The sequence below is a fragment of the Citrobacter sp. Cpo040 genome (assembly GCF_030332915.1).
GTDB classification, from domain to species: Bacteria; Pseudomonadota; Gammaproteobacteria; order Enterobacterales; family Enterobacteriaceae; genus Citrobacter; species Citrobacter portucalensis.
In genome coordinates, this window is record NZ_JAOWGX010000036.1 from 687,501 (window position 1) to 745,171 (window position 57,671).

Annotated in this window: 46 protein-coding genes (2 of these 46 cut by a window edge); 30 read left to right on the plus strand and 16 right to left on the minus strand. The window is 51.9% G+C overall.

The features are described from left to right. From pflB to ycaO, 3 genes are all read right to left on the minus strand, one after another. Positions 1-428: the beginning of a formate C-acetyltransferase gene (gene pflB / locus OGX86_RS18195; protein WP_003035753.1), read on the minus strand. It extends 1,855 nt beyond the left edge of the window; only the first 428 of its 2,283 coding nucleotides appear in the window; its start codon is at positions 426-428; its stop codon lies beyond the left edge, outside the window. A 59-nt stretch (positions 429-487) separates the two neighbouring features. Next, entirely contained in the window at positions 488-1,345 is an 858-nt protein-coding gene (focA, locus tag OGX86_RS18200) for a formate transporter FocA (RefSeq protein ID WP_003831909.1), read from the minus strand. 404 nt (positions 1,346-1,749) lie between these two features. Beyond that, positions 1,750-3,510: a 30S ribosomal protein S12 methylthiotransferase accessory factor YcaO gene (gene ycaO, locus OGX86_RS18205; RefSeq protein WP_286640350.1), complete on the minus strand. Its 1,761-nt coding sequence runs from the start codon at positions 3,508-3,510 to the stop codon at positions 1,750-1,752. Between the two features lie 135 nt (positions 3,511-3,645). Here ycaO and OGX86_RS18210 point away from each other — a divergent pair, with 135 nt between their 5' ends. From OGX86_RS18210 to OGX86_RS18275, 14 genes are all read left to right on the plus strand, one after another. After that, positions 3,646-4,338 (plus strand): DUF421 domain-containing protein, encoded by a 693-nt coding sequence (locus tag OGX86_RS18210; RefSeq protein WP_038639302.1) that lies wholly within the window; start codon positions 3,646-3,648, stop codon positions 4,336-4,338. 212 nt (positions 4,339-4,550) lie between these two features. Then, positions 4,551-5,639 carry a 3-phosphoserine/phosphohydroxythreonine transaminase gene (serC, locus tag OGX86_RS18215; protein WP_032942886.1) on the plus strand — a complete coding sequence of 363 codons (1,089 nt, stop codon included), beginning with the start codon at positions 4,551-4,553 and terminating at the stop codon, positions 5,637-5,639. 69 nt (positions 5,640-5,708) lie between these two features. Then, positions 5,709-6,992, plus strand: a complete 1,284-nt coding sequence (gene aroA, locus OGX86_RS18220) for a 3-phosphoshikimate 1-carboxyvinyltransferase (RefSeq protein ID WP_286640351.1) — start codon at positions 5,709-5,711, stop codon at positions 6,990-6,992. A 140-nt stretch (positions 6,993-7,132) separates the two neighbouring features. Continuing rightward, entirely contained in the window at positions 7,133-7,894 is a 762-nt protein-coding gene (loiP, locus tag OGX86_RS18225; RefSeq protein ID WP_048225883.1) for a metalloprotease LoiP, read from the plus strand. Positions 7,895-8,065: 171 nt separating this feature from the next. Further along, positions 8,066-8,749 carry a (d)CMP kinase gene (cmk, locus tag OGX86_RS18230; RefSeq protein WP_003035772.1) on the plus strand — a complete coding sequence of 228 codons (684 nt, stop codon included), beginning with the start codon at positions 8,066-8,068 and terminating at the stop codon, positions 8,747-8,749. A gap of 113 nt (positions 8,750-8,862) precedes the next feature. Then, complete coding sequence (gene rpsA / locus OGX86_RS18235; RefSeq protein ID WP_003035776.1) at positions 8,863-10,536, plus strand: 30S ribosomal protein S1; 1,674 nt, start codon at positions 8,863-8,865, stop codon at positions 10,534-10,536. A gap of 159 nt (positions 10,537-10,695) precedes the next feature. Further along, positions 10,696-10,980, plus strand: a complete 285-nt coding sequence (ihfB, locus tag OGX86_RS18240; RefSeq protein WP_003035780.1) for an integration host factor subunit beta — start codon at positions 10,696-10,698, stop codon at positions 10,978-10,980. Between the two features lie 206 nt (positions 10,981-11,186). After that, a complete protein-coding gene (locus OGX86_RS18245) occupies positions 11,187-13,451 on the plus strand; it encodes a ComEC family protein (protein ID WP_168978465.1) in 2,265 nt (754 codons plus the stop codon). A 36-nt stretch (positions 13,452-13,487) separates the two neighbouring features. Beyond that, complete coding sequence (gene msbA / locus OGX86_RS18250; RefSeq protein WP_048214571.1) at positions 13,488-15,236, plus strand: lipid A ABC transporter ATP-binding protein/permease MsbA; 1,749 nt, start codon at positions 13,488-13,490, stop codon at positions 15,234-15,236. Further along, a complete protein-coding gene (gene lpxK / locus OGX86_RS18255) occupies positions 15,233-16,210 on the plus strand; it encodes a tetraacyldisaccharide 4'-kinase (RefSeq protein ID WP_048225879.1) in 978 nt (325 codons plus the stop codon). Before msbA ends, lpxK begins: the two co-directional genes overlap by 4 nt. A 41-nt stretch (positions 16,211-16,251) precedes the next feature. After that, the gene (locus tag OGX86_RS18260) at positions 16,252-17,484 is read left to right on the plus strand and encodes a winged helix-turn-helix domain-containing protein (protein WP_048225877.1); all 1,233 of its coding nucleotides are present in this window, start codon (positions 16,252-16,254) and stop codon (positions 17,482-17,484) included. Between the two features lie 51 nt (positions 17,485-17,535). Further along, positions 17,536-17,718, plus strand: coding sequence for a protein YcaR (ycaR, locus tag OGX86_RS18265; protein ID WP_003035793.1), 183 nt, complete (start codon positions 17,536-17,538; stop codon positions 17,716-17,718). Next, a complete protein-coding gene (gene kdsB / locus OGX86_RS18270; protein ID WP_003831932.1) occupies positions 17,715-18,461 on the plus strand; it encodes a 3-deoxy-manno-octulosonate cytidylyltransferase in 747 nt (248 codons plus the stop codon). Before ycaR ends, kdsB begins: the two co-directional genes overlap by 4 nt. Positions 18,462-18,625: 164 nt before the next feature. After that, entirely contained in the window at positions 18,626-19,519 is an 894-nt protein-coding gene (locus OGX86_RS18275) for a YcbJ family phosphotransferase (protein ID WP_003831934.1), read from the plus strand. Positions 19,520-19,612: 93 nt separating this feature from the next. On the opposite strand, the gene elyC is transcribed toward OGX86_RS18275, so the two are convergent. Continuing rightward, positions 19,613-20,377 (minus strand): envelope biogenesis factor ElyC, encoded by a 765-nt coding sequence (gene elyC, locus OGX86_RS18280; protein ID WP_003836882.1) that lies wholly within the window; start codon positions 20,375-20,377, stop codon positions 19,613-19,615. Between the two features lie 135 nt (positions 20,378-20,512). Here elyC and cmoM point away from each other — a divergent pair, with 135 nt between their 5' ends. The 7 genes from cmoM to OGX86_RS18315 all read left to right on the plus strand — a co-directional run bounded on the left by cmoM (position 20,513) and on the right by OGX86_RS18315 (position 31,909). Beyond that, positions 20,513-21,316 carry a tRNA uridine 5-oxyacetic acid(34) methyltransferase CmoM gene (gene cmoM / locus OGX86_RS18285; protein ID WP_286640352.1) on the plus strand — a complete coding sequence of 268 codons (804 nt, stop codon included), beginning with the start codon at positions 20,513-20,515 and terminating at the stop codon, positions 21,314-21,316. Then, a complete protein-coding gene (gene mukF, locus OGX86_RS18290; protein ID WP_003831939.1) occupies positions 21,309-22,631 on the plus strand; it encodes a chromosome partition protein MukF in 1,323 nt (440 codons plus the stop codon). The genes cmoM and mukF overlap by 8 nt, the downstream gene beginning before the upstream one ends. Further along, the gene (gene mukE, locus OGX86_RS18295; RefSeq protein ID WP_003035809.1) at positions 22,612-23,316 is read left to right on the plus strand and encodes a chromosome partition protein MukE; all 705 of its coding nucleotides are present in this window, start codon (positions 22,612-22,614) and stop codon (positions 23,314-23,316) included. The genes mukF and mukE overlap by 20 nt, the downstream gene beginning before the upstream one ends. Then, on the plus strand, positions 23,316-27,776 hold the full coding sequence (gene mukB / locus OGX86_RS18300) for a chromosome partition protein MukB (protein WP_103284966.1): 4,461 nt from the start codon (positions 23,316-23,318) through the stop codon (positions 27,774-27,776). The genes mukE and mukB overlap by 1 nt, the downstream gene beginning before the upstream one ends. A 979-nt stretch (positions 27,777-28,755) precedes the next feature. Then, positions 28,756-30,507, plus strand: a complete 1,752-nt coding sequence (gene ldtD / locus OGX86_RS18305) for a L,D-transpeptidase (protein WP_103015109.1) — start codon at positions 28,756-28,758, stop codon at positions 30,505-30,507. 177 nt (positions 30,508-30,684) lie between these two features. Further along, positions 30,685-31,233, plus strand: a complete 549-nt coding sequence (mepK, locus tag OGX86_RS18310) for a peptidoglycan L,D-endopeptidase MepK (protein ID WP_003831948.1) — start codon at positions 30,685-30,687, stop codon at positions 31,231-31,233. Positions 31,234-31,261: 28 nt separating this feature from the next. Continuing rightward, positions 31,262-31,909, plus strand: a complete 648-nt coding sequence (locus tag OGX86_RS18315) for an MBL fold metallo-hydrolase (protein WP_003831949.1) — start codon at positions 31,262-31,264, stop codon at positions 31,907-31,909. A gap of 53 nt (positions 31,910-31,962) precedes the next feature. Here OGX86_RS18315 and aspC read toward each other — a convergent pair whose 3' ends face one another. The 4 genes from aspC to pncB all read right to left on the minus strand — a co-directional run bounded on the left by aspC (position 31,963) and on the right by pncB (position 37,783). Further along, positions 31,963-33,153, minus strand: coding sequence for an aspartate transaminase (aspC, locus tag OGX86_RS18320; protein ID WP_048225872.1), 1,191 nt, complete (start codon positions 33,151-33,153; stop codon positions 31,963-31,965). A gap of 183 nt (positions 33,154-33,336) precedes the next feature. Continuing rightward, the gene (gene ompF / locus OGX86_RS18325; RefSeq protein WP_048225870.1) at positions 33,337-34,413 is read right to left on the minus strand and encodes a porin OmpF; all 1,077 of its coding nucleotides are present in this window, start codon (positions 34,411-34,413) and stop codon (positions 33,337-33,339) included. Between the two features lie 600 nt (positions 34,414-35,013). Continuing rightward, positions 35,014-36,414 carry an asparagine--tRNA ligase gene (gene asnS, locus OGX86_RS18330; RefSeq protein WP_020996514.1) on the minus strand — a complete coding sequence of 467 codons (1,401 nt, stop codon included), beginning with the start codon at positions 36,412-36,414 and terminating at the stop codon, positions 35,014-35,016. Positions 36,415-36,580: 166 nt separating this feature from the next. Then, entirely contained in the window at positions 36,581-37,783 is a 1,203-nt protein-coding gene (gene pncB, locus OGX86_RS18335; protein ID WP_103768957.1) for a nicotinate phosphoribosyltransferase, read from the minus strand. Between the two features lie 265 nt (positions 37,784-38,048). Here pncB and pepN point away from each other — a divergent pair, with 265 nt between their 5' ends. Beyond that, positions 38,049-40,661 (plus strand): aminopeptidase N, encoded by a 2,613-nt coding sequence (gene pepN / locus OGX86_RS18340; RefSeq protein ID WP_286640353.1) that lies wholly within the window; start codon positions 38,049-38,051, stop codon positions 40,659-40,661. 96 nt (positions 40,662-40,757) lie between these two features. Here the strand turns inward: pepN and ssuB are convergent, their stop codons facing one another. The 5 genes from ssuB to ssuE are packed head-to-tail and all read right to left on the minus strand — an operon-like array spanning position 40,758 to position 45,008. Beyond that, positions 40,758-41,525: an aliphatic sulfonates ABC transporter ATP-binding protein gene (gene ssuB, locus OGX86_RS18345; RefSeq protein WP_286640354.1), complete on the minus strand. Its 768-nt coding sequence runs from the start codon at positions 41,523-41,525 to the stop codon at positions 40,758-40,760. Further along, positions 41,522-42,313: an aliphatic sulfonate ABC transporter permease SsuC gene (gene ssuC / locus OGX86_RS18350; RefSeq protein ID WP_286640355.1), complete on the minus strand. Its 792-nt coding sequence runs from the start codon at positions 42,311-42,313 to the stop codon at positions 41,522-41,524. Before ssuC ends, ssuB begins: the two co-directional genes overlap by 4 nt. A 10-nt stretch (positions 42,314-42,323) precedes the next feature. Further along, positions 42,324-43,469 (minus strand): FMNH2-dependent alkanesulfonate monooxygenase, encoded by a 1,146-nt coding sequence (gene ssuD / locus OGX86_RS18355; protein WP_286640356.1) that lies wholly within the window; start codon positions 43,467-43,469, stop codon positions 42,324-42,326. Further along, positions 43,466-44,440, minus strand: a complete 975-nt coding sequence (locus OGX86_RS18360; protein ID WP_032942899.1) for a sulfonate ABC transporter substrate-binding protein — start codon at positions 44,438-44,440, stop codon at positions 43,466-43,468. Before OGX86_RS18360 ends, ssuD begins: the two co-directional genes overlap by 4 nt. After that, positions 44,433-45,008, minus strand: coding sequence for an NADPH-dependent FMN reductase (gene ssuE, locus OGX86_RS18365; RefSeq protein WP_032942900.1), 576 nt, complete (start codon positions 45,006-45,008; stop codon positions 44,433-44,435). Before ssuE ends, OGX86_RS18360 begins: the two co-directional genes overlap by 8 nt. A 243-nt stretch (positions 45,009-45,251) precedes the next feature. On the opposite strand from ssuE, the gene pyrD reads away from it, so the two are divergent. Together pyrD and zapC are read left to right on the plus strand one after the other, a co-directional pair. Beyond that, positions 45,252-46,262, plus strand: a complete 1,011-nt coding sequence (pyrD, locus tag OGX86_RS18370) for a quinone-dependent dihydroorotate dehydrogenase (RefSeq protein WP_003831973.1) — start codon at positions 45,252-45,254, stop codon at positions 46,260-46,262. A gap of 165 nt (positions 46,263-46,427) precedes the next feature. Beyond that, on the plus strand, positions 46,428-46,970 hold the full coding sequence (zapC, locus tag OGX86_RS18375; RefSeq protein WP_003035852.1) for a cell division protein ZapC: 543 nt from the start codon (positions 46,428-46,430) through the stop codon (positions 46,968-46,970). Here zapC and OGX86_RS18380 read toward each other — a convergent pair. Next, complete coding sequence (locus OGX86_RS18380) at positions 46,967-48,073, minus strand: YcbX family protein (protein ID WP_128316946.1); 1,107 nt, start codon at positions 48,071-48,073, stop codon at positions 46,967-46,969. The genes zapC and OGX86_RS18380 overlap by 4 nt on opposite strands. Before the next feature lie 98 nt (positions 48,074-48,171). Between OGX86_RS18380 and rlmKL the strand changes: the two genes are divergently transcribed. The 6 genes from rlmKL (at position 48,172) to rmf (ending at position 56,098) form a co-directional block, all read left to right on the plus strand. After that, positions 48,172-50,280 (plus strand): bifunctional 23S rRNA (guanine(2069)-N(7))-methyltransferase RlmK/23S rRNA (guanine(2445)-N(2))-methyltransferase RlmL, encoded by a 2,109-nt coding sequence (rlmKL, locus tag OGX86_RS18385; protein WP_286640357.1) that lies wholly within the window; start codon positions 48,172-48,174, stop codon positions 50,278-50,280. A gap of 12 nt (positions 50,281-50,292) precedes the next feature. Beyond that, on the plus strand, positions 50,293-52,200 hold the full coding sequence (locus tag OGX86_RS18390) for an ABC transporter ATP-binding protein (protein WP_008784281.1): 1,908 nt from the start codon (positions 50,293-50,295) through the stop codon (positions 52,198-52,200). A gap of 15 nt (positions 52,201-52,215) precedes the next feature. Next, complete coding sequence (gene pqiA / locus OGX86_RS18395) at positions 52,216-53,469, plus strand: membrane integrity-associated transporter subunit PqiA (protein WP_032942902.1); 1,254 nt, start codon at positions 52,216-52,218, stop codon at positions 53,467-53,469. Between the two features lie 4 nt (positions 53,470-53,473). Next, the gene (gene pqiB, locus OGX86_RS18400; RefSeq protein WP_020996511.1) at positions 53,474-55,114 is read left to right on the plus strand and encodes an intermembrane transport protein PqiB; all 1,641 of its coding nucleotides are present in this window, start codon (positions 53,474-53,476) and stop codon (positions 55,112-55,114) included. Then, on the plus strand, positions 55,111-55,674 hold the full coding sequence (pqiC, locus tag OGX86_RS18405) for a membrane integrity-associated transporter subunit PqiC (RefSeq protein ID WP_071444985.1): 564 nt from the start codon (positions 55,111-55,113) through the stop codon (positions 55,672-55,674). The genes pqiB and pqiC overlap by 4 nt, the downstream gene beginning before the upstream one ends. A gap of 256 nt (positions 55,675-55,930) precedes the next feature. Next, positions 55,931-56,098, plus strand: a complete 168-nt coding sequence (gene rmf, locus OGX86_RS18410) for a ribosome modulation factor (RefSeq protein WP_003035871.1) — start codon at positions 55,931-55,933, stop codon at positions 56,096-56,098. Between the two features lie 107 nt (positions 56,099-56,205). Here rmf and fabA read toward each other — a convergent pair whose 3' ends face one another. Then, on the minus strand, positions 56,206-56,724 hold the full coding sequence (fabA, locus tag OGX86_RS18415) for a bifunctional 3-hydroxydecanoyl-ACP dehydratase/trans-2-decenoyl-ACP isomerase (RefSeq protein ID WP_003035875.1): 519 nt from the start codon (positions 56,722-56,724) through the stop codon (positions 56,206-56,208). 68 nt (positions 56,725-56,792) lie between these two features. After that, positions 56,793-57,671, minus strand: partial view of an AAA family ATPase gene (locus tag OGX86_RS18420; RefSeq protein WP_286640358.1) — the final stretch only. Its footprint extends 882 nt past the window's final position; the window shows 879 of its 1,761 coding nt (coding positions 883-1,761); the start codon falls outside the window, past its right edge; the stop codon is at positions 56,793-56,795.

Below are 57,671 nucleotides of genomic sequence, written 5' to 3' on the forward strand. Positions count from 1 at the left end.
TTGCGGTATTCGGTGAAGATTTTTTTCAGCATCGGGTCCAGTTCGCGATTGTACGCTTTGCAGGAACCTTCAACCATTTTGATGCCGCCAAACGGAATGATCGCACGTTTCAGCGGAGCTTCAGTCTGCAGACCAACAATCTTCTCGAGCGCTTTGTTGATGTAGCCAGCGTCGTGAGAAGTGATGGTAGAAGCAACGGAGGTGTCAAAGTCAACAGGCGCGTGAGTGCGGTTTTCCTGTTTAACGCCTTCCATCACGCTGTCCCACAGTGCAGTGGTCGCATCAGTTGCGCCAGCCAGGAAGGACTCGTCACCCTCATACGGAGTGTAGTTTTTCTGAATGAAGTCACGTACGTTTACTTCATTCTGCCAATCACCTTTGGTAAAACCTTCCCAGGCTGTGGCTAACTTTTCATTAAGCTCGGACATGTAACACCTACCTTCTTAAGTGGATTTTTTATTTACTGCGTGTAATGGGCATCAACAGATTAATGATGATCGTTACCACGCAGATAAATGACCCAGTATGTCAACCCGACCAACAAACCGCCGCCGATAATGTTACCGATCGTAACCGGAATCAGGTTATCGGTGATGAAATTCATCACGGTCAGGTGAGAAAAATTCTCCGGAGAAGACCCAACTGCGGTCCAGAATTCCGGGGTGGCGAAATCGCGTATTACAATACCCATAGGGATCATAAACATGTTTGCGATACTGTGCTCAAAACCGCTGGCAACAAACATTGCGACCGGTAATACCATAATAAACGCTTTGTCCATCAGGCTGCGGCCCGAGTAGCTCATCCATACGGCCAGACACACCATCAGGTTAGCCAGGATACCAAGGCTCACTGCCTCAACAAAAGTATGGTGCACTTTGTGGTCGGCTGTTTGCAGAACGTTGAGCCCCCATGCGCCGTTGGCGGTCATATACTCGCCAGAAAGCCACATGAGTAACACAAAGATCAGGGCGCCAATCAGGTTGCCGACATAAACGTTAAGCCAGTTTTTCGCTAACTGACCCCAGGTAATACGACCACTGGCTTTAGCAACGACGATCAGTACGGTTGAAGTGAAGAGGTCTGCACCGCAGACAACACAAAGGATCAGCCCCAGGGAAAAGCAGATACCACCTACTAATTTCGCCATGCCGAAAGGCATAGTACCAGTGCCGGTTGTGGCGGTGATATAGAAAACAAAGGCAATTGAAATGAATACACCGGCAGTAATTGCCAGATAGAACGTCTTAAGCGGATGTTTCGTTGCTTTATAGACGCCTGCTTCTTCGGCAACTTTGGCCATTGCAGCAGGTAGAATAAGATCAAAAGGGTTGTCAGCTTTCACACTAACTCTCTCTTTATTAAGTCGGCGACGAGATACTAACAAAGCATTATAGATGAGAATTTGATATAGATCATATCTCGCCTGGCTTATAGGCCCGCAAGACGCATGGTTTTTATGCGATTACGGTGTAACATGTTGATTATCCATATAAAAATAAATTTTAAAAATTATAAAGTGAGTTGAATTTTTTCTTTCAGCCTCCTATGGTGCGGTTAATTAAAATGGAGTAATTGAGATAAAAAACCACATTAATAAGCTAATTTTTTTAATATCAACTACTAATATTTAACCTTGTTTTTACATTTATTTTTTGGTTTGACCAAAATAAAAAACGGGGCGCTTTAAGCGCCCCGTAATATAGCTCAGACAATACATTTAGCCTACTCGAGGCAAGTTGTTTGTCACTATTTTGACCAGTGTGCCGCTTTCGCGCGTTGCAATTTCTCATAGGCTTTCAGCAGAGACTGATGTGCCGGGAATGCGTGCAGATCGCTGTCTACTGGCTGAAGTCCATAAAACGGCGCTTCACCACTCAGTGCCGCACTTGCCGCTTCAACCGCCTCAGCGCCGTACATGCGGACGAATGCGTTCAGATACTGCAGCGGCTGACGGTCTTCTTCCTGAGACAGCAGCAACAATGTTTGCAGGCAGCGATAGTAGTTTGCACGTTCCGTGCTAAAGACGGAGGCGTTAAATTCCATCGTCCATTCGGTCCACGCCAAGGCCTGCTCCAGATCGCCACCGGCCAGCGCCAGCATCACTTTAAGCTCGCCAATACGCAGGGTGTACCAACCGTTATCCGCACCGGTCGCCAGACCGAGCAGCTCGCGCACGCGGGTGAAGTCGTCAAAACCTTCTTCATCCAACTGTTCAATCAGATTGAGGTAGTCTTCTTTATCCCACTCACTGCCTGGCAGAGAAAGAATGGTGTCACGCAGATGGGTGCCCATAGCGTTGTTGGCTAACCACAGATCTTCTGCCGGATAGATGTCAGACATTCCCGGAACAATAATGCGGCACGCGTAAACGCCCAGGTGCTCATAGTCAGCGATATACACTTCTTTATCTTCAGCATTGAAGATGGCCATCAGGGTGGCGAACTCTTCTTCCGTGGTGCCGGAGAAATTCCAGTCAACGAACGGATAGTCGGCATCCTGCTTGAACAGATCCCAGGAGATCAGACCGCTGGAATCGATGAAGTGAGTTTCAAGGTTGGTATGTTCTGCCACTTCCTCATCGTCGAAGGTCGGTGGGGTGAAGACATCAAGATCCTTCAGACCACGGCCCTGCAGCAGTTCAGTCACGGTACGCTCCAGCGCAACGCCGAAATCCGGGTGTGCGCCGAAGGAGGCAAAGCAGGTACCGTTGGCCGGGTTGAACAGGACAACGCAAATCACCGGATACTTGCCGCCCAGCGAGCCATCGTAGGCAAAAATTGGGAAACCTTCCGCTTCCAGTGTGGCGATGGACTCCACCACTGCCGGATAGCGCGCCATCACCTCGGCCGGGATTTCCGGCAGGCTGATGCTTTCGGCGATAATACGGTTCTTCACATGGCGCTCAAAGACTTCAGACAGGCCCTGAACGCGAGCTTCGTTAGGTGTGTTACCCGCAGACATGCCGTTAGAAACATACAGGTTGCCGATAATATTCATCGGAATGTAGACGGTCTGGTTATCAGACTGGCGGGTAAACGGCAGGCCACAGACGCCACGCTCTTCATTACCAGACTGTAGATCGATAAGCATGCTGCCGGCCAGTTCGTTATCTGGATCGTAAAACGCACGCAGACGTGCATCCAGTAAACCTTCTGGAACATCGTCGTCTTCAGTCAGCGGGAACCATTTTTCGTTCGGATAATGCACGAACGGGCCATTGGCGATAGTTTCGCCCAGCCAGAAATCTGCAAAGAAGTAGTTAGTCGACAGACGCTCAAAGTATTCACCCAGCGCAGAAGCCAGCGCCGCTTTTTTTGTCGCACCTTTACCGTTGGTGAAGCACAGCGCGCATTCTTTGTCGCGAATATGTACAGACCAGACGTTAGGGACGGGATTCAACCACGAAGCTTCTTCAATTTGAAAACCAAGGTCGAGTAATTTTTGCTGGAAGCGAGCGATGGAGTCTTCCAGAGCGGCATCTTTGCCGGGGATAAATGTTTGCGTCATGAAAATCACTTTTGTCGTACGGAAAGCGCGCAATGATACGGGTTTTCAATGAACGGCGCTATCGCCGCCGGAGCCCAGGCGTAAATAAAACTATTGGCTATGCTTTCACACAGTCAACAATGTTAAGAGCACAAAATGAAAGCATTCGATTTACAGCGTATGGCACTGGATAAGGTGCCAATGGAGTTTCTTGGTGAGGTTGCGCTGCGCAGTCTCTATACCTTTATATTGGTTTTTCTGTTTTTAAAGCTTACAGGGCGGCGTGGCGTAAGGCAGATGTCGCTTTTTGAAGTGCTGATTATTCTTACGCTGGGCTCTGCGGCGGGCGATGTTGCGTTTTATGACGATGTGCCGATGATTCCGGTGCTGGTGGTTTTTATTACCCTGGCGCTGCTTTATCGTCTTGTCATGTGGCTGATGTCACACAGCGAAAAGCTGGAAGATCTACTGGAAGGCAAGCCAGTGGTCATCATTGAAGACGGTGAATTGTCATGGTCAAAGCTTAATCGCGCCAATATGACGGAATTCGAATTCTTTATGGAGCTGCGTTTGAACGGCGTAGAGCAACTGGGGCAGGTAAAACTCGCTATTCTGGAGACGAATGGGCAGATCAGCGTTTACTTCTTTGCCGATGAAGACGTAAAACCGGGTCTTAGCATTCTGCCTAAACATTGTACGCAGCGATTTAAGGTGGTACCTGAAACAGGCGACTATGCATGCGTACGGTGTAGTGAAGTGGTGCAAATGAGCGCGGGGGATCATCAATTATGTCCGCGCTGCGCAAATCCAGAATGGTCGAAGGCCAGTCGGGCAAAACGGGTTACCTGACAGCAAAAATCTCGGTTTTTACCCGTCAATCCGATAGATTCTGTTGTGTGACGGATGACGCATTTTTACCCTTGCCAGTTTTACCCATTGCGGCGCGTGTCACTGAATGATAAAACCGATATCCACAGGAATAACTTATACCAATGTCTGTCACCGGATTATCGTCAATGACAGGATGTTGATTGGACAACAACACAACGTGGTGAGGGGAAATGGCTCAGGTCTTCAATTTTAGTTCAGGTCCGGCAATGTTACCGGCAGAAGTACTTAAACTGGCTCAACAGGATCTTTGTGACTGGAACGGTCTTGGCACGTCAGTGATGGAAATTAGCCACCGTGGCAAAGAATTCATCCAGGTCGCAGAGGAAGCGGAGCAGGATTTTCGCGATCTTCTCAGCATCCCCTCCAACTATAAAGTGTTGTTCTGCCATGGCGGTGGTCGCGGGCAGTTCGCGGGTATCCCGTTAAATATTCTGGGCGATAAAACCACCGCGGATTACGTCGATGCCGGTTATTGGGCCGCCAGCGCAATTAAAGAAGCGAAAAAATACTGCACGCCAAACGTTATTGATGCCAAAGTCACCGTGGACGGCCTGCGTGCTGTTAAGCCGATGAGTGAATGGCAGCTTTCTGATAACGCGGCATACCTGCACTATTGCCCGAACGAAACCATCGATGGCATTGCGATCGATGAAACGCCGAATTTTGCCAGCAACGTTGTGGTCACGGCGGATCTGTCCTCCACCATTCTTTCCGCACCGCTTGACGTTAGCCGTTATGGCGTAATTTATGCCGGGGCACAGAAAAATATCGGCCCGGCCGGTCTGACGATTGTCATTGTCCGTGAAGATTTGCTGGGTAAAGCTCATGTGTCCTGCCCGTCAATCCTCGACTATACCGTGCTGAATGACAACGATTCCATGTTCAATACGCCGCCAACCTTTGCCTGGTATCTGTCTGGCCTGGTCTTTAAATGGCTGAAAAAGCAAGGCGGTGTTAATGCGATGGATAAAATTAACCAGCAAAAAGCGGAATTGCTCTACGGCGTAATCGATAACAGCGATTTCTACCGTAACGATGTGGCGAAATCCAACCGTTCACGCATGAACGTCCCGTTCCAACTGGCTGACAGCGCACTGGATAAACTGTTCCTGGAAGAGTCTTTTGCTGCGGGCCTGCACGCGCTGAAAGGGCATCGTGTGGTCGGCGGTATGCGTGCGTCCATCTACAATGCAATGCCGCTTGAAGGTGTAAAAGCACTGACCGATTTCATGGTCGATTTCGAGCGCCGCCGCGGCTAATCTGCTGTACTTTTCATCCCCACAGCCCGTCTGTGGGGTTTTTATATCTGTTTTTGAGAGTCGAGTTTCATGGAATCCCTGACGTTACAACCCATTGCGCGGGTGGATGGCACCATCAATCTGCCTGGATCCAAAAGTGTTTCTAACCGCGCTTTGCTACTGGCTGCATTAGCCAATGGCACCACTGTCCTGACCAATCTGCTGGACAGCGATGATGTTCGCCATATGCTCAATGCTCTGAATGCGTTAGGGATTAGCTATACCCTTTCTGCCGATCGTACCCGCTGCGAGATAATCGGCAATGGTGGTGCATTGCACGCAGAAGGTGCAGTTGAGCTGTTCCTTGGCAATGCCGGAACCGCAATGCGCCCGCTGGCCGCAGCGCTATGTCTGGGTAGCAATGACATCGTGCTGACGGGTGAACCGCGCATGAGAGAGCGCCCGATCGGCCATCTGGTTGATGCGCTGCGCCAGGGCGGAGCCAAAATTGACTATCTGGAGCAGGAAAACTATCCACCTTTACGTCTGCGCGGTGGCTTTACCGGAGGCCAGGTTGAGGTAGACGGTAGCGTTTCCAGCCAGTTCCTTACTGCGCTGCTGATGACTGCGCCGCTGGCGCCACAGGATACGACGATCGCAATTAAAGGTGAACTGGTATCCAAACCCTACATTGATATCACACTGAACCTGATGAAAACGTTTGGTGTTGAAATTGAAAATCAAAACTACCAGCGCTTTGTCGTGAAGGGGCAGCAGCAGTATCAGTCACCGGGAGCATACCTGGTTGAAGGCGATGCTTCTTCCGCTTCCTATTTCCTCGCGGCGGGTGCTATTAAAGGCGGTACGGTAAAAGTTACCGGGATTGGCCGCAACAGCATGCAGGGTGATATTCGTTTTGCCGATGTACTGGAAAAAATGGGTGCGACCATTACATGGGGCGACGATTTTATTGCCTGTACTCACGGCGAGTTGAACGCAGTGGATATGGATATGAACCATATTCCTGACGCGGCGATGACCATTGCAACGGCGGCGCTGTTTGCGAAAGGCACCACGACTTTACGTAACATCTACAACTGGCGTGTCAAAGAGACCGATCGTCTGTTCGCGATGGCGACGGAGTTACGCAAAGTGGGCGCGGAAGTGGAAGAGGGGCATGACTTTATCCGCATCACCCCGCCTGCGACATTGCAATTTGCGGACATCGCGACCTACAACGATCACCGCATGGCAATGTGTTTCTCGCTGGTGGCGTTGTCTGACACGCCGGTGACCATTCTTGACCCAAAATGTACCGCCAAAACCTTCCCGGATTATTTCGAACAGTTGGCTCGTATTAGTACATCTGCCTGATTCTCCCGGAACGCCGATCCTCCCGGACTGGCGTTCCGAGGTCCGTAACCGCACTGTTTTTATGCTTTCAACTAATGCTAATTTGTTGATGATTTAACTTATTTATTTGTTTTTACTATAAATATCAACGGAAGATTAGCATGAAGCATAAATCACTCTTTTTGGCGTTAGCAGTTTCCGCCACGTTGCTGGCTGGTTGTAAAAATGGTGTGAATGGCGACCTTGTTGCCAGTTCCGGTATGGCTGCTTATAAAGCAGCGACACTTTCTGATGCTGATGTCAAAGCCCTCTCTAACAGTTCATGTAAGCAGATGGATAGCGAAAATCAGCTGGCGGGCGCGAAAAGCAAGTACACTAAGCGCCTGAATAAAATTGCGAAAGCGTTGGGTAATAACATTGATGGAACGCCAGTTAACTATAAAGTTTATATGACCAGTGATATCAATGCCTGGGCAATGGCGAATGGATGCGTACGTGTTTATTCGGGCTTGATGGACCTGATGACTGACAATGAAATAGAAGGCGTGCTGGGTCATGAGCTGGGCCATGTTTCTTTAGGGCACTCGCGTAAAGCAATGCAGACCGCGTATGCCACTCTGGCTGCGCGTGATGCTATTTCTGCGACCAGCGGCGTCGCTTCTCAGCTTTCCCAGTCTCAGTTGGGCGATTTGGCAGAAGGCGTGATTAATTCAGCGTTCTCCCGTAGTCAGGAATCAGATGCGGATGACTTTTCCTATGACTTGCTGAAAAAACGCGGTATTGACCGCCAGGGCTTAGTGACTGCGTTTGATAAGTTTGCCACGATGGACGCAGGCCATGCCAAATCACTGATGGATTCTCACCCAGCATCTGACGATCGCGCTCAGCATATGCGTGAACGTATCGCTGCAGATAAAAAGTAAATCAGTGTCATCTTCCGGGCTGGTTTCTCACCAGCCCGCTATAATTGCGCAATTCTTCCTCATATCGTTACAGACTAATCGGGTTTTTACACTCTGTGTTAACGATTATTTGCGTTGGCGCGTATAATGCGCGGCGTTCACGTTAACGTATGCCCGTTTAAGGAGAAAAAGATGACGGCAATTGCCCCGGTTATTACCATTGATGGCCCAAGCGGTGCAGGTAAAGGCACCTTGTGCAAGGCAATGGCGGAAGCATTGCAGTGGCATCTGTTAGATTCAGGCGCGATCTACCGCGTACTGGCGCTCGCAGCGTTACATCACCATGTTGATGTCACATCTGAAGATGCTCTGGTACCGCTTGCCTCACACCTGGATGTGCGTTTTATCTCAACAGACGGCAACCTGGAAGTCATTCTTGAAGGTGAAGATGTCAGCGGTGAAATCCGCACTCAGGAAGTAGCGAATGCCGCCTCTCAGGTTGCGGCGTTTCCCCGCGTGCGTGAAGCGCTTTTACGTCGTCAACGCGCGTTTCGCGAAACCCCTGGCCTGATTGCCGATGGACGTGATATGGGCACCGTGGTGTTCCCGGATGCGCCGGTGAAAATTTTTCTGGACGCCTCCTCGCAAGAACGTGCGCATAGACGTATGCTACAGTTGCAGGAGAAGGGCTTTAGTGTTAACTTTGAACGCCTTTTGGCCGAGATCGAAGAACGCGATTATCGCGATCGTAACCGTGCTGTAGCGCCGCTGGTTCCCGCTGCTGATGCTTTAGTTTTGGATTCAACCCGATTAAGCATTGAGCAAGTGATTGAAAAAGCGTTACAATACGCGCGCCAAAAACTGGCTCTCGCTTAAGTGCGACCGAATTTGCAGTACCCCCGTTGCAATGGATTGACAGCGGGTATGTTAAACAACCCCATCCGGCATGGAGCCAGGTGGACGTTAAATATGAAACCTGAAGATTAAACATGACTGAATCTTTTGCTCAACTGTTTGAAGAATCCTTAAAAGAAATCGAAACCCGTCCGGGTTCCATCGTTCGTGGTGTTGTTGTTGCTATCGACAAAGACGTAGTACTGGTTGACGCTGGTCTGAAATCTGAGTCCGCCATTCCGGCAGAGCAGTTCAAAAACGCCCAGGGCGAGCTGGAAATCCAGGTTGGTGACGAAGTTGACGTTGCTCTGGATGCAGTAGAAGACGGCTTCGGTGAAACCCTGCTGTCCCGTGAAAAAGCTAAACGTCACGAAGCTTGGATCACGCTGGAAAAAGCTTACGAAGAAGCTGCAACCGTTACTGGTGTTATCAATGGCAAAGTCAAGGGTGGCTTCACTGTTGAGCTGAATGGTATTCGCGCGTTCCTGCCGGGTTCCCTGGTAGACGTTCGTCCGGTCCGCGACACGCTGCACTTGGAAGGCAAAGAGCTTGAATTCAAAGTCATCAAGCTGGATCAGAAGCGTAACAACGTTGTTGTTTCCCGTCGTGCCGTTATCGAATCCGAAAACAGCGCAGAACGCGATCAGCTGCTGGAAAACCTGCAGGAAGGCATGGAAGTTAAAGGTATCGTTAAGAACCTCACTGACTACGGTGCATTCGTTGATCTGGGTGGCGTTGACGGCCTGCTGCACATCACCGACATGGCATGGAAACGCGTTAAGCATCCGAGCGAAATCGTAAACGTTGGCGACGAAATCACTGTTAAAGTGCTGAAGTTCGACCGCGAGCGTACTCGTGTATCTCTGGGCCTGAAACAGCTGGGCGAAGATCCATGGGTAGCTATCGCTAAGCGTTATCCGGAAGGTACCAAACTGACTGGTCGCGTGACCAACCTGACCGACTACGGCTGCTTCGTTGAAATCGAAGAAGGCGTTGAAGGCCTGGTTCACGTTTCCGAAATGGATTGGACCAACAAAAACATCCACCCGTCCAAAGTTGTTAACGTTGGCGATGTAGTGGAAGTTATGGTTCTGGATATCGACGAAGAACGTCGTCGTATCTCCCTGGGTCTGAAGCAGTGCAAAAACAACCCATGGCAGCAGTTCGCGGAAACCCACAACAAGGGTGACCGTGTTGAAGGTAAAATCAAGTCTATCACTGACTTCGGTATCTTCATCGGCCTGGACGGCGGCATCGACGGCCTGGTTCACCTGTCTGACATCTCCTGGAACGTTGCAGGCGAAGAAGCAGTTCGTGAATACAAAAAAGGCGACGAAATCGCAGCAGTTGTTCTGCAGGTTGACGCAGAGCGTGAGCGTATCTCTCTGGGCGTTAAACAGCTCGCAGAAGATCCGTTCAACAACTGGGTTGCACTGAACAAGAAAGGCGCAATCGTAAACGGTAAAGTCACTGCAGTTGACGCTAAAGGCGCAACCGTAGAACTGGCTGACGGCGTTGAAGGTTACCTGCGCGCTTCTGAAGCTTCACGTGACCGCGTTGAAGATGCAACTCTGGTTCTGAGCGTGGGCGACGACGTTGAAGCTAAATTCACCGGCGTTGATCGTAAGAACCGTGCAATCAGCCTGTCTGTTCGTGCTAAAGACGAAGCTGATGAGAAAGATGCAATCGCAACTGTTAACAAACAGGAAGATGCTAACTTCTCTAACAACGCAATGGCTGAAGCTTTCAAAGCAGCTAAAGGCGAGTAATATCGAGTGCTCTAAATCCTTTGTGCTGTTAACGGCACAAAGGGTGACGAGTAGCTTGACAGATTACAGGATTCGTCCTGTAATCAATGACAAAGGGCGGCTACGGCCGCCCTTAATCAATGCAGCAGCTAATTATGCCTTTAAGGAACCGGAGGAATCATGACCAAGTCAGAATTGATTGAAAGACTTGCAACCCAGCAACCTCATATTCCCGCGAAAGCGGTTGAAGATGCAGTTAAAGAGATGCTGGAACATATGGCCTCGACTCTTGCGCAGGGCGAGCGTATTGAAATCCGCGGTTTCGGCAGCTTCTCTTTGCATTACCGCGCACCACGCACCGGACGTAATCCGAAGACCGGCGATAAAGTGGATCTGGAAGGGAAATACGTTCCGCACTTTAAACCAGGTAAAGAATTGCGCGATCGCGCCAATATTTACGGTTAAGTTTTTAGCGAGACTTAATGCCGAGAAAAGCACCCAAATGGGTGCTTTTTTCATTTCTGTTCACCTATCCTGGAATCCTCATCCCAGTTAATTTGTACGTTACAACCATCACTAAATGTCTGCGGAACTCAGGTCGTATAACGATAAATTGATGCCAGACAACCGTCGAAGAGTACTGCACACTCCCTGTAACAGGGAGGTGATTGATGAAAATAACAACGGTGAGTATCTGCGCATTACTCGGCATTCTCCCACTCATGCTATTGCCTATGCTGCCAGGCATGTTGTGTATCGGCATTGTATTTTGTCTGGCATGTCTGCTCTGTTTTCTCCCCTACAAATATATGCGTTCCGCCGGACTAACCCTGTTGTTTTTTCTTTGGGGAATCCTGGCCGCGAAAGAGGCTATGTGGGCCGGTAATATGCTGCCTGCGAAAACCCAGCAAGCCATTGTGCGGATAACCGGAACTGACAATATGACAACGCACTATGGCCAGATCACTCACCTTCAGGGGAAACGAATCTTTCCTGCACAAGGAATCGTCTTGTACGGGCAGTATTTACCCGGTGATGTTTGTGCGGGTCAGACATGGGCGATGACGTTGAAAGTCCGCGCTGTACACGGTCAATTAAACGAAGGCGGATTTGATAGCCAGCGTTACGCATTGGCGCAGCATCAACCGCTGACGGGACGATTCTTGCAGGCTTCGGTAATCACACCAAAATGTAGTTTGCGTTCGCGGTATCTCGCCTCGCTGAAAACGGCACTCACCGACTATCCCTGGCAGCAGGTCATACTGGGTCTGGGAATGGGGGAGCGCTTGTCTGTGTCACAAGAAGTGAAAACGATTATGCGTGATACCGGCACGGCTCATTTGATGGCTATCTCCGGGCTGCATATTGCGTTTGCTGCATTACTGACCGCAGGATTGATACGTGCTGGACAATTTTTTATGCCAACAAGGTGGATTTGCTGGCAGATGCCATTAGTGGGTGGGATTGTCTGTGCCACATTTTATGCCTGGCTGACGGGGCTGCAACCCCCGGCATTACGAACGGTTGTTGCGCTGCTAGTCTGGGGGGCGCTGAGACTTAGCGGCAGGCAGTGGAGTGGATGGTCGGTCTGGATCTGCTGTCTGGCAGCCATCGTGGTGGTGGATCCTGTTGCTGTTCTTTCGCAAAGCCTATGGTTGTCTGCATCCGCCGTTGCGGCACTGCTGTTCTGGTACCAATGGGTACCGCTCCCGGACTGGTCGCTGTCGCGTGCTGGACGTCAATTTCTGGCGCTGGCGCATCTGCAAATGGGTATTACGCTTCTGCTTCTTCCCGTACAAATCGCAATGTTTCACGGTTTTAGTCTGACCTCGTTTCTGGCTAATTTGTTTGCCGTCCCTTTGGTCACGTTTGTTTCCGTACCCTTGATATTAGCAGGCATGATCGTGCATTTAGCCGGGACGGTGATGGTTGAATCAAGCCTGTGGTATCTAGCGGATCGTTCTCTGGCGCTGCTATTTTGGGGGCTCAGGAGCCTGCCTGAAGGGTGGATCAATATTGATGCACGCTGGCAATGGCTCGCATTTTTACCCGGAATGATGATTATCGCATGGCGACTAAATATTTTGCGTACGCTACCGGTGGTCTGTTTCTCTGTGCTCCTTTTGCTGAGTGGGCCGCTTTGGCGTGCACCGCGTACTGATGTGTGGCAAGTGCATATGCTGGATGTCGGGCAGGGGCTGGCGATGGTGATCGCGCGAAATGGGAAAGCGCTGCTTTACGATACCGGTCTGGCATGGCCTGAAGGCGATAGCGCACAACAGCTGATTATTCCCTGGTTGCGTTGGCATAATCTGGAGCCGGAAGGAATTATTTTAAGCCATGAGCACATGGATCACCGCGGCGGGTTGCACTCCTTACAACAAGCCTGGCCGTCGCTATGGGTAAGAAGTCCGCTGAGCTGGAAAGGTCATCTCCCGTGTTTTCGCGGAGAGCATTGGCAATGGCAAGGGTTAACCTTCAGTGCGCACTGGCCTGTGCGTGGAAATACAGACCAGGGGAATAACCACTCCTGCGTGGTTAAGGTCGATGACGGATATCAGAGTATTCTGCTGACCGGCGATATCGAATCTCCTGCTGAACAAAAAATGCTAAGTCACTATTGGCAGCACCTTCAGTCGACGGTGATGCAGGTTCCACATCATGGCAGCAATACTTCATCATCACTGGCACTCATTCAGCGGGTTGACGGGCAGATCGCACTCGCCTCTGCATCCCGTTACAACGCCTGGCGTCTGCCGTCCTGGAAAGTGAAGCAACGTTATCGGCAACAAAATTATCAATGGCTGGATACCCCCCATCAGGGACAGATTACGCTGGATTTTTATCAAAAAAACTGGCGCATACGCAGCATGCGGGATCAGATTTTACCTCGTTGGTATCATCAGTGGTTTGGCGTGTCGGAGGATAACGGGTAGAATATGCGGCTATTCTAACAAATGCTGGTTTTTTGAATGCATAACGATAAAGATCTCTCTACGTGGCAGACGTTTCGCCGACTATGGCCAACCATAGCGCCTTTTAAATCGGGTCTGATCGTGGCGGGTATAGCGTTAGTCCTTAACGCGGCCAGCGATACCTTCATGTTATCGCTCCTTAAACCATTACTGGATGATGGTTTTGGTAAAACGGATCGCTCGGTGCTGCTGTGGATGCCGCTGGTGGTCATTGGGCTGATGATAGTTCGTGGCTTAACCAGCTATGTCTCCAGCTACTGTATCTCATGGGTGTCAGGCAAAGTGGTTATGACCATGCGCCGCCGCCTGTTTGGCCATATGATGGGCATGCCCGTCTCCTTTTTTGATAAACAGTCTACAGGGACATTGTTATCGCGTATTACCTATGATTCAGAACAGGTTGCGTCATCGTCTTCCGGCGCGCTGATCACCGTGGTACGTGAAGGGGCCTCAATCATTGGCCTGTTTATCATGATGTTCTATTACAGCTGGCAGCTGTCACTGATCCTGATTGTACTGGCGCCAATTGTGTCAGTGGCAATCCGTGTGGTTTCCAAGCGCTTTCGTAGCATCAGTAAAAACATGCAAAACACCATGGGTCAGGTTACGACCAGTGCGGAGCAGATGCTGAAAGGCCACAAAGAAGTTCTGATTTTTGGTGGTCAGGAAGTCGAAACCAAGCGCTTTGATAAGGTCAGCAACAAGATGCGTTTGCAGGGTATGAAGATGGTTTCCGCTTCTTCTATCTCCGACCCTATCATCCAGCTGATTGCGTCTTTGGCACTGGCCTTCGTGTTATATGCGGCTAGCTTCCCAAGCGTAATGGAAAATCTGACAGCAGGGACAATTACGGTTGTCTTCTCCTCAATGATCGCATTAATGCGTCCGTTGAAATCGCTGACCAACGTCAACGCGCAGTTCCAGCGCGGTATGGCGGCATGCCAGACATTATTTACGATTCTGGATAGCGAACAGGAGAAAGATGAAGGTAAACGTGTGATCGAGCGTGCTACCGGCGATCTCGAGTTCCGCAACGTGACGTTCACTTATCCGGGACGTGAAGTACCGGCTCTGCGTAACATCAACCTGAATATTCCCGCGGGTAAAACTGTTGCTCTGGTCGGCCGTTCGGGCTCAGGGAAATCCACCATCGCCAGCCTGATTACGCGCTTCTACGATATTGATGAAGGGCAGATTCTGATGGACGGACACGATCTGCGCGAATATACCCTGGCATCACTGCGCGATCAGGTTGCGTTGGTTTCGCAGAATGTGCACTTGTTTAACGATACGGTTGCCAACAACATCGCCTATGCGCGTACCGATATGTACAGCCGTGAGCAGATCGAAAAAGCGGCACAGATGGCCTACGCTATGGATTTCATCAACAAGATGGATAATGGCCTGGATACGGTGATTGGTGAAAACGGCGTCCTGCTTTCCGGCGGACAACGTCAGCGTATCGCTATCGCCCGTGCCTTGTTGCGTGACAGCCCAATTCTGATCCTTGATGAAGCAACATCGGCTCTTGATACTGAATCTGAACGCGCGATTCAGTCTGCGCTGGATGAGCTACAGAAAAACCGTACTTCTCTGGTCATTGCTCACCGTCTTTCAACCATTGAACAAGCCGACGAAATCATCGTGGTGGAGGATGGTCTGATTGTCGAACGCGGAACCCATAGCGAGCTGATTGAGCAGCGCGGGGTGTATGCGCAATTACACAAAATGCAATTTGGTCAATGATCGCACGTATCTGGTCTGGTGAATCGCCGCTGTGGCGATTGTTACTTCCACTCTCCTGGCTGTATGGCCTGGTGAGTGGTGCGATCCGCTTATGCTACAAGTTAGGGCTTAAACGCGCATGGCGCGCGCCAGTCCCGGTAGTGGTGGTCGGAAACCTTACCGCGGGCGGAAACGGTAAAACGCCGGTGGTGATTTGGTTGGTTGAACAACTGCGACAACGCGGGATTCGCGTGGGTGTGGTATCGCGTGGATATGGCGGGAAAGCGACTGCTTACCCGCTGTTGCTAACAGCTGATACTACTACCGCAGAAGCGGGCGATGAACCTGTGCTGATCGCCCAACGTACCGGCGTGCCGGTAGCGGTATCCCCGGTAAGATCGGATGCGGTAAAAGCCATTTTGGCCCAACACGACGTGCAGATTATTGTGACGGACGATGGACTACAGCACTATCGTCTGGCGCGAGATGTTGAAATCGTAGTCATTGACGGCGAACGTCGGTTTGGCAACGGCTGGTGGCTTCCCGCTGGTCCAATGCGGGAACGCGCAGGTCGCCTTAAATCGGTGGATGCGACTATTGTTAACGGTGGCGTTGCGCAACCAGGGGAAATCCCTATGCGACTTGAACCGGGGCTGGCCGTTAATTTACGTACAGGTGAACGCCGTGGTGTGGCGCAATTGTCCAATATTGTCGCCATGGCGGGCATTGGTCATCCACCGCGTTTTTTTGCCACGCTGAAAGCATGTGGTGCTAGCGTGCAAAAAAGCATTGCGCTGGCAGACCATCAGTCTCTGACCTACAGTGACGTCAGTGCGTTTGTAGACGCCGGGCAAACGCTGGTCATGACGGAAAAAGATGCGGTTAAGTGCCGGGAATTTGCCGATGAAAACTGGTGGTATTTACCTGTTGATGCACATTTGTCAGGCGATCGGCCTGATGTATTGCTGAATAGCTTAATCTCGCTGACTCGCTAACTGATTCACGCTGCGGCAGCGAATCATTTATGAGGCCATAAATGTCGTTGCCGCGCCTTTCTCTGACGGATGCCCGTCATCTTCACCTTGCTGCTCAAGGTCTGCTGAAAAAAACACGCCGCCGGGCAACCCCGGCAGATATTCTCGCGACCATTTCGCGCATGTCGTTACTGCAAATCGACACCATCAATATTGTGGCGCGCAGTCCTTACCTGGTGCTGTTTAGTCGTTTAGGCGATTATTCCCCCCAATGGCTGGACGACTCGTTACAGCAGGGCGAACTGATGGAATACTGGGCGCACGAGGCCTGTTTTCTGCCGCGCAGCGATTTTATGCTGATACGTCACCGCATGCTGGCCCCGGAGAAAATGGGCTGGAAATATAAAGCGGCGTGGATGAAAGAACATGCGCATGAGATTGAGCAACTGCTCCAGCACATCCAGCATAACGGGCCGGTACGCTCAGCTGATTTTGAGCATCCACGCAAAGGGACCAGCGGCTGGTGGGAATGGAAACCGCAGAAGCGTCATCTTGAAGGGTTGTTCACTGCCGGGAAAGTGATGGTCGTGGAACGGCGTAATTTCCAGCGAGTGTATGATTTAACCCATCGCGTCATGCCGCACTGGGACGATGAACGCGACCCACTTTCGCAAGAAGATGCTGAAAGTGTCATGCTGGATAACAGCGCCCGCAGTCTGGGGATTTTCCGCGAACAATGGCTGGCAGACTACTACCGCCTGAAGCGCCCGGCGCTAAAAAACTGGTGCAACGAACGGGCGGAACAGCGGCAGATTATTCCTGTCGACGTTGAGGGGCTAGGAGCCTTGTGGCTGCATAGCCACCTTCAGCCGCTGCTTGAACAGGCGCTGGCGGGCAAATTAACGGCGACTCACAGTGCAGTATTATCACCTTTTGATCCGGTGGTCTGGGATCGTAAACGGGCAGAGCAGCTATTCGATTTTAGCTATCGGCTGGAGTGTTACACGCCAGCACCAAAACGTCAGTACGGTTATTTCGTCTTACCGCTGCTGCATCGCGGACAGTTAGTTGGGCGGATGGATGCCAAAATGCACCGCAAAACAGGTGTGCTGGACGTTATTTCGCTGTGGTTACAGGATGGGGTTAAGCCTGGAGTGACGTTGCAAAAAGGATTGTTTCAGGCGATTGACGATTTTGCCCGCTGGCAGCAGGCAGCACGCGTGACGCTGGGACGTTATCCTGAAGGTTTATTTGCTGATGCACGCCATGGTTGGGAAATAGACCCAGCCCTTTAAGCGATTATGTTAATATTTACGGATTCACAATCCGGTCCATCTGGAGGAACTATGGATCATCGTCTGCTTGAAATCATTGCCTGCCCGGTATGCAATGGCAAACTCTGGTTTAACCAGGAAAAACAGGAACTGATTTGTAAACTGGATAACCTTGCTTTCCCACTGCGTGATGGCATTCCCGTGTTACTGGAAACCGAAGCCCGCGTTCTGACTGCTGATGAGAGTAAATCATGAGTTTTGTGGTCATTATTCCTGCGCGTTATGCGTCCACTCGTCTGCCGGGTAAGCCGTTGCTGGATATCAACGGTAAACCGATGATCGTGCATGTACTGGAGCGTGCGCGTGAATCTGGCGCTGAACGTATCATCGTTGCCACCGATCACGAGGATGTCGCTCGCGCGGTAGAAGCGGTGGGTGGCGAAGTGTGCATGACTCGCGCCGATCACCAGTCTGGTACGGAGCGCCTGGCGGAAGTCGTCGAGAAATGTGGTTTTAGCGATGATACCGTTATTGTGAACGTACAGGGTGATGAGCCGATGATTCCGGCGGTCATTATTCGCCAGGTGGCTGAGAATCTGGCGCAACGTCAGGTCGGTATGGCGACTCTTGCGGCTCCGATTCACAGTGCGGAAGAGGCATTTAATCCGAATGCGGTAAAAGTCGTGTTGGACGCTGAAGGATATGCTCTCTATTTTTCACGCGCGACCATCCCATGGGATCGCGATCGTTTCGCCAAAAGTCTGGAAACGGTGGGGGACACCTTTCTGCGCCATCTGGGCATTTACGGCTATCGCGCCGGTTTTATTCGCCGCTATGTTAACTGGCAGCCTAGCCCGCTTGAGCATATCGAAATGCTGGAGCAGCTGCGAGTGCTGTGGTACGGCGAAAAAATTCACGTTGCCGTCGCAAAAGAAGTCCCGGGTACCGGCGTAGACACTGCCGAAGATCTTGAGCGCGTTCGCGCCGAGATGCATTAGTTTTTCTCACGGCACTCCCCCATATTGAGGCGTATTTTTGGGAGGAGTGTCGTATCGTTGCGCTTTCCCTCCACTTTTCTTTTCATCAATTGATCTCATCCGGGTGACATCTGTCTGCACGACGCTCATTATGAAAGCAGTAGCATTTATGAGGGCAATCTGAAATGGAACAGTTGCGTGCCGAACTCAGCCACCTGCTGGGCGAAAAACTGAGTCGCATAGAATGCGTGAATGAAAAAGTGGATACGGCCCTGTGGTCACTGTACGACAGCCAGGGAAATCCGATGCCGCTGATGGCGAGAAGTTTCACCACGCCAGGTATGGCGCAGCAGCTGGCATGGAAAACCTCCATGTTGGCGCGCAGTGGTACGGTGCGAATGCCCGTCATTTACGGGGTCTTAACCCACGAAGAGCATCCCGGTCCCGATGTGCTACTGCTTGAGCGTTTACGCGGTGTGCCGGTGGAAGCGCCAGCCCGAACGCCCGAACGCTGGGAACATTTAAAAGATCAGATCGTAGAAGGTCTGCTGTCATGGCATCGGCAGGATAGCCGTGGTTGCGTGGGAATGGTGGATAACACGCAAGAGAATATCTGGCCATCCTGGTATCGTCAGCGTGTTGAAGTGTTGTGGACCACGTTAAATCAGTTCAACAATACCGGGCTGACGATGCAGGATAAGCGGATCCTGTTTCGTACCCGTGAGTGTTTGCCCGCTTTATTTGAAGGATTCAATGATAACTGCGTGCTGATCCACGGTAATTTTAGTTTACGTAGCATGCTCAAAGACGCCCGTAGCGATCAGCTTCTGGCGATGGTCGGACCGGGATTGATGCTGTGGGCACCCAGAGAGTATGAATTGTTCCGTTTAATGGATAATGCGCTGGCGGAAAGTCTGCTTTGGCAATACCTGCAACGCGCGCCCGTGGCGGAGTCCTTCATCTGGCGGCGCTGGCTGTATGTGTTATGGGATGAGGTGGCGCAACTGGTCAACACCGGACGTTTTAACCGCTCCAACTTTGACCTTGCCACGAAATCACTGCTGCCGTGGCTCGCCTGATGAACATGTGAACGCCTTATCCGGCCTACAATTCTGCGCTGAACACGTAGGCCTGATAAGACGCGTTAGTGTCGCCATCAGGCAACATTACTGTCAATGTTCCGATCCCTTTAGCCACTGCCAGATTCGCCCCAACGTTTCGTAACCAACACGATCGCTATGCATCAACCAGACGGGAGAGGGGATCGCGCGCTCCCACGGATTAAGCGGTGAGTCAATCGCTAACTGGTTGGCTGGTGCGGGCAACGGATGTAGTCCGGCCTGTTGGAAGAAAATCATTGCTCGTGGTAAGTGCGATGCGGAGGTCACCAGCAGGAACGGCGCGCTGCCGATGGCCTGCTTCACCGCTGCGGCTTCTTCTTCGGTGTCTTTGGGTTTATCCAGCGTGATGATATCACCGGGCGGCACACCCAGTGACTGCGCTACGCGGGCGCCCGCTTCTGCAGTACTGACGTTATTGCTCTTTGCCGCAGCACCGGTAAAGATAAGCTTCGATCCCGGGTTAGCACGCCAGAGGCGAATACCTTCATTCAGACGCGGAAGACTGTTGCTTATCAGGTTTGAACTCGGCGCCCACTGTGGATTCCAGGTATACCCACCGCCCAGCACCACAATGTATTCCACTTTTTGTGTATCCTGCCAGGTTGGATAGCTGTCCTCAATCGGTTTCAGCAGACTGTCAGCGACGGGCTGCAAGCTTAGAAGTAACAGTGCCAGCCAACTCAGGCTAATGCATACTTTCCCTGTTTTTTGAAAGCGGCTAAACCAGAGCAGCGCCAGGCCTATGCCCATGATAATGAGCATTAGCGGAAGTGGCAGCATCATACCGCCAATCACTTTCTTCAGCGTAAAAAGCATCCTTTTTGGTTCCTTTTTTAACCATACAGCAGGGGATCAGCAGGGATATTACACCAGGAAGGTTCATTCTCGGCGTGGGTGTGACAAAATAGCGGTTTTACTTAGTCACCCTAAAGCCAGCATGTGGAGAGCCCGATGCGGGATCGCAATTTTGATGACATTGCAGAGAAGTTTTCCCGTAACATTTACGGCACCACCAAAGGTCAGCTTCGTCAGACGATCCTCTGGCAGGATCTGGACAAACTTCTTGCCGACTACGCGGGCCAAACGTTGCGTGTGCTTGATGCGGGTGGCGGAGAAGGGCAGACAGCCATTCTGATGGCGCAGCGGGGCCATCACGTCACCTTGTGCGATCTTTCTGCTGAGATGGTGGCGCGAGCGCAACGGGCGGCAGAAGAGCAAGGTGTGAGCGACAACATGCATTTTATACATTGTGCCGCTCAGGACATTCCACAGCATTTGGATTCTCAGGTTGATCTGATATTGTTTCATGCTGTGCTGGAATGGGTGGCCGATCCGCAAGCCGTCTTAAAAACATTGTGGTCGATGTTACGCCCGGGCGGTGCTTTATCGCTGATGTTCTACAATGCAAACGGTCTGTTGATGCGTAATGTGTTGGTCGGTAATTTCGGCTATGTACAGCAGGGAATGTATAAAAAGAAACGGCGCACGTTGTCTCCCGATTTTCCGCGCGACCCTCAGCAGGTCTATGGCTGGCTGGAGGAGATTGGCTGGGAGATAATCGGTAAAACGGGCGTGAGGGTGTTTCATGATTATCTGCGTGATAAACAAAAACAGCATGACTGTTTTGATGCTTTAACAGAAATAGAAACACGTTATTGCCGCCAGGAACCGTATATCAGCCTTGGGCGCTATATTCATGTCACCGCGATTAAACGTCCGGCCCGAGCCGCAGATGCAAGGATAACCTATGAGTGAATTTTCCCAGACAGTCCCCGAACTGGTTGCCTGGGCCAGAAAAAATGACTTCTCCATCTCTCTGCCGGTAGACAGACTTTCGTTCCTGCTGGCTGTTGCCACACTAAACGGTGAGCGACTTGACGGTGAGATGAGTGAAGGTGAACTGGTGGATGCGTTCCGCCATGTGAGTGATGCGTTTGAGCAAACCAGCGAAACCATCGGCGTCCGCGCCAACAACGCGATCAACGATATGGTGCGTCAACGTCTGCTGAACCGCTTTACCAGCGAGCAGGCTGAAGGCAACGCCATTTACCGTTTAACGCCGCTCGGGATTGGCATCACAGATTACTATATTCGTCAGCGCGAATTCTCTACGCTGCGTCTTTCTATGCAGCTGTCAATTGTGGCAGGCGAACTGAAGCGCGCGGCGGATGCGGCAGCGGAAGGTGGTGATGAGTTCCACTGGCATCGCAACGTCTATGCGCCATTGAAATACTCGGTGGCGGAGATTTTCGACAGTATCGATCTGACCCAGCGCATCATGGATGAACAGCAGCAGCAGGTAAAAGACGACATCGCACAGTTGCTAAACAAAGACTGGCGGGCGGCGATTTCTAGCTGTGAAATGCTGCTGTCAGAAACATCTGGTACGCTGCGTGAGCTGCAAGATACGCTGGAAGCGGCAGGGGATAAGCTACAGGCTAACCTGTTACGCATCCAGGACGCCACGATGACGCATGACGATTTGCATTTTGTCGATCGGCTGGTGTTTGATTTACAAAGCAAGCTCGACCGCATTATTAGCTGGGGTCAGCAGTCCATTGACTTGTGGATCGGCTACGATCGTCACGTGCATAAATTTATCCGTACCGCGATCGATATGGATAAAAACCGCGTCTTCGCCCAGCGTCTGCGTCAGTCCGTGCAGACCTACTTTGACGACCCATGGGCGCTGACCTATGCCAACGCCGATCGTCTGCTGGATATGCGTGACGAGGAGATGGTGCTGCGTGACGAAGAGGTCACCGGTGAACTTCCGGAAGATCTGGAATATGAAGAATTTAACGAGATCCGTGAGCAGCTGGCGGCGATCATCGAAGAACAGCTGGCTATCTACAAATCCAGACAAACACCACTGGATCTCGGTTTGGTAGTGCGCGAGTATCTGGCGCAATACCCACGTGCGCGTCATTTCGACGTCGCGCGCATTGTTATCGATCAGGCGGTACGCCTTGGCGTAGCGCAAGCAGACTTCACCGGACTGCCAGCAAAATGGCAGCCGATTAATGATTACGGAGCCAAGGTACAGGCGCATGTCATTGACAAATATTGAACAAGTGATGCCGGTAAAGCTGGCGCAGGCGCTGGCGAATCCGTTATTTCCGGCGCTGGATAGCGCCTTACGTTCGGGCCGACATATCGGCCTGGATGAACTGGATAATCATGCCTTCCTGATGGATTTTCAGGAATATTTTGAAGAGTTTTATAGCCGATATAACGTGGAATTAATCCGTGCGCCGGAAGGGTTCTTCTACCTTCGCCCGCGTTCCACGACGCTCATTCCGCGTTCGGTCCTGTCTGAACTGGACATGATGGTCGGTAAAATTCTTTGCTATCTCTATCTCAGCCCGGAACGCCTGGCGAACGAAGGGATTTTTACCCAGCAAGAGCTGTACGACGAGCTGCTAACGCTGGCAGATGAAGCGAAGTTACTGAAGCTGGTGAACAACCGTTCAACCGGTTCTGACGTTGACCGCCAGAAGCTACAGGAAAAAGTGCGTTCTTCGCTCAACCGCTTGCGCCGCTTAGGCATGGTGTGGTTTCTGGGTCACGACAGCAGCAAATTCCGTATTACGGAATCTGTCTTCCGCTTTGGCGCGGATGTGCGTAGCGGTGACGATCCGCGTGAAGCACAGCGTCGCTTAATTCGTGATGGTGAAGCGATGGCGGTCGAGAACCGTCTGCAGCTCAACGATGAGCCCGAAGAGAATCAGCCGGACAGTGGAGAAGAAGAATAATGATTGAACGCGGTAAATTTCGCTCACTTACGCTGATTAACTGGAATGGTTTTTTTGCCCGTACGTTTGATCTCGATGAGCTGGTCACCACGCTGTCCGGTGGTAACGGTGCGGGTAAATCCACCACCATGGCGGCATTTGTTACGGCGCTCATTCCGGACTTAACCCTGCTGCATTTCCGTAACACCACCGAAGCCGGTGCAACCAGCGGTTCACGTGATAAAGGCCTGCACGGTAAGCTGAAAGCAGGGGTTTGTTATTCAATGCTCGACGTCCTTAATTCGCGTCATCAGCGCGTGGTCGTGGGTGTGCGTCTGCAACAGGTTGCTGGTCGCGATCGCAAAGTGGATATCAAACCGTTTGCCATTCAGGGGCTGCCGATGTCGGTACAGCCAACCCAACTGGTGACGGAAACGCTGAACGAACGCCAGGCGCGCGTACTGTCTCTACCTGAGCTGAAAGAGAAGCTTGATGAGATGGAAGGCGTGCAGTTTAAGCAGTTCAACTCAATAACCGATTATCACTCATTGATGTTCGATCTGGGCATCATTGCCCGTCGTCTGCGCTCTGCGTCCGATCGTAGTAAATTCTACCGTCTGATTGAAGCCTCGCTGTACGGCGGGATCTCCAGCGCCATTACCCGTTCACTGCGTGACTACCTGCTGCCGGAAAACAGCGGCGTACGTAAAGCGTTCCAGGATATGGAAGCCGCGCTGCGTGAAAATCGTATGACGCTGGAAGCGATTCGCGTAACCCAGTCTGACCGCGACCTGTTTAAGCATTTAATCAGTGAAGCGACCAACTATGTGGCCGCAGATTATATGCGCCACGCCAATGAACGTCGCATCCATCTGGATAAAGCACTGGAATATCGTCGTGAACTGTATACCTCGCGCAAGCAGCTGGCGGCAGAGCAGTACAAACACGTGGATATGGCGCGTGAACTGGGTGAACACAACGGTGCGGAAGGCGATCTGGAAGCTGATTACCAGGCCGCGAGCGATCACCTGAATCTGGTGCAAACCGCGCTGCGTCAGCAGGAAAAAATTGAACGCTACGAGGCGGATCTCGAAGAATTGCAGGTCCGTCTTGAAGAACAAAACGAGGTGGTCGCGGAAGCCGTTGACCGCCAGGATGAAAACGAAGCCCGCGCAGAAGCCGCTGAGCTGGAAGTGGATGAGCTGAAAAGCCAGCTTGCCGATTACCAGCAAGCGCTGGACGTCCAGCAAACGCGAGCCATCCAGTATACTCAGGCGATCCAGGCCCTAAACCGGGCGAAAGAACTCTGCCACTTACCGGACCTGACAGCCGACAGCGCCGCCGAATGGCTGGAGACTTTCCAGGCCAAAGAGCAGGAAGCCACTGAAAAACTGCTGACGCTTGAACAAAAAATGAGCGTGGCGCAAACCGCGCATAGCCAGTTCGAACAGGCTTATCAGCTGGTGGCGGCTATCAACGGCCCGCTGGCGCGCGGTGAAGCCTGGAGCGTGGCGCGTGAACTGCTGCGCGAAGGCGTGGAGCAGCGCCATCTGGCGGAACAGGTTCAGCCGTTGCGTATGCGACTGAGCGAACTGGAGCAGCGTCTGCGCGAACAGCAGGATGCCGAGCGTCTACTGGCCGAATTCTGCAAGCGTCAGGGTAAACAGTTCGATATCGATGAGCTGGAAGCGCTGCACCAGGAGCTGGAAGCGCGCATCGCCGCCTTGTCGGACAGCGTCTCGTCTGCCAGCGAACAGCGTATGACACTGCGTCAGGAGCAGGAACAGCTGCAATCCCGTATTCAGCATTTGATGAAGCGGGCACCTGTCTGGCTGGCTGCGCAAAATAGCCTGAATCAGCTTAGCGAGCAGTGTGGCGAAGAGTTTACCTCCAGCCAGGACGTGACTGAGTATCTGCAACAATTGCTGGAGCGCGAGCGTGAGGCCATTGTTGAGCGTGATGAAGTCGGTGCACGTAAAAATGCAGTTGATGAAGAGATTGAACGTTTAAGTCAACCGGGCGGGGCGGAAGATCAGCGTCTGAACGCGCTGGCGGAACGCTTTGGCGGCGTACTGCTGTCAGAAATTTATGATGACGTTAGCCTTGAAGATGCACCGTACTTCTCTGCGCTATACGGTCCTTCGCGTCATGCCATTGTGGTACCGGATCTGTCGCTGATTACCGAACAGCTTGAAGGGCTGACGGATTGCCCGGAAGATCTCTATTTCATCGAAGGGGATCCGCAGTCGTTTGATGACAGCGTCTTCAGCGTTGATGAACTGGAAAATGCGGTGGTGGTGAAAACTGCCGAGCGTCAGTGGCGTTATTCTCGCTTCCCGACGGTGCCTATTTTTGGGCGTGCAGCACGTGAAAGCCGTATCGAAACCCTGCATGCCGAGCGTGAAGGGCTGTCTGAACGTTTCGCCACGCTCTCCTTTGACGTCCAGAAAACCCAACGTCTGCATCAGGCGTTCAGTCGCTTTATCGGCAGCCATCTGTCGGTGGCGTTTGAAGCCGATCCAGAAGCGGAAATTCGCCAACTGAATAGCCGTCGCGTTGAACTGGAACGTGCGCTGACCAATCATGAAAATGATAACCAGCAAAGCCGTATGCAGTTTGAACAGGCGAAAGAGGGCGTCTCTGCGCTGAACCGCCTGCTGCCGCGCTTGAATCTGCTGGCAGATGATACGCTAGCCGATCGCGTAGACGAAATTCGCGAGCGTCTGGATGAAGCTCAGGAAGCCGCGCGTTTTGTACAGCAACATGGCAATCAGTTGGCGAAACTGGAACCTATCGTTTCGGTTCTGCAAAATGACCCTGAGCAGTTTGAACAGCTGAAGGAAGACTATGCGTACTCCCAGCAGATGCAGCGCGATGCGCGTCAGCAGGCTTTTGCGCTGACCGAAGTCGTACAGCGTCGGGCGCACTTTAGTTATTCCGACTCAGCCGAAATGCTGAGCGGCAATAGCGATCTGAACGAAAAATTGCGTGAACGCCTGGAACAGGCGGAAGCCGAACGTACCCGCGCTCGTGAAGCGCTGCGCAGCCACGCCGCACAGTTAAGCCAGTACAACCAGGTCATGGCATCGCTGAAAAGCTCTTTTGACACCAAAAAAGAGCTGCTTAACGATTTACAACGTGAACTGCAGGATATCGGCGTTCGTGCGGACAGCGGTGCCGAAGAGCGCGCGCGTATCCGCCGTGACGAACTGCATGCGCAGCTCAGCAACAACCGTGCACGCCGCAACCAACTTGAGAAAGCACTGACCTTCTGCGAAGCGGAGATGGAAAACCTGACCCGCAGACTGCGCAAGCTGGAACGTGATTATCATGAAATGCGCGAGCAGGTAGTCACCGCCAAAGCCGGCTGGTGTGCAGTCATGCGGATGGTGAAAGATAACGGTGTGGAACGTCGTCTTCACCGCCGCGAGTTGGCCTATCTTTCCGGTGACGAACTGCGTTCGATGTCGGATAAGGCGCTCGGTGCGCTACGTCTGGCGGTTGCGGATAACGAGCACCTGCGCGATGTGTTGCGTCTGTCTGAAGATCCAAAACGTCCAGAGCGCAAAATTCAGTTCTTCGTCGCGGTTTACCAGCATCTGCGTGAACGTATTCGCCAGGATATTATTCGTACCGATGATCCGGTGGAAGCCATTGAACAGATGGAGATTGAGCTGAGCCGTCTGACGGAAGAGTTAACCTCACGTGAACAGAAGCTGGCGATCAGCTCACGCAGCGTGGCGAATATTATTCGTAAGACCATTCAGCGTGAACAGAACCGTATTCGCATGCTGAACCAGGGGCTGCAAAGCGTGTCGTTTGGCCAGGTCAACAGCGTTCGCCTGAACGTCAATGTGCGTGAAACACATGCTACCTTGCTGGACGTACTTTCAGAGCAGCATGAACAGCATCAGGATCTGTTTAACAGCAATCGCCTGACCTTCTCAGAAGCGCTGGCGAAGCTGTATCAGCGTCTGAATCCGCAGATAGACATGGGGCAACGCACGCCGCAAACCATTGGTGAAGAGCTGCTGGATTATCGTAACTATCTGGAAATGGAAGTTGAGGTTAACCGTGGCTCTGACGGCTGGCTGCGTGCTGAGTCTGGTGCGTTGTCAACGGGTGAAGCGATCGGGACCGGGATGTCTATTCTGGTGATGGTGGTGCAAAGCTGGGAAGATGAAGGCCGCAGATTGCGCGGGAAAGATATCTCTCCTTGCCGCCTGCTGTTCCTTGATGAAGCTGCACGACTCGATGCACGTTCTATTGCGACCTTGTTTGAGCTGTGTGAACGTTTGCAGATGCAGCTGATTATCGCTGCGCCGGAAAACATCAGCCCAGAGAAAGGCACCACCTACAAACTGGTGCGTAAAGTCTTCCAGAACACCGAACACGTTCACGTGGTGGGGCTGCGCGGATTTGCGCCTCAGTTACCGGAACCACTGCCGGGGACTGAAGATGCCTCCTCGCAGGCAAGCTAAGCAAAAAGGCGGCTACATGGCTAATGCTCATCAGTTAAGCATGTATGATGAACATGTGATTCTTGCTCAGGGTTCCGTTCACCTCAGTGGTGTCATTTCTCTGAAGCGCAGATACCTGTGAACGTGCAAGGGAGGCTCATCGCCACCTCCCTTGCAACCCAGGCTCTCGGCGGGAAAATCGTCGCTGCGCGAGTTGTTCGTCTTATGCCGTCTGCCTGTCGGTTCGGGGCCGAGCCTGCATCCATGCAGGCCATCCCCTCTGCCCGCATCCCTGCGGGCAGTCCCGGGCAGACGTCAACGCCTCATCGATTTTCAGCCGGACAGGGTCATCGCTTCAATGCCCTGACTTTCAGTAAAAGCTGTTTTGCTGTTTAAACAAAAACGCAGATGGTCAGGTGTGGGCTGGTCCGGCTGAAAATTGCCGACGTGTTTCCGTAAGGCCGGGAGAGCCAGCATGGATGCTGGCTCAGGGCGCGCTTTGCAGGGACGCTTCCTCGCGCCCGGCCCGGTAGCCAGGAGGAATAAGCGGAGGGTATTGCGTAGCAACAATTTTTCCGCCGGGAGCCGGGATTGTAAAGGGCGTGGCGGAGAACGCCCTTTACACGTTCACGGGAATCCGTGTTTCAGAGAAACAATGAGCATGAGGTGAACGGAACTCTATTTCCGAGATAGCATGTTCTTTACCTCCGCCAGTTTACTGAGACTGAGGCGCTAACTGACTGGCATTACGGCTACATGGCCGCCTTATTTTTTTCCGAAAAGACTTCATGCCTGGTGTAATTTCTTTAGACTTCTTTACATTAGGTTAGGCAAAAAGTTTTTGATGTTTATATACTAAAGGTGAGCCTAACGCGTCACAGGCTTGCTCGTCATACTTCAGTTTGTATTGGCGTTTTACAGGTCCGACCCTCGTCAGAATAAAGGGGAATACAGACGGCCTGGCTATTCAGAGTATGATAAAGAAAACAGGGGGCAAGGGATGTTGCTTAATAAAATGTGTGGTCGTCGGCTGTCGGCAATCAGTTTGTGCCTGGCCGTAACATTCGCTCCACTGTTCAATGCTCAGGCCGATGAGCCTGAAATGATCCCTGGCGATAGCTCTGCGACCGTCAGTGAACAGCCAACAGCGTTATCGCAGCCGCAGGTTCAATCTTCTGCGACGGCTATCATGGCGGGTATTCAACCGCTGCCAGAAGGCGTGTCTGTCGATAAAGCCCGCGCTGAAATACACTCTCAACTGCCAGCAGGTTATACGCCGGTTTACATGAGCCAGCTGGAACTGCTGTATGCCGCACGCGAAATGAAGCCGATGTGGGAAAATCGTGATGCGGTAAAGGCATTTCAGCAACAGTTAGCCGAGGTCGCAATTGCCGGCTTTCAGCCGCAGTTCACTACCTGGGTTGCACTTCTGACTGACCCGGCAGTAACCGGTCAGGCGAGAGACATTGTGCTCTCTGATGCGATGATGGGGTATCTGCACTTTATCGCTAACATCCCTGTCAAAGGTAATCGCTGGCTTTACAGCGATAAGCCCTATGCGCTAACGACGCCGCCGATTTCCGTCATCAATCAGTGGCAGGTCGCACTGGATAACGGTCAACTGACTTCATTTGTGGCCAGCCTTGCGCCTCAACATCCGCAGTATGCAGCCATGCATGAATCACTGCTCAAGCTGGTGGGCGATACACGTCCCTGGCCGCAGCTCACCAGTACAGTAACGCTGCGTCCGGGGGATTGGAGTAATGACATTCCCGCGCTGCGTGAAATTTTGCGCCGAACCGGGATGCTGGAGCCTGCCGTCAGTACGTCTGGCAAAGAAGGGCGTGGCACCTACGATCGTGAATTGGTTGATGCGGTAAAGCGTTTTCAGACGTGGCAGGGACTTGGCGCAGATGGCGCGATTGGTCCAGCCACACGTGACTGGCTGAACGTGACGCCTGCTCAGCGTGCGGGCGTGCTGGCGTTAAATATTCAGCGCTTACGCCTGCTGCCGAGTGAGCTGTCTACCGGTATCATGGTGAACATTCCTGCCTATTCGCTGGTTTATTATCAGAATGGCAATCAGGTGCTGGCCTCGCGCGTTATTGTCGGGCGTCCCGATCGTAAAACGCCGATGATGAGCAGTGCGCTAAATAACGTGGTCGTTAACCCACCGTGGAACGTTCCGCCGACGCTGGCACGTAAAGATATTCTGCCTAAGTTATGGAATGATCCGGGATATCTTGAACGTCATGGCTATACCGTAATGCGCGGCTGGAACAGTAAAGAGACGATAGATCCGTGGCAGGTTGATTGGGCGACCATCACTGCGTCCAATCTGCCGTTCCGCTTTCAGCAGGCTCCGGGTGCACGTAACTCGCTCGGACGCTATAAATTCAATATGCCGAGTTCGGACGCTATTTATCTGCACGATACGCCGAACCACAATCTGTTCCAGAAAGATACGCGGGCGTTAAGCTCCGGATGCGTGCGTGTGAACAAGGCATCTGAGCTGGCGAATATGCTGCTACAGGACGCGGGTTGGAATGATTCACGCATCTCGGATGCCCTGAAGCAAGGGGATACGCGGTATGTGAATATTCGCCAGAATATTCCGGTCAACCTCTACTATCTGACCGCATTTGTCGGCCCTGATGGGCGCACGCAGTATCGTACAGATATTTACAATTACGATCTGACAGCGCGATCCAGCGCACAAATTGTGTCAAAAGCCGAGCAATTAATCAGATAAATGAAGCAGTTCGAGGAAAATGATTGTCGTAAGTTATGCTGGAAACGGGGCAAAATGGCTGTGAGCCCCGTATTTCCTGGGGTTGGGAGCCTTGACGTGGACTACTTAGCCAGATAAGGTTTCCCGCGTGCGCTAGAGCATACATACGATAACATTGACCTTGTAGACCTTAATACCATGGACAAATTTGACGCTAATCGCCGCAAACTGCTGGCGCTTGGTGGTATTGCCCTCGGCGCTGCCATCTTGCCTACGCCTGCGTTTGCAACACTCTCTACCCCACGTCCGCGTATATTGACTCTGAATAACCTGCATACCGGTGAGTCAATAAAAGCAGAGTTTTTTGATGGCAGGGGCTATATTCAGGACGAATTAGCAAAACTTAACCACTTTTTCCGTGACTTTCGGGCCAATAAAGTGAAATCCATTGACCCGGGATTGTTTGATCAACTCTTCCGTCTGCAGGGCCTGCTTGGCACGCGTAAACCCGTACAGCTGATCTCAGGCTATCGCTCTATCGATACCAATAATGAACTCCGTGCACGTAGCCGTGGTGTGGCCAAGAAAAGCTACCACACTAAAGGTCAGGCCATGGATTTTCATATTGAAGGCATTGCATTAAGTAATATTCGCAAAGCTGCGTTATCTATGCGCGCAGGTGGTGTAGGATACTACCCCAGCAGTAACTTTGTGCATATTGACACCGGCCCTGCACGGCACTGGTGATCCATAAGCTTAATGAAACAGGAGCTGTATGAACTATCGTATTATTCCGGTCACTGCCTTCGCCCAGAACTGCTCGCTAATCTGGTGTGAGCAAACTCGTCTGGCCGCGCTGGTCGATCCCGGCGGCGATGCCGAGAAAATCAAACAGGAAGTGGATGCCAGCGGTCTGACGCTAATGCAGATCCTGCTTACTCACGGTCATCTTGACCATGTTGGAGCGGCGGCTGAACTGGCACAGCATTATGGTGTACCGGTTATTGGCCCGGAAAAAGAAGATGAGTTCTGGTTACAGGGACTCCCTGCTCAGAGCCGCATGTTTGGCCTGGGAGATTGTGAGCCGCTGACGCCCGATCGCTGGTTGAATGAAGGTGACCGGATAAGCGTTGGCAACGTGACGTTACAGGTTCTGCATTGTCCGGGTCATACACCGGGACATGTGGTCTTCTTTGATGAGCAATCAAAATTACTGATTTCTGGTGATGTGATTTTCAAAGGTGGCGTAGGGCGCAGCGATTTCCCGCGCGGTGATCACAGCCAACTGATCGATTCGATTAAACGTAAACTATTGCCGTTAGGCGATGACGTGACGTTTATTCCGGGTCACGGCCCACTCTCTACGCTGGGTAATGAACGGCTACATAACCCGTTCCTGCAGGATGAAATGCCTGTCTGGTAATTCGTTTAATAAATAAAAAGGCCGCGTTTGCGGCCTTTTTTGTGTGCGATAGATTACAGTACTGCGACAATCGCTTCGCACAGCGGCGCCATATTATCTGGCGTCATTCCTGCCACGTTTACGCGTCCGGAAGCGACGGCATAGACGCCAAATTCTTCACGCAGACGCAGAACCTGTTCTTTGGTCAGGCCGCTGAATGAGAACATGCCGTTCTGTTTGATGATAAAGCTGAAGTCGCGGTTTGCACCTTTCTCCTGCAGCGTATTCACGAACAGTAGACGCATGCGCTGAATGCGTTGGCGCATATCAGTCAGTTCCTGTTCCCAGATAGCACGCAGCGCGTCGTTGCTCAGAATAGTGGCGACGACGGAAGCGCCGTGTGCTGGCGGGTTGGAGTAGTTAGCGCGAATGGCGGATTTCATCTGGCTAAACGCACGGTCAACGGTTTCAGCATCGGCTGCAACCAGCGTACAGGCGCCTACGCGCTCATTGTACAGACCAAAGTTCTTGGAGTAGGAGCTAGCGACGATCAGCTCTTTGTGCAGCGCTGCGAATGCGCGCAGACCTTCTGCATCTTCTTCCAGGCCACGGGCAAAGCCCTGGTATGCGAAGTCAAACAGCGGCAACCAACCTTTTTCGACAGAAAGCTGGGCCAGCGTTTGCCACTGCTCCAGAGTAGGGTCGATACCGGTTGGGTTATGGCAGCAGCCGTGAAATAACACCACGTCGCCAGCCTGCGCTTCGCTGAGGCTTGCCAGCAGCGCATCAAAGTCTAAAGAATGGTTCGCCGCATCGTAATAGTTGTATTCACGAACTTCCAGACCGGCGGAGTTAAACACGCTCTTATGGTTAGGCCAGCTTGGATTGCTCACCCATACGCGTTTAGCCGACGTGTTTTTCGCCAGGAAATCAGCTGCCACACGCAGTGCGCCAGTACCGCCAGGGGTCTGTGCTGTACGTGCGCGTTTGTCGTTGATAAGCGAACTCTCTTTACCAAACAGTAATTCCTGAGTGCAACGACCAAACTCTGGAATACCGTCAATGCCAAGGTAATTTTTGGTGGTTTCATTTTCCAGTATATATTGCTCGGCTTTTTTAACGCTGGTCAGTACCGGCGTTTTGCCTGTCTCATCTTTATATACACCGATCCCGAGGTTTATTTTTCCAGGGCGGTCATCGGTACGAAACAAATCAGCCAGACCCAAAATGGGGTCGGCAGGAGCGGCGGTAATGTTCTCAAACATGACGAGGTTCCATAGTGATTACAGAAGGGAAGTCCGCTATCAGGTTAACGGTAGATTTACAAAATGCCAACCGTTACTGACGAAAAGCTGAGGTGTTTTTTTAAGACGCAAGAATCCGCTAGCAGAGATAAAAAAACAGGACCGAAGTCCTGTTTTTTAGGCATTTAACAAAGAGGTCTGCTATTAGAACTGGTAAACGATACCGACTGCAACGATGTCGTCAGAGTTCACGCCCAGTTTGTTGTCAGAGTCAATCTGGTTGATCTGGTAGTCAACATAGGTGGACATGTTTTTGTTGAAGTAGTAGGTCGCACCAACTTCGAAGTAATCAACCAGATCTACGTCACCGATACCTTCTACGTCTTTCGCTTTAGATTTGTTGTAGGAGATGGACGGACGCAGACCGAAATCGAACTGGTACTGAGCAACGACGAACACGTCTTCAGTTTTGTTTGCGAAGCCGCTGTTACCAGCACCTGAGATGCGGGTTGCGTTACGGGTTTCACCGTAGTTTGCCGCCAGGTAGATGTTGTTAGCATCGTATTTCACCCCGGTAGCCCACTGCTCAGCTTTTTTACCGCCGTTGCCGTAGAAAGAGTTTTCCTGCGCGTTGGTGCGGTCAGCAGCGCCGTATGCACCGACGATACCGAAGCCATCCATTTCGTAGCTTACAGATCCGCCAACGCCGTCGCCGTTAGAACGACCGGTATTGCCATCACGCTCGTTTTTACCCAGATACTGGATACCGAAGTTCAGGCCGTCAACCAGACCGAAGAAGTTAGAGTTACGGTAGGTTGCAACACCACCAACACGACCAACGAAGAAGTTGTCGCTGTACGCGGTATCACCACCAAACTCTGGCAGCATATCGGTGTAACCCAGCGCATCGTAAACGATACCGTAGTTACGACCGTAGTCGAAAGAGCCCAGATCGGCATATTTCAGACCAGCAAATGCCAGACGGGTTTTGTTACCGTTCTGAGCGTCGCTGCCGCCTTCAGAATTGTTACCGGCAAAGTTGTATTCCCACTGACCGTAGCCGGACAGATCGGAATTAATCTGAGTTTCCCCTTTGAAACCAAGACGAGCATAAGTCTGATCGCCATCGTTATCAGCGCTGTCAGAGAAATAGTGCAGACCAACGGTTTTACCGTAGATATCCAGTTTGTTGCCATCTTTGTTATAAACTTCTGCAGCGTTAGCTGCCCCGGCTACCAGCAGAGCAGGGATAACCACTGCCAGAATATTGCGCTTCATCATTATTTATTACCCTCATCGGTTTTTATATGACACCTGCCACTGCCGCCAATAAATTCCGTCAATCAAAATTTACGGAACTATTGATGAGAGTTTGGTGTCTTTATGTGTCTGACAGGCATCTTTCCATTCAAACTACCGTTTCGCTACCGTCAAAGTGCTACAAATATAAAGATTTGGTTTCAAAAAGAAAAAATGTGTAACAAAATGTTATTTTTGTGCAACTTTGTGAACAGCGTCAAACTTCGGATGCCCCTGCGCTTAAAATTCTCGTTTTTATTTCTATTTATATGATTTTCTTATGTTTAATTTTGCTAAGGTCATTTTTTATCCGTTATGCCGGAAAGTTCGGATTTTACAGGTAACGATTTTTGGACGTCTGGAGTGCCGTGCGCGAGGCTAAAAAATGTACTATTTAATCAGAAAATGCTAACCCACAATAAAATTGCTGATTATTTTTTGTGCAAATGTATTGCGATGAAATATTACGTAACAGGTGGAGGGGGGTGAAAGGTTGTGTTTAACGTGAGATGGGTATCCAGATAACACGAAAAGGGTATAAAAAAGGCCAGCAATGCTGGCCTTTGAAACAATAACGCATGTTTAGAAGGTGGCGTTACGTGGAGTACGCGGGAACGGAATAACGTCACGGACGTTCTGTACGCCGGTGACGTAAGCGATCAGACGCTCGAAGCCCAATCCGAAGCCGGAATGCGGAACGGTACCGTAGCGACGCAGGTCGCGATACCACCAGTAATCCTCTTTGTTCAGACCCATTTCCAGCATACGGGCATCCAGCACGTCCAGGCGCTCTTCACGCTGAGAACCACCGATGATTTCACCGATTCCCGGGGCCAGTACGTCCATTGCAGCAACGGTTTTACCGTCTTCGTTAAGGCGCATATAAAACGCTTTGATATCTTTCGGGTAGTTTTTCACCACCACCGGCGCTTTAAAGTGCTCTTCAGCAAGATAACGTTCGTGCTCGGAAGAGAGATCCACTCCCCAGTAAACCGGGTTTTCAAACTGCTTGCCGCATTTTTCGAGAATGCTTACCGCGTCGGTGTAGTCCACCTGCGCGAAGTCGGCGTCAATGAAACGTTCCAGGCGTGAAATCGCATCTTTGTCGACACGTTCAGCGAAGAATTTCATATCATCCGCACGCTCTGCCAGTACGGCTTTAAACGCGTACTTCAGCATCGCTTCAGCCAGGCCTGCAACATCATTCAGGTCAGCAAAAGCCACTTCTGGTTCCAGCATCCAGAACTCTGCCAGGTGACGACTGGTGTTAGAGTTTTCTGCACGGAACGTCGGGCCAAAAGTATAAATTTTGGACAGGGCGCAGGCGTAGGTTTCACCGTTCAGCTGACCGGAAACGGTCAGGAAGGCTTCTTTACCAAAGAAGTCTTTATCGAAATCGACTTTGCCTTGATCGTTACGCGGCAGGTTTTCCAGATCCAGCGTAGAAACACGGAACATTTCACCGGCACCTTCCGTATCGGAAGCGGTGATCAACGGAGTCGATACCCAAAAGAAACCCTGCTCGTGGAAGAAACGATGCAGAGCTTGCGCCAGCGTATGACGTACACGCGCTACCGCACCAATCATGTTGGTACGAGGACGCATGTGCGCCACTTCACGCAGATACTCAATGCTGTGACGCTTGGCTGCCATTGGGTAAGTGTCAGGATCTTCAACCCAGCCGGTTACTTCAACCTCAGTGGCCTGAATTTCAAAGCTCTGTCCTTGTCCAGGAGATGCAACGACTTTACCCGTTACGATAACTGAACAACCCGTCGTCAGGCGCAGTACGTCCTGATTGTAATTGGGCAGAGAATTATTGATGACGGCCTGTACAGGATCAAAGCAGGAACCGTCATAAACGGCGAGGAAGGAGATGCCAGCTTTTGAATCTCGGCGGGTACGCACCCATCCGCGCACGGTGACTTCGCTGTCAACGGCTACGCGGCCCTGGAGTACGTCGGCTACAGGCACAACGCTCATAATATTCTCTCTGTTAATAGTCGGATATATAAACACATGTCCACCCGTAATGGGGGGATACCTATGTTACCTGGCATCTGCAATCAGACAAGCAGAATTCGTAGCTGGAGTGAAAGATTTCGGAAATAAACGCGAAAAAGGGAGCCAAAATGGCTCCCTGGAAGGCTTAACTGGCTTTTTTGATATGCGGGAGATCGAAGGCTTTGCGCAGTGCACGAACAAATGCTTTATCGTGGCAGATAGTTTTACCCGGGCTGTCAGATAACTTCGCCACCGGTTTGCCGTTACATTCCACCAGCTTGATCACAATATTGAGTGGCTTAACCTGCGGAATGTCGCATGTTAGCCGTGTCCCAATACCAAAACTCAACTGTACGCGGGAAGAGAAGTGGCGGTAGAGTTCAATCGCTTTTTTCAGATCGAGATTATCTGAGAAGACCAGCGTTTTGCTCAGCGGATCAATACCCAGTTTTTCATAATGAGCGATAGCTTTTTCACCCCATTCCACCGGATCGCCTGAGTCATGGCGTAAGCCCTGGTAACGGGTCGCAAACTCGACGCCAAAGTCGCGTAAAAACGCGTCCATGGTGATGCAGTCGGTCAGTGCAATCCCGAGTTGGTCAGGATATTCATTTAACCATGCGGCCAGCGCAACACGCTGGCTGGTGGCAAGCTCTGGGCTGATTTGCTGATGAGCCTGGAACCACTCATGCGCCTGTGTACCCATCGGGGTTAATGACAGACGGCGGGCGAGATCGTAGTTGCTGGTGCCGACAAACCAGGATTCTTGCTGCAAGCGTTTAACAATGGCCTGCTGTACTTCGCGTGAAAAACGACGGCGCGTACCGAAATCCATCAGATGGAAGCGGGACATATCGACATCTTTCGTTAAAGCAGAGAATTCGACTAGTTTGCTTTCCAGCTCATCGAGTGCCTGCGGGACGCCTGATTCGGGCGAACGGTAACGGTGCACCAGTTCACTGATAACCGCCAACAGCGGAACTTCCCACATGATCACTTCACGCCATGGCCCGGTTAAGCGGATGTTCAGCTTACCGTTATCATTAGTGACGTGAACCTGTTCCGGGTTATAGCGGAAATCACGTAGCCAGGTGAGGTAATCAGCTTTAAAGAATGGCAGGCCGGAGAGCCACTGGTACTCATCCTCTTGCAGTCGCAGGTGCTGCATAGCATTCACCTGCTCACGAATAGAATCGGCATAAATACCGAGCAGGTCATCGCCACGGCAACGAAATTCAGCCGCTACTTGTACATCATAGTAGTGGTGAAAAACGGCTTGCTGCATATGCAACTTATAAGCGTCTGTATCCAGCAGCGAGTGCAGAACAGGAGAAGCGAATTGTGTCATAGGTGCGCAGTAGCATCCTCTCACGGGAGCGTTTAGTACAATAAACAACTAAGAAAACCGCTGGAGTATACCCTGTTTAGCGATTTATTGAACCCCGATCACACCATAAGCTCTCTTTCTGGTCGAGGGCAATTCGTGCCACGTGTTATGAAAATGTAGCAAAAAGGGTGTTTGTGCCTGAAAAGATGAACATTCTGCGTAGCGCGATTTACGCAACAGGAATAGACTGAAGCCGAGACTCTATTAAAGATGCTAAAGGTTTTTTATGACACAACAGCCACAAGCCAAATACCGTCACGACTATCGTGCGCCGGATTACCAGATTACTGATATTGACTTGACCTTTGACCTGGATGCTGAAAAAACCGTGGTCACCGCAGTGAGCCAGGCTGTCCGTCATGGCGCGTCTGATGTGCCCCTGCGCCTGAATGGCGAAGATCTGACCCTGGTGTCGATCCACGTGAACGACGAGCCGTGGACAGAGTATAAAGAAGAAGAGGGCACTCTGGTCATTAGTCAGTTGCCGGAGCGTTTTACGCTGCGTATCGTGAATGAAATTAGCCCAGCGGCCAATACTGCGCTGGAAGGGCTGTACCAGTCTGGCGAAGCGCTGTGCACCCAGTGTGAAGCAGAAGGGTTCCGCCATATTACCTGGTATCTCGACAGACCCGATGTTCTGGCGCGTTTTACCACCAAAATTATCGCCGATAAAACCCAATATCCGTTCCTGCTCTCCAACGGTAACCGTGTGGCGCAGGGCGAACTGGAAAATGGTCGTCACTGGGTACAGTGGCAGGACCCGTTCCCGAAACCGTGCTATCTGTTTGCGTTGGTAGCCGGTGATTTCGACGTTCTGCGCGATACCTTTACCACCCGTTCCGGGCGTGAGGTGGCGCTGGAACTGTACGTCGATCGCGGCAACCTTGACCGCGCGCCGTGGGCGATGACCTCGCTGAAAAACTCCATGAAATGGGATGAAGAGCGCTTTGGCCTCGAGTATGACCTCGACATCTATATGATTGTCGCCGTGGATTTCTTCAACATGGGCGCGATGGAGAATAAAGGTCTGAACGTCTTTAACTCCAAATATGTGCTGGCACGTACCGATACCGCCACCGACAAAGACTACCTCGATATTGAGCGCGTTATCGGTCATGAGTATTTTCACAACTGGACCGGCAACCGTGTGACCTGCCGTGACTGGTTCCAGTTGAGCCTGAAAGAAGGCTTAACTGTGTTCCGCGATCAAGAGTTCAGTTCCGATCTCGGCTCACGCGCGGTAAACCGCATCAGCAATGTGCGCACCATGCGTGGTCTGCAGTTTGCTGAAGATGCCAGCCCGATGGCGCATCCTATCCGTCCGGATATGGTCATTGAAATGAACAACTTCTATACCCTGACTGTGTACGAAAAGGGCGCTGAAGTCATTCGTATGATCCACACCCTGCTCGGTGAGGCTAACTTCCAGAAAGGGATGCAACTGTACTTTGAGCGTCATGACGGAAGTGCTGCAACTTGTGATGATTTCGTGCAGGCGATGGAAGATGCTTCTAACGTTGATCTCTCCCATTTCCGCCGCTGGTACAGTCAGTCCGGTACGCCGATTCTGACCGTGCGTGATGACTACAATCCGTCAACTGAGCAGTACACGCTGACGATCAGCCAGCGCACGCCGGCCACGCCGGATCAGGCCGAAAAACAGCCGCTGCATATTCCTTTCGCCCTCGAGTTGTATGACAACGAAGGGAAAGTGATGCCGCTACAAAAAGGCGGGCACCCGGTGAATTCTGTACTCAACGTCACCCAGGCAGAGCAGACGTTTGTCTTTGATAACGTCTACTTCCAGCCGGTTCCGGCGCTGCTGTGCGAATTCTCCGCGCCGGTAAAACTGGAATACAAATGGAGCGATCAGCAGCTGACCTTCCTGATGCGTCATGCGCGTAACGATTTCTCTCGTTGGGACGCGGCGCAAAGCCTGCTGGCGACCTATATTAAGCTTAACGTTGCCCGTCATCAGCAGGGACAACCGCTGTCGCTGCCGGTACACGTGGCTGATGCATTCCGCGCAATTTTACTGGATGAGAAAATCGATCCGGCGCTGGCGGCAGAGATCCTGACGCTGCCTTCAGTAAATGAAATAGCTGAACTGTTCGATATCATCGATCCGGTGGCGATAACCGAAGTACGCGAAGCGTTAACCCGCACGCTGGCGGCCGAGCTTGCAGATGAATTCCTCGCCATCTATAACGCTAATCATCTTGATGAGTACCGCGTTGAGCATGCCGATATTGGCAAGCGTACGCTGCGTAACGCCTGCCTGCGTTTCCTGGCCTTTGGCGAAACCCATCTGGCTGACACGTTGGTAAGCAAGCAGTATCGTGAATCGAACAATATGACCGATGCGCTGGCGGCGCTATCCGCGGCAGTGGCGGCGCAGCTGCCTTGTCGCGACGCGCTAATGCAGGAGTATGACGATAAGTGGCACCATGACGGTCTGGTGATGGACAAATGGTTTATCCTGCAATCCACCAGCCCAGCGAAAAACGTGCTGGAAATGGTACGCGGCCTATTGAAGCATCGCTCTTTCAGTATGAGTAACCCGAACCGAATCCGTTCGCTGATCGGTGCTTTTGCAGGTAGCAACCCGGCGGCATTCCATGCGGAAGATGGTAGTGGATATCAGTTCCTGGTCGACATGTTGACTGAGCTTAATAGTCGTAACCCGCAGGTGGCGTCACGTCTGATTGAGCCGCTAATTCGCTTAAAACGTTATGATGCAAAACGTCAGGCGAAAATGCGTGCGGCGCTGGAACAGCTGAAAGGTCTGGAGAATCTCTCAGGCGATCTGTTCGAGAAGATTGACAAAGCGTTAGCCTGAAACGTTGACCTGTAGTTTAGTAGGCCGGATAAGGCGGTAACGCCGCCATCCGGCAAAAGGCCCGGTACGCGCTACCGGGCCTGGTTTTCTGAGCGGTTATCCATGTCGAAGGATCGGTTGTTCCGTCTCGCCGCGTTTCATAACCCGGTTCAACACTTCCGCTTCCAGATCGGCTAACCGTACCGATCCCAAACGGCGGGGGCGCTGAATATCCACCGTAAGATCCAGTCCGATTTTTCCGTCCTCAATCAGCAACACGCGATCGGCCATAGCCACCGCTTCACTGACGTCATGAGTGACCAGCAGTACGGTAAAGCCGTGCTCTTGCCATAAAGAGACGATCAGATCCTGCATTTCAAGGCGGGTTAGGGCATCCAGAGCGCCGAGGGGTTCATCCAGCAGCAGCAAACCAGGGCGATGAATTAATGCCCGTGCCAGGGCTACACGCTGTTTTTGTCCACCGGACAGCGCAGCCGGCCATTCGTGAGCACGACTCTCCAGCCCAACTGCGGCCAGCGCATCTCGGGCCGCATCGCGCCACTGACCTTTCAGACTCAGGCCCACATTATCGATAACCGTCTTCCATGGCAGCAGACGCGCATCCTGGAACATCATACGTGTATCATCCTGAATTTCCGCCAGTGGGGTGGTTCCGGCAAGTAATGCGCCTGAGGTGGGCGATTCCAGCCCTGCCAGCAGACGCAGCAATGTACTTTTACCACCGCCGCTGCGGCCAACCACGGCAACAAACTGTCCGGCCGGAATATGCAAATCTAATTGATTGAGCACTGTATTGGCGGCGTATTGTTTTGTCACGGCGCTCAGCAACAGCGGTGTACCCTGATTCAGGCGAGCGGTATTCATATGGTAGCCTCCTTTACATGATAAGCCGGGTGCCAGCGTAGCCAGACTCGCTCCAGCAGTTGGGCGCTGACGTCGGCAAGTTTGCCGAGCAGGGCGTAGAGAATAATGGCCACCACGACCACATCGGTTTGCAGAAATTCGCGGGCGTTCATCGCCAGGTAACCAATACCGGCATTGGCAGAAATGGTTTCCGCCACAATCAGCGTCAGCCACATCAGCCCGAGAGCAAAACGCACGCCGACCATAATCGAGGGCAGGGCGCCGGGGAGGATCACATGAACAAACAGTGAAAAGCCGGATAATCCATAGCTGCGCGCCATTTCTACCAGCCCACGATCGATATTACGGATCCCATGCCAGGTGTTGATGTAAATTGGGAACAGTGTGCCCAACGCCACGAGAAAGATCTTGGCGGATTCATCAATGCCGAACCACAAAATCACCAGCGGGATCAGCGCCAGATGCGGTACGTTACGCAGCATCTGCACCGAGGTATCCAGCAGGCGTTCTCCCCAACGCGAAAGACCGCTGATAAGTCCCAGTGTCAGGCCAATCGATCCACCGATGGAGAATCCGATCAGTGCGCGCCAGGAACTGATGGCCAGATGCTGCCAAAGCTCGCCGCTGGCGGAAAGCGTCCAGAAAGCTTCGATAACACCTTCCGGAGAGGGCAGAATGCGAGTGGACAGCCAGCCCATTGAAGATGCGAGCTGCCAGAGCGCCACCAAACCTACCGGTAAAAACCAGGGCGCGAGGCGTAATAACCACCTGTTTTTCGGCGTTGCCATTAGCCGCTCCTTAGCTTTGCGCGATTTTGCGCGGGATAAATTCGTTTGCAACCGCTTCGCCTTGTTGGTGCAGACGCTGTGGCTGTGGAATTTCAGGTATCGAAACATCCAGATGCGGGAACAGTAGCTCGCCAACTTTGTACGCCTCTTCCAGATGTGGGTATCCGGACAACACAAAGCTGTCGATTCCCAGCGCGGCATACTCGTTGATACGCGCCGCGACAGTCGGACCATCTCCGACCAGCGCGGTACCCGCGCCACCGCGTACCAGTCCAACGCCTGCCCACAGGTTCGGACTAATTTCCAGTTTGTCGCGTTTACCATTGTGCAGTGCAGCCATTCGCTGCTGACCAACCGAATCCGTTCTTGAGAAGGCGGCCTGGGCTTTGGCAATGGTGTCGTCATCAAGGTGGGCTATCAGACGATCCGCTGCCTGCCACGCCTCGTGGGTTGTCTCCCTTACGATCATATGCAGACGAATACCAAAGCGGATCTTGCGCCCGAGCGCCGCTGCTTTGGCCCGCACCTGTTCAATCTTCGCTTTCACCTGTTCCGGCGGCTCGCCCCAGGTCAGATAGAGATCAACCTGCTCGGCAGCAAGGTCTTGTGCGACATCAGACGAGCCGCCGAAATAAAGTGGTGGCCGGGGTTGTTGAACGGGAGGGAAAAGCAGCTTCGCGCCGCGGACATGAATATGTTTGCCGTTGAAATCCACCGTTTCACCTTGCAGCAAGCGCCGCCAGACCTGAGTAAATTCAGCAGAGGCTTCATATCGTTCTGTGTGATCGAGGAACACGCCGTCACCTGCCAGCTCCTGCGGATCGCTGCCGGTCACCAGGTTAAATAACGCCCGGCCATTTGAGAGTCTGTCGAGCGTCGCAGCCTGACGTGCGGCAACCGTTGGCGAGGTGACGCTTGGGCGCAGCGCGACCAGAAACTTTAATCTCTGGGTGACCGGGATCATCGAAGCGGCGACCAGCCAGGCATCTTCGCAAGAGCGACCGGTTGGGATCAGGACGCCGGTAAATCCAAGACGATCGGCCGTTTGCGCGATTTGTTGCAGATAACTGTGATCGACCGGGCGCGAACCTTCTTCCGTTCCAAGATAATGACCGTCACCGTGGGTGGGTAAAAACCAGAACATATTCAGACTCATAATTTTTCTCCTGCCTGCTGAGTGGGTTGCCAGATACGCTGGCGAATATCGATTTTTTTCGGCACCAAACGGTTGTCATAAAACAGATCGGCGGTTTGTTGTTGCAGGGCAGCAACAGAGGCGTTGACTGGCACAATGGTGGTTGGCGGACGGTGATCCAGATAAGACGCAATCACCGGTTCGGGCAGCCCCATGGTTTTGGCCAGCAGGGTAATGCTTTGCTGGCGCTGGTTGAGCGTTAGCGCATCGGCCTGGCTAAAGGTATCCAGTACGCCAAGTACAAAAGCGCCATTTTTCTCGGCATAAGGACGGGCGGCGAGATAAAACGAACCGGTTTGCTTGAGGTCTGAGCCGTCCTTCAGTACGCGTACATCACCTTGCAGTAACGCGGCGGAATAATAGGGATCCCAGATAGCCCACGCATCCACGTTTCCTTGCTGAAAGGCCGCTCGCGCATCGGCGGGAGTCAGATACGTTGGTTGAATATCGGTAAATTTCAGTCCGGCCTGTTGCAGCGCCCGGAGCAGTAAATTGTGGGCGCTGGAGCCTTTCTGGAAGGCGACTTTATGTCCTTTAAGCTGCGCGACGCTCTGGATCGGGCTATTTTTGGGCACCAGAATCACTTCGGCTTTCGGTTTGGGCGGCTCGACGCCCACGTAAACCAGATCGGCCCCGGCTGCCTGGGCGAAAATCGGCGGAATGTCACCGGTACTGCCGAGATCGATACTGCCGATATTGAGTGCTTCCAGCATTTGCGGTCCAGCCGGGAATTCGACCCACGAGATTTTAGTCTGCGGATAGCGTTTCTCGAGTAGCTGATGGCTTTTGGCCAGCACCATACTGACGCTTCCTTTCTGGTAACCAATACGCAGAGCATCGGGGGCCGATTCTGCGGCATGCCCCAGCGTTGACAGCGACAACAACCCGGTCAGTGCCAGCCATGACGTGTGACGCCTGAGAAAATCAAGCATGAGCGGCACCTCGCAGGGTGTTCAGTTGAGGAAGTTGGACATCGCGACGATGCAACGCCAGCCAGAAGGTATCGAGCGCACTGTCCAGACGCTGCTGAAGGTTGGGCGTAAACTGAGGTTTATGCTGATAATCAATCACCTGTGAATCATCGGCAAACACACCGTGCAGGATCTCCTGGGCCTTTAATGCGCTCAGTACCGGTTTCAGCGCGTAATCGACGGCAAGTAAATGCGCCACGCTGCCGCCGGTCGCCAACGGCAAAACCACTTTCCCTTCCAGCGCCCGCTCGGGGAGTAGGTCGAGCAGGGTTTTCAGCGCGCCAGAGTAAGCGGCTTTATAGACTGGTGTTGCGACAATCAGCCCGTCTGCATCCTGCAATTGTTCGATAAATGTGTTCAGCGCCGGACTGTCGAAACGAGCATAGATCAGGTCTTCCGGGGCAAAATTGTGCAGGTTCCAGTGAAAGATTTCGACATCCTGACCGTGAAGTTTTTCTCGGGCATATTCCAGTAACGCACTGGATCGAGAGGGAAAGCGAGGGCTCCCCGCCAGAGTGATGACGCGCATAATTTCATTCTCCCCTTATAACTAATTGTTTGCTTTTGGTTAACATTGATAACAATTTGAGCAGTCTGGCAGAGAGATTTTGTTTATCGAAATGATTTATACGGGATAGAAAAGTTGGAAATTGAATAAAAAGGCAGAGGCGAGGAAAACGATTGCTATTTATTGCCGCAGGTCAATTCCCTTTTTGCTCGCGATCGCACATAATACGCCCCCGGTTTGCACACCGGGAATCCAGGAGAGTTCATGTACTACCCCTTCGTTCGTAAAGCCCTTTTTCAGCTCGATCCAGAGCGCGCTCATGAATTGACATTCCAGCAATTGCGTCGCATTACCGGCACACCGCTTGAAGCGCTTGTGCGCCAGAAAGTACCGGCAAAACCGGTTACCTGTATGGGGTTGACGTTTAAAAATCCGCTCGGGCTTGCTGCCGGACTGGATAAAGACGGGGAGTGCATTGATGCGCTCGGCGCGATGGGATTTGGTTCCATTGAGATTGGTACCGTGACGCCACGCCCTCAGCCGGGTAACGATAAACCGCGTCTGTTCCGTCTGGTCGATGCAGAAGGTTTGATCAACCGCATGGGGTTTAATAACCACGGGGTTGATAACCTGGTTGAGAACGTTAAAAAATCGCATTTCGACGGTATTCTGGGTATTAATATTGGTAAGAACAAAGATACCCCAGTAGAGAACGGCAAAGATGACTATCTGATTTGTATGGAAAAAGTCTATGCCTATGCTGGTTATATCGCGATTAATATCTCTTCGCCGAATACGCCGGGATTACGTACGCTGCAATACGGCGAGGCGCTGGACGATCTCCTGACGGCAATTAAAAATAAGCAAAACGATCTGCAAGCGATCCACCATAAATATGTTCCGGTGGCGGTAAAGATCGCGCCGGATCTTTCTGTGGAAGAACTGATCCAGGTCGCCGATAGTTTAGTTCGCCATAATATTGATGGCGTAATTGCGACTAACACCACCCTCGATCGTTCTCTTGTTCAGGGAATGAAAAATTGTGATCAAATGGGTGGTCTGAGCGGTCGACCGTTGCAATTAAAAAGTACAGAAATTATTCGCCAGTTGTCTCAGGAATTAAAAGGTCAGCTGCCGATTATTGGCGTTGGTGGTATCGACTCGGTGATTGCTGCACGTGAGAAAATAGCTGCTGGTGCAACCCTCGTACAGATTTATTCGGGCTTTATTTTTAAAGGTCCGCCGTTGATAAAAGAAATCGTCAGCAATATCTGAATGCTACCTTAATCACAATCCAGGGCTTTATTTCTAGCCCTGGTTGTTTTATATTCCTTTACTGTTGCTTATTTAAACATTCTGAGCTTTTATTATTAGGGCAATAAACGAAGCGGCAAAAGGATACTGTCGTAACGGTGATGATTAAGGAAAGGAGAGAAACTGATGCGAATTAAACCCGACGATAACTGGCGCTGGTATTATGATGAAGAGCACGATCGTATGATGCTCGATTTAGCCAATGGCATGTTATTCCGTTCGCGTTTTGCTCGTAAAATGCTCACTCCTGATGCATTTTCTCCGTCTGGTTTTTGTGTTGATGACGCCGCGCTTTATTTTTCCTTTGAAGAAAAATGTCGCTACCTGGATTTAGCCAAAGAACAAAAAGCGGAACTGGTGCTTAATGCGCTGGTGGCGATTCGTTATCTCAAACCGCAAATGCCAAAAAGCTGGCACTTTGTCGCACACGGTATTAACTGGTCGCCGGTCGTGGGTGACGCAGCCTGTGTTGATTTAAGCGATACCGATGAACAGGTAAACCTGTTAGTGGTTGAGCCGGGTGAAAACGCCGCGCTTTGCCTGCTTGCGCAACCTGGCGTGGTTATCGCCGGGCGTACGATGCAGCTTGGCGATGCGATTAAAATAATGAATGACAGACTGAAACCGCAGGCCGTTGTTGACAGTTTCAGCCTTGAGCAGGCGGTTTAGCTCTCCAGCCTGATTGCCGTTTTGGGAACACAGCTGCAGCACAGAATTGTTCCGTCGTCCCCCATCGCTGATTTCTTCAACGGGCTAACTTCGCCTTCTACCAGTCGAATTCGACAGCATCCGCAAATGCCTGCCCGGCATGAATAGGGAACCCGGATACCCTGGCTCTCCAACTGCTCAAGCAATACCTGTTGATTATTTCCGCGAAAGGTCTGTCCCTGCCAGTCAATAAGCACCGTGGCATCAGGTTGTTGTTCGGGTGTAGTTTCGTCTGATTCAGCCGCGCCGTACGCTCTGGCGGGGCCGGTTGCCAAAATTTCTACCTCATCGCCGACGCGAATAACGCCACTGTTACGCGCGATAAGATTCTGACCGAAATCGACATCGCCGTTATCTACCGCAGTACGGAAGGTTTGCAATGTGACAAGCGGTTCACCGGATGGATGTTTCTGGCCTTTTTCCGGGCTAACTGTCGTGAAAATACAGCGGCTACAGGGTTTTGCTACATCAAAAATAACCTCGCCAATGCGAATCACTTTCCAGGTATCTTCTTCCCAGGCACCAGCTCCCGAAACCACTATATTGGGGCGAAACTGTTCCATTTTGACGCTTGCCGGACAGCGCTGTTGCACATCGCGCAGGGATGCTTCGTTGGCCAGCAGATAAGGATAACCATCAGCGAAGGATAAAGGAACATCAACATGGCGTTTTACACGGCGCGTCAGCTGCGGGCCGACCCAGCGTAACTGCACGTCACGGGAGAAAAAGCCGCTAAGCCACTGGTTGATAGCCGCTGGCGCAATACGCGCGGTAAAATGGTTTCCCCATACTTCTGTTGGCGCATCCTGGAGAGCGAAGTCGGCAAATCGCACGAGCGCGCTGCTGCCATCTGGAGCTGTAAGATGCAGTCCATCGTGGAATGGGGAAGGCGTAAAACGGACCATTTGTGGGAACTGGCGGGCGGTTATGAACGTTCCGTCAGGTTCAGTGATCATAAATATGCGATCAAAGGCGAGACCGCTAATATCTGCCAGGGCATGCGTAAGCCCAATGCCGCGCATTGATTTAACCGGATGAATAAAAAGTCGGGTTAACGTGACCACTGTACAGCCCCTCGAATGAAAATAAGCCTTCAACTTTATGACATACAGCCCATATTAGCTATAATGCGCAGCAATTTTCTTGGAGTAAAAGTGACATTATGAATTCTCTGTTTGCCAGTACGGCCCGCGGGCTGGAAGAGCTGTTAAAAACTGAACTGGAAAACCTCGGCGCGCTGGAGTGTCAGGTCGTTCAGGGTGGGGTCCATTTTAAGGGCGACACGCGGCTTGTTTACCAGAGCCTGATGTGGAGCCGCCTGGCCTCGCGCATTATCCTGCCGATGGGAGAGTGCAAGGTCTACAGCGATCTTGATCTGTACCTCGGCGTTCAGGCAATCGACTGGACAGAGATATTTAACCCTGGTGCTACGTTTGCCGTCCATTTTAGCGGACTGAACGAGACCATTCGTAACAGCCAGTACGGCGCGCTGAAGGTCAAGGATGCGATTGTCGATGCCTTTACCCGCAAAAATATGCCGCGTCCGAATGTGGATCGTGAATCCCCGGATCTGCGCATCAACGTCTGGCTGAACAAAGATACTGCCAGCATTGCGCTCGATCTAAGCGGTGACGGTTTGCATCAGCGTGGCTATCGCGATCGCGCGGGTCAGGCACCGATTAAAGAGACGCTGGCCGCCGCTATTGTTATGCGTTCTGGCTGGCAGCCGGGAACCCCGTTACTCGATCCGATGTGTGGTTCCGGCACGCTGCTGATTGAAGCGGCAATGTGGGCGACCGATCGCGCGCCGGGTCTGCACCGTGGATACTGGGGCTTCAGCGGTTGGGCGCAACACGACGAAGCTGTCTGGCAAGAAGTTAAAGCCGAAGCGCAGGTGCGTGCGCGTAAGGGACTGGCTGACTATACCTCGCATTTTTATGGATCCGATAGCGATGCGCGCGTGATTGAAAAAGCGCGTAGTAATGCTCACCGCGCCGGTATCGCCGATCTGATGACGTTTGACGTGAAAGATGTCGCCAAACTGAGCAATCCGCTGCCGAAAGGACCGTATGGGACAGTTATCAGTAACCCGCCTTACGGCGAACGTTTGGATAGCGAACCGGCGCTGATTGCCCTGCACAGCCTGCTGGGCCGTACGATGAAAAACCAGTTTGGCGGCTGGAATTTGTCGCTGTTCAGCGCCTCGCCGGATCTGCTCAGCAGCCTGCAATTACGTGCCGACAAGCAGTTCAAAGCGAAAAACGGTCCGCTGGATTGTGTGCAGAAGAATTATCACGTTGCAGAGACCACTGCGGACAGCAAGCCTGCCACGGTCGCGGAAGATTATGCCAACCGCCTGCGCAAGAATATTAAGAAGCTGGAAAAATGGGCGCGTCAGGAAGGCATTGAATGCTATCGCCTGTATGACGCTGACCTGCCGGAATACAACGTTGCAGTAGATCGTTACGGTGATTGGGTCGTGGTTCAGGAATACGCACCGCCGAAGACGGTTGATGCGCAAAAAGCACGTCAACGCTTGTTCGACATCATTGCCGCCACGCTGTCAGTATTGGAAATCGCGCCAAACAAACTGGTGCTGAAAACCCGTGAGCGTCAGAAAGGCAAGAATCAGTATCAGAAGATGAATGAGAAGGGTGAATTCATTGAGGTAAGCGAGTACAACGCGCGCCTGTGGGTTAACCTGACTGACTACCTTGATACGGGTTTATTCCTCGATCACCGTATTGCGCGCCGTATGTTGGGGCAGATGAGTAAAGGTAAGGACTTCCTCAACCTGTTTTCCTACACCGGTAGCGCCAGCGTACATGCAGGATTGGGCGGTGCGCGTAGCACCACGACGGTCGATATGTCGCGTACCTATCTGGAATGGGCGGAACGTAACCTGCGTCTGAACGGCCTGAGCGGTCGCGCTCACCGTTTAATTCAGGCCGATTGCCTGGGCTGGCTGCGTGATGCGAATGAACAGTTTGATCTGATTTTCATCGATCCGCCGACGTTCTCTAACTCAAAACGTATGGAAGATTCGTTTGATGTGCAGCGCGATCATCTGGCGCTGATGAAAGATCTGAAACGTCTGCTGCGTAAAGACGGCACGATCATGTTCTCCAACAACAAACGTGGGTTCCGTATGGATCTCGACGGTTTGGCTGAACTGGGATTGAAAGCACAAGAAATTACCCAAAAAACGCTTTCCCAGGACTTTGCCCGTAACCGTCAGATCCACAATTGCTGGCTGATTACCGCAGCCTGAAAGGATAAATAAATGTCATTGATCAGTATGCATGGTGCATGGCTGTCGTTCAGCGATGCGCCGCTTCTTGATAATGCAGAACTGCATATCGAAGATAACGAACGCGTCTGTCTGGTTGGCCGTAACGGCGCAGGTAAATCGACGCTGATGAAGATCCTGAACCGTGAGCAGGGGCTTGACGACGGGCGTATCATTTATGAGCAGGATCTGGTTGTGGCGCGTCTGCAACAGGATCCGCCGCGTAATGTTGAAGGCAGCGTGTATGATTTCGTTGCCGAGGGTATCGAAGAGCAGGCCGAGTATCTCAAGCGTTATCACGATATTTCGCGTCTGGTGATGACTGATCCGAGCGACAGGAATCTGAATGAGATGGCGCGGGTTCAGGAAATGCTCGATCATCACAATCTGTGGCAGCTCGAAAGCCGTATTAATGAAGTACTGGAGCAGTTGGGGCTGGATCCAAACGCCGCACTTTCTTCGCTTTCAGGCGGTTGGCTGCGTAAAGCGGCGCTGGGCCGCGCGTTAGTGAGTAATCCGCGTGTACTGCTGCTGGATGAACCAACGAACCACCTGGATATTGAAACTATCGACTGGCTGGAAGGGTTCCTGAAATCCTTCAATGGGACAATCATCTTCATTTCCCACGACCGTTCATTTATACGCAATATGGCGACGCGTATCGTCGACCTCGATCGTGGCAAGCTGGTGACTTATCCGGGGAATTACGATCAGTATCTGCTGGAAAAAGAAGAAGCGCTGCGCGTAGAAGAGTTACAAAATGCAGAGTTTGACCGCAAGCTGGCGCAGGAAGAGGTCTGGATCCGTCAGGGGATCAAAGCGCGTCGTACCCGTAATGAAGGCCGCGTGCGCGCACTGAAAGCCATGCGTCGCGAGCGTGGCGAACGCCGCGAAGTGATGGGCACGGCGAAGATGCAGGTCGAAGAGGCGAGCCGTTCAGGCAAGATTGTTTTCGAAATGGAGAACGTGGATTACCAGGTTGATGGAAAGCAGCTGGTAAAAGATTTCTCCGCACAGGTACAACGTAGCGACAAAATTGCGCTAATCGGACCGAACGGCTGCGGCAAAACAACGCTGCTGAAGCTGATGTTAGGCCAGCTTCAGGCTGACAGTGGACGCATTCACGTCGGCACCAAGCTGGAAGTGGCCTATTTCGATCAGCACCGCGCCGAACTGGATCCAGATAAAACCGTGATGGACAACCTGGCTGAAGGTAAGCAAGAGGTGATGGTTAACGGTAAACCTCGCCATGTGCTGGGTTATCTGCAGGACTTCCTGTTCCATCCGAAACGCGCGATGACGCCAGTGCGAGCGCTCTCTGGTGGGGAACGAAATCGCCTGCTGTTGGCGCGTCTTTTTCTGAAACCCAGCAATCTTTTGATTCTCGATGAACCAACGAACGATCTTGACGTCGAAACGCTGGAACTGCTTGAAGAACTAATTGATAGCTATCAGGGGACTGTACTGCTGGTAAGCCACGACCGTCAGTTTGTGGATAATACTGTAACTGAATGCTGGATCTTCGAAGGCGGCGGTAAAATTGGTCGTTATGTCGGTGGTTATCATGACGCGCGCAGCCAGCAATCTCAGTATGTGGCGTTTAAACAACCGGTCGCGAAAAAAACAGAGGAAGCTGTTGCTCCTAAAGCAGAAATTGTCAAACGTGGCACGAGCAAACTAAGCTATAAACTGCAGCGCGAACTGGAGCAGCTCCCCGCTCAGCTTGAAGAACTGGAAGCTAAACTGGAAAGGCTACAAGCGCAGGTTGCTGACGCCGCTTTTTTCAGTCAGCCACATGAGCAAACGCAGCAGGTATTAGCTAATCTGAACGAAGCGGAACAAGAACTTGAGCAAGCCTTTGAGCGCTGGGAGTATCTTGAGTCTTTGAAGAACGGCGCATAATTTAAAGGAGCACATATGTGCGAACATCACCATGCCGCGAAGCATATTTTGTGCTCGCAGTGTGACATGCTGGTGGCGTTACCTCGCCTTGAGCATGGTCAAAAAGCGGCATGTCCACGATGTGGCACTACGTTAACGGTTGAGTGGGACGCGCCGCGGCAGCGTCCTACCGCCTATGTATTAGCAGCATTATTCATGCTGCTTCTGTCAAACCTCTTCCCCTTTGTGAATATGAACGTCGCAGGGGTGAGCAGTGAAGTGACGTTGCTGGAGATCCCCAGCGTTCTCTTTTCTGAAGACTACGCCAGTCTCGGCACCTTCTTTTTATTATTCGTGCAGTTGGTCCCCGCGTTTTGCCTGCTGACTATCTTGCTGCTGGTGAATCGGGTGCAGATGCCCGCCAGACTTAAGGCGGGTCTTGCACGCGTCCTGTTCCAGTTAAAAAGCTGGGGGATGGCGGAAATCTTCCTCGCTGGCGTGCTGGTCAGCTTCGTTAAGCTTATGGCTTACGGCGATATTGGCGTGGGCAGCAGCTTTATTCCGTGGTGCTTCTTTTGCGTTTTGCAACTGCGCGCATTCCAGTGCGTTGACCGTCGCTGGCTGTGGGATGATATTGCGCCAATGCCAGTGATTAAGCAGGAGTTAAAACCTGGCGTGCCCGGCATTCGACAGGGACTGCGTTCCTGCTCTTGCTGCACCGCGATTCTTCCCGCTGATGAACGGGTGTGTCCGCGCTGCCAGACGAAAGGCTATGTGCGGCGTAAAAACAGTCTGCAATGGACGTTGGCATTACTGTTCACGTCGATCATGCTTTATCTTCCTGCCAATATTTTGCCGATTATGATTACCGATCTGCTCGGGTCAAAGCTGCCATCAACGATACTTGAGGGGGTGGTTTTAATCTGGAGCGAAGGCTCTTATCCGGTGGCTGCGGTTATTTTTATCGCCAGTATTATGGTGCCGACGTTGAAAATGATCGCCATTGCCTGGCTATGTTGGGATGCCAAAGGGCACGGCAAACGCGACAGCGAACGTATGCACCTGATTTATGAAGTTGTGGAATTTGTCGGTCGCTGGTCAATGATCGACGTCTTTGTGATTGCGGTACTCTCTGCGCTGGTACGCATGGGAGGGTTAATGAACATTTATCCTGCAATGGGTGCTTTGATGTTTGCTTTAGTCGTCATTATGACAATGTTTTCTGCGATGACATTTGATCCGCGTCTGTCGTGGGACCGTGAACCAGAACCAGGCCATGAGGAGTCCTGACAGCATGGAATCTAAAAGTGGGGAAGCCAAAGTGCAAAAGGTAAAAAACTGGTCGCCCGTGTGGATATTCCCTATCGTCACTGCACTCATTGGCGCGTGGGTACTGTTTTATCACTACAGTCATCAGGGGCCACAGGTCACGCTGATTACCACCAATGCCGAAGGTATTGAAGGGGGCAAAACGACGATTAAGAGCCGCAGCGTGGATGTCGGTATCGTCGAGAGCGCAACCCTGACTGATGATTTGACCCATGTGGAGATTAAAGCGCGTCTTAACTCCGGAATGGAAAAGCTGCTGCATAAAGATTCTGTCTTTTGGGTGGTGAAGCCGCAGGTTGGACGTGAAGGTATCAGTGGGCTCGGCACGTTATTGTCCGGGGCTTATATTGAACTGCAGCCCGGCAATAAAGGCAGTAAGCTGGAAAATTACCAACTGCTGGATTCACCGCCCCTGGCCCCGCCAGATGCAAAAGGGATCCGTGTGATTCTGGACAGTAAAAAAGCCGGTCAGTTGAGCCCAGGCGATCCGGTGCTTTTCCGCGGCTATCGTGTGGGCTCGGTTGAAACCAGCACGTTTGATGCGCAAAAGCGTACGATCAGCTATCAGCTTTTCATCAATGCGCCTAACGATCGTCTGGTGACCAGCAATGTACGTTTCTGGAAAGACAGCGGGATCGCCGTAGATCTTACCTCAGCAGGTATGCGCGTAGAAATGGGATCGCTCTCCACGCTGTTTGGCGGTGGTGTAAGTTTTGATGTGCCCGAAGGACTGGAACAAGGTCAACCGGTTGAGCAGCAGGCCTCATTTAACCTCTATGACGATCAAAAAAGTATTCAGGATTCCCTGTATACCGATCATATTGATTACCTGATGTTCTTTAAAGATTCGATTCGTGGCCTACAGCCTGGTGCACCGCTGGAATTCCGTGGCATCCGCTTGGGTACGGTGAGTAAAGTACCTTTCTTCTCACCGAATATGCGTCAGGTATTTAACAATGATTACCGCATTCCGGTGCTGGTGCGTATTGAACCAGAACGTCTGAAGGCACAGCTGGGAGAAGATACCGATGTTGGCGCTCATTTGGAGCAACTGCTTAAACGCGGATTACGAGGATCGCTCAAAACCGGGAACCTGGTGACCGGCGCGCTGTATGTCGATCTCGACTTCTACCCGAAAGAGCCGCCGATTACCGGTGTACGCGAATTCAATGGTTATCAAATTATTCCGACCGTGAGCGGTGGTCTGGCGCAGATCCAACAGCGTCTGATGGAAGCGTTGGATAAGATTAACAATCTGCCGCTGAACCCGATGATTGAGCAGGCAACCAATACGCTGTCGGAAAGCCAACGCACGATGAAACATCTGCAAACCACGCTGGATAACATGAACAAGATCACGTCCAGCCAGTCGATGCAGGATCTGCCGGCGGATATGCAGAATACGCTACGTGAACTGAATCGTAGTATGCAGGGCTTCCAGCCTGGTTCCGCGGCCTACAACAAGATGGTGGCGGATATGCAGCGTCTTGATCAGGTACTGCGTGAACTGCAACCGGTACTGAAAACGTTGAACGATAAGAGTAATGCGCTGGTATTTGAAGCGAAGGACAAAAAAGATCCAGAGCCGAAGAGGGCGAAACAATGAAAAAGTGGCTAGTGGTGATGATGGCGGTCTGGCTGACGTCATGCAGCTCCAGCGGAGAAAATAAAAGCTATTACCAGCTCCCTATCGCACAAGGCGGAGTGCAGAGTTCTGCCAATCAGGGAAACCGTCTGCTGTGGGTTGAACAGATTGCGGTACCTGATTATCTGGCCGGTAATGGGGTGGTTTACCAGACCAGCGATGTGAAATATGTGATAGCCAATAATAATCTCTGGGCCAGCCCATTAGATCAGCAATTGCGCAATACACTGGTTGCGAACCTCAGTATGCAGTTGCCTGGCTGGGTTGTCGCTTCACAGCCGCTGGGAAGCACTCAGGATACGCTGAACGTTACCGTAACCGGCTTCCACGGTCGGTACGATGGTAAGGTTATTGTGAGCGGTGAATGGTTGCTGAATCATCAGGGACAACTGATCAAACGCCCGTTCCACATCGAAGCTGTACAGACTAAAGACGGCTACGATGAGATGGTGAAGGTTCTTGCCAACGCCTGGAGTCAGGAAGCAACGGCCATTGCTCAAGAGCTGAAACGCATCCCTTAAGCTTAAATAATTGTAAATTATGCCGCCCCTGGTTCATTGCCCGGGGCGGTTTTTTTTATTTTTTTAGCCGTGAAGATAGCTGTTCTGACTGACTATTTTTGTACAAATGATTTAGAGGCTAGCTCACAAATATGACACTGGCGTGAATTTTGCGCATTGACGAGCCTGATGTTTAGGGGTATTCGTTTAGTGTGATTGCACACTTAGTAATCACTGTTTTCTTTTCCACCAGACCCAAAAATGAGGGAAACGAGGCATGAAGAGACAAAAACGAGATCGCCTGGAACGGGCACATCAACGTGGATATCAGGCCGGCATTGCCGGACGCTCAAAAGAAATGTGTCCCTATCAGACGCTGAATCAGAGGTCATACTGGCTGGGAGGCTGGCGAGAAGCCATGGGGGATAGGGTTTTAATGGCCTGATTCTGTCTCTTTAGATAAAAGAAACCTCCGCAGAGCGGAGGTTTCGCCTTTTTGCACACCAGATAAAACGAAGAAACGTTAATGTCTGGCTGCTTCCCAGTTCTGGATTAGAACGCGGAAGTGTCCTGGAAAAGACCCACTTTCAGATCGTTTGCGGTATAGATCAGTCGACCATCAACCAGCACTTCACCATCTGCCAGGCCCATGATCAGGCGACGGTTAACGATGCGTTTGAAGTGAATGCGGTAAGTGACTTTCTTCGCGGTCGGCAGAACCTGGCCGGTGAATTTAACTTCGCCTACGCCCAGCGCACGGCCTTTACCTTCGCCGCCCAGCCAGCCGAGATAGAATCCAACCAGTTGCCACATGGCGTCGAGACCCAGGCAGCCCGGCATCACCGGATCGCCGATAAAGTGACAACCGAAGAACCACAGGTCCGGGTTGATATCCAGTTCAGCTTCAACATAACCTTTGTCAAAGTTGCCACCGGTTTCGGTCATCTTGATGACACGGTCCATCATCAGCATGCTTGGTGCTGGCAGTTGTGGCCCTTTAGCGCCAAACAGCTCACCGCGACCAGAGGCAAGAAGGTCTTCTTTCGTATAGGATTCGCGTTTATCTACCATGTTCTCTGTAAGCCTTATTTTATTGAAGCACGCAGGATAGCTAACACGTGTACGCTGAACAAGTCCGATCAGTTCGGAATAATCCAGTTCAGCCAACGTAGCGGCCATGGAAAACGGTGACGACCTTCCTGTTGCGTTGCCGTGGCAATACGCTCCTGAATGGTTTGCATCAGCGTTGTCTGGCCTTCGCCATCCCACACCAGATTTAACAACAGTGGCAGCGCATCGGTCACGTCGTCCACCGCCCAGATAGTGAATTTTTCTTCTTCTATGGCCTGTAGCAGCGCAGGCTGCAGGCTGAGGTGTCTGACGTTAGCCGAAGGAATGATGACGCCCTGTGTGCCTGTCAGCTCGCGCTGCTGGCAGATGGCGAAGAAACCTTCAATTTTCTCATTCAGACCACCGACAGGTTGTGCCCGACCAAACTGATCGACAGAACCTGTAATGGCGATACTTTGATTAACAGGAACGTCGGCGAGGGCGCTAATCAATGCGCACAGTTCTGCCATAGACGCGCTGTCACCGTCCACTTCACTGTAAGATTGCTCAAAGGTCAGCGAGGCAGAGAAGGGGATTTGTTGCTCCAACTGGAGTTCCGACATCAGGAACGCCTGCATAATCATCATACCCTTGGCATGAATATTTCCGCCAAGCTCGGCTTTGCGCTCAATATCCGTAAACTCGCCGTCGCCAATATGCACGACGCAACTGATACGAGAAGGCTCGCCAAATGCGCGTGGGTGGCCTGGAAACTCAATCACCGACAAGGCGTTGATCTGGCCAATACGCTCGCCTTCTGTCTCGATAAGGATCTGCTCTTGCAGAATTTCATCCTGCATGCGTTCAGCCAGGAATCCCTCACGCCATTCGCGCTGAGCCAGCATCAGGCTGAACTGTTCAGCGTTACAGGTTTCGTCCTCGCATAACGGAGCCACCTCTTTGAACTG

Coding starts and splice junctions, on each gene's coding strand:
- rmf (WP_003035871.1), top strand. CDS start 55,931: ATGAAGAGACAAAAACGAGATCGCCTGGAACGGGCACATCAACGTGGA.
- serC (WP_032942886.1), top strand. CDS start 4,551: ATGGCTCAGGTCTTCAATTTTAGTTCAGGTCCGGCAATGTTACCGGCA.
- mukE (WP_003035809.1), top strand. CDS start 22,612: ATGTCATTGACAAATATTGAACAAGTGATGCCGGTAAAGCTGGCGCAG.
- msbA (WP_048214571.1), top strand. CDS start 13,488: ATGCATAACGATAAAGATCTCTCTACGTGGCAGACGTTTCGCCGACTA.
- aroA (WP_286640351.1), top strand. CDS start 5,709: ATGGAATCCCTGACGTTACAACCCATTGCGCGGGTGGATGGCACCATC.
- OGX86_RS18210 (WP_038639302.1), top strand. CDS start 3,646: ATGAAAGCATTCGATTTACAGCGTATGGCACTGGATAAGGTGCCAATG.
- OGX86_RS18275 (WP_003831934.1), top strand. CDS start 18,626: ATGGAACAGTTGCGTGCCGAACTCAGCCACCTGCTGGGCGAAAAACTG.
- zapC (WP_003035852.1), top strand. CDS start 46,428: ATGCGAATTAAACCCGACGATAACTGGCGCTGGTATTATGATGAAGAG.
- elyC (WP_003836882.1), bottom strand. CDS start 20,377: ATGCTTTTTACGCTGAAGAAAGTGATTGGCGGTATGATGCTGCCACTT.
- pqiC (WP_071444985.1), top strand. CDS start 55,111: ATGAAAAAGTGGCTAGTGGTGATGATGGCGGTCTGGCTGACGTCATGC.
- pepN (WP_286640353.1), top strand. CDS start 38,049: ATGACACAACAGCCACAAGCCAAATACCGTCACGACTATCGTGCGCCG.
- ycaO (WP_286640350.1), bottom strand. CDS start 3,510: ATGACGCAAACATTTATCCCCGGCAAAGATGCCGCTCTGGAAGACTCC.
- mepK (WP_003831948.1), top strand. CDS start 30,685: ATGGACAAATTTGACGCTAATCGCCGCAAACTGCTGGCGCTTGGTGGT.
- cmoM (WP_286640352.1), top strand. CDS start 20,513: ATGCGGGATCGCAATTTTGATGACATTGCAGAGAAGTTTTCCCGTAAC.
- mukB (WP_103284966.1), top strand. CDS start 23,316: ATGATTGAACGCGGTAAATTTCGCTCACTTACGCTGATTAACTGGAAT.
- pqiB (WP_020996511.1), top strand. CDS start 53,474: ATGGAATCTAAAAGTGGGGAAGCCAAAGTGCAAAAGGTAAAAAACTGG.
- rpsA (WP_003035776.1), top strand. CDS start 8,863: ATGACTGAATCTTTTGCTCAACTGTTTGAAGAATCCTTAAAAGAAATC.
- ycaR (WP_003035793.1), top strand. CDS start 17,536: ATGGATCATCGTCTGCTTGAAATCATTGCCTGCCCGGTATGCAATGGC.
- pqiA (WP_032942902.1), top strand. CDS start 52,216: ATGTGCGAACATCACCATGCCGCGAAGCATATTTTGTGCTCGCAGTGT.
- OGX86_RS18360 (WP_032942899.1), bottom strand. CDS start 44,440: ATGCTTGATTTTCTCAGGCGTCACACGTCATGGCTGGCACTGACCGGG.
- kdsB (WP_003831932.1), top strand. CDS start 17,715: ATGAGTTTTGTGGTCATTATTCCTGCGCGTTATGCGTCCACTCGTCTG.
- cmk (WP_003035772.1), top strand. CDS start 8,066: ATGACGGCAATTGCCCCGGTTATTACCATTGATGGCCCAAGCGGTGCA.
- ssuE (WP_032942900.1), bottom strand. CDS start 45,008: ATGCGCGTCATCACTCTGGCGGGGAGCCCTCGCTTTCCCTCTCGATCC.
- OGX86_RS18260 (WP_048225877.1), top strand. CDS start 16,252: ATGTCGTTGCCGCGCCTTTCTCTGACGGATGCCCGTCATCTTCACCTT.
- aspC (WP_048225872.1), bottom strand. CDS start 33,153: ATGTTTGAGAACATTACCGCCGCTCCTGCCGACCCCATTTTGGGTCTG.
- ompF (WP_048225870.1), bottom strand. CDS start 34,413: ATGATGAAGCGCAATATTCTGGCAGTGGTTATCCCTGCTCTGCTGGTA.
- ldtD (WP_103015109.1), top strand. CDS start 28,756: ATGTTGCTTAATAAAATGTGTGGTCGTCGGCTGTCGGCAATCAGTTTG.
- OGX86_RS18390 (WP_008784281.1), top strand. CDS start 50,293: ATGTCATTGATCAGTATGCATGGTGCATGGCTGTCGTTCAGCGATGCG.
- lpxK (WP_048225879.1), top strand. CDS start 15,233: ATGATCGCACGTATCTGGTCTGGTGAATCGCCGCTGTGGCGATTGTTA.
- fabA (WP_003035875.1), bottom strand. CDS start 56,724: ATGGTAGATAAACGCGAATCCTATACGAAAGAAGACCTTCTTGCCTCT.
- asnS (WP_020996514.1), bottom strand. CDS start 36,414: ATGAGCGTTGTGCCTGTAGCCGACGTACTCCAGGGCCGCGTAGCCGTT.
- ssuB (WP_286640354.1), bottom strand. CDS start 41,525: ATGAATACCGCTCGCCTGAATCAGGGTACACCGCTGTTGCTGAGCGCC.
- OGX86_RS18245 (WP_168978465.1), top strand. CDS start 11,187: ATGAAAATAACAACGGTGAGTATCTGCGCATTACTCGGCATTCTCCCA.
- ssuD (WP_286640356.1), bottom strand. CDS start 43,469: ATGAGTCTGAATATGTTCTGGTTTTTACCCACCCACGGTGACGGTCAT.
- ssuC (WP_286640355.1), bottom strand. CDS start 42,313: ATGGCAACGCCGAAAAACAGGTGGTTATTACGCCTCGCGCCCTGGTTT.
- OGX86_RS18315 (WP_003831949.1), top strand. CDS start 31,262: ATGAACTATCGTATTATTCCGGTCACTGCCTTCGCCCAGAACTGCTCG.
- pncB (WP_103768957.1), bottom strand. CDS start 37,783: ATGACACAATTCGCTTCTCCTGTTCTGCACTCGCTGCTGGATACAGAC.
- ihfB (WP_003035780.1), top strand. CDS start 10,696: ATGACCAAGTCAGAATTGATTGAAAGACTTGCAACCCAGCAACCTCAT.
- loiP (WP_048225883.1), top strand. CDS start 7,133: ATGAAGCATAAATCACTCTTTTTGGCGTTAGCAGTTTCCGCCACGTTG.
- rlmKL (WP_286640357.1), top strand. CDS start 48,172: ATGAATTCTCTGTTTGCCAGTACGGCCCGCGGGCTGGAAGAGCTGTTA.
- mukF (WP_003831939.1), top strand. CDS start 21,309: ATGAGTGAATTTTCCCAGACAGTCCCCGAACTGGTTGCCTGGGCCAGA.
- pyrD (WP_003831973.1), top strand. CDS start 45,252: ATGTACTACCCCTTCGTTCGTAAAGCCCTTTTTCAGCTCGATCCAGAG.